45 protein-coding genes, 5 tRNA genes and 2 pseudogenes (2 of these 52 cut by a window edge) are annotated in these 57671 nt (G+C 72.6%); 36 read left to right on the top strand and 16 right to left on the bottom strand.

Features of this window, described 5'->3' with window-relative positions; all coding sequences use genetic code 11:
• The 6 genes from ADL22_RS15730 to ADL22_RS15705 all read left to right on the top strand — a co-directional run.
• On the top strand, nucleotides 1-1817 hold the 3' portion of the coding sequence (locus ADL22_RS15730) for a putative bifunctional diguanylate cyclase/phosphodiesterase (RefSeq protein WP_066978988.1). Its footprint begins 1087 nt before the window's first position; only the last 1817 of its 2904 coding nucleotides appear in the window; its start codon lies off the left edge, out of view; its stop codon occupies nucleotides 1815-1817.
• A gap of 208 nt (nucleotides 1818-2025) precedes the next feature.
• A complete protein-coding gene (locus tag ADL22_RS15725) occupies nucleotides 2026-3882 on the top strand; it encodes an acetolactate synthase large subunit (RefSeq protein ID WP_066978959.1) in 1857 nt (618 codons plus the stop codon).
• Between the two features lie 50 nt (nucleotides 3883-3932).
• Nucleotides 3933-4457: an acetolactate synthase small subunit gene (ilvN, locus tag ADL22_RS15720; RefSeq protein WP_066978956.1), complete on the top strand. Its 525-nt coding sequence runs from the start codon at nucleotides 3933-3935 to the stop codon at nucleotides 4455-4457.
• A gap of 102 nt (nucleotides 4458-4559) precedes the next feature.
• Complete coding sequence (ilvC, locus tag ADL22_RS15715; RefSeq protein WP_066978955.1) at nucleotides 4560-5558, top strand: ketol-acid reductoisomerase; 999 nt, start codon at nucleotides 4560-4562, stop codon at nucleotides 5556-5558.
• A gap of 274 nt (nucleotides 5559-5832) precedes the next feature.
• Nucleotides 5833-7455 carry a phosphoglycerate dehydrogenase gene (gene serA / locus ADL22_RS15710; RefSeq protein WP_066978952.1) on the top strand — a complete coding sequence of 541 codons (1623 nt, stop codon included), beginning with the start codon at nucleotides 5833-5835 and terminating at the stop codon, nucleotides 7453-7455.
• Nucleotides 7456-7746: 291 nt separating this feature from the next.
• Complete coding sequence (locus tag ADL22_RS15705; RefSeq protein ID WP_066978951.1) at nucleotides 7747-8919, top strand: PRC and DUF2382 domain-containing protein; 1173 nt, start codon at nucleotides 7747-7749, stop codon at nucleotides 8917-8919.
• Between the two features lie 83 nt (nucleotides 8920-9002).
• Here ADL22_RS15705 and ADL22_RS15700 read toward each other — a convergent pair whose 3' ends face one another.
• Nucleotides 9003-10730, bottom strand: coding sequence for a TIGR03767 family metallophosphoesterase (locus tag ADL22_RS15700; RefSeq protein WP_066978948.1), 1728 nt, complete (start codon nucleotides 10728-10730; stop codon nucleotides 9003-9005).
• A 250-nt stretch (nucleotides 10731-10980) separates the two neighbouring features.
• On the opposite strand from ADL22_RS15700, the gene ADL22_RS15695 reads away from it, so the two are divergent.
• The 3 genes from ADL22_RS15695 to ADL22_RS15685 all read left to right on the top strand — a co-directional run bounded on the left by ADL22_RS15695 (nucleotide 10981) and on the right by ADL22_RS15685 (nucleotide 14089).
• Nucleotides 10981-11973 (top strand): GlxA family transcriptional regulator, encoded by a 993-nt coding sequence (locus ADL22_RS15695; protein ID WP_066978944.1) that lies wholly within the window; start codon nucleotides 10981-10983, stop codon nucleotides 11971-11973.
• A gap of 137 nt (nucleotides 11974-12110) precedes the next feature.
• Entirely contained in the window at nucleotides 12111-12728 is a 618-nt protein-coding gene (locus ADL22_RS15690; protein WP_066978941.1) for an isochorismatase family protein, read from the top strand.
• 176 nt (nucleotides 12729-12904) lie between these two features.
• On the top strand, nucleotides 12905-14089 hold the full coding sequence (locus ADL22_RS15685; RefSeq protein WP_159048671.1) for an aminotransferase class I/II-fold pyridoxal phosphate-dependent enzyme: 1185 nt from the start codon (nucleotides 12905-12907) through the stop codon (nucleotides 14087-14089).
• Here the strand turns inward: ADL22_RS15685 and ADL22_RS15680 are convergent.
• On the bottom strand, nucleotides 14039-14794 hold the full coding sequence (locus tag ADL22_RS15680) for a serine hydrolase (RefSeq protein WP_066978935.1): 756 nt from the start codon (nucleotides 14792-14794) through the stop codon (nucleotides 14039-14041). The two genes, ADL22_RS15685 and ADL22_RS15680, sit on opposite strands and share 51 nt — an antisense overlap.
• A gap of 40 nt (nucleotides 14795-14834) precedes the next feature.
• Nucleotides 14835-16166, bottom strand: coding sequence for a PucR family transcriptional regulator (locus tag ADL22_RS15675; protein WP_066978932.1), 1332 nt, complete (start codon nucleotides 16164-16166; stop codon nucleotides 14835-14837).
• Nucleotides 16167-16370: 204 nt separating this feature from the next.
• On the opposite strand from ADL22_RS15675, the gene ADL22_RS15670 reads away from it, so the two are divergent.
• The 3 genes from ADL22_RS15670 (at nucleotide 16371) to ADL22_RS36675 (ending at nucleotide 19589) form a co-directional block, all read left to right on the top strand.
• On the top strand, nucleotides 16371-17297 hold the full coding sequence (locus tag ADL22_RS15670) for a proline dehydrogenase family protein (RefSeq protein ID WP_066978930.1): 927 nt from the start codon (nucleotides 16371-16373) through the stop codon (nucleotides 17295-17297).
• A gap of 217 nt (nucleotides 17298-17514) precedes the next feature.
• Nucleotides 17515-19155 (top strand): L-glutamate gamma-semialdehyde dehydrogenase, encoded by a 1641-nt coding sequence (gene pruA, locus ADL22_RS15665; RefSeq protein ID WP_066978926.1) that lies wholly within the window; start codon nucleotides 17515-17517, stop codon nucleotides 19153-19155.
• Between the two features lie 302 nt (nucleotides 19156-19457).
• Nucleotides 19458-19589 carry a hypothetical protein gene (locus tag ADL22_RS36675; protein WP_267890174.1) on the top strand — a complete coding sequence of 44 codons (132 nt, stop codon included), beginning with the start codon at nucleotides 19458-19460 and terminating at the stop codon, nucleotides 19587-19589.
• 79 nt (nucleotides 19590-19668) lie between these two features.
• Here the strand turns inward: ADL22_RS36675 and ADL22_RS15660 are convergent, their stop codons facing one another.
• Entirely contained in the window at nucleotides 19669-21282 is a 1614-nt protein-coding gene (locus tag ADL22_RS15660) for a purple acid phosphatase family protein (protein ID WP_066978923.1), read from the bottom strand.
• Between the two features lie 141 nt (nucleotides 21283-21423).
• On the opposite strand from ADL22_RS15660, the gene ADL22_RS15655 reads away from it, so the two are divergent.
• Nucleotides 21424-22464 (top strand): 3-isopropylmalate dehydrogenase, encoded by a 1041-nt coding sequence (locus tag ADL22_RS15655; protein ID WP_066978920.1) that lies wholly within the window; start codon nucleotides 21424-21426, stop codon nucleotides 22462-22464.
• Nucleotides 22465-22817: 353 nt separating this feature from the next.
• Complete coding sequence (locus tag ADL22_RS15650; RefSeq protein WP_066978917.1) at nucleotides 22818-23906, top strand: branched-chain amino acid aminotransferase; 1089 nt, start codon at nucleotides 22818-22820, stop codon at nucleotides 23904-23906.
• A gap of 97 nt (nucleotides 23907-24003) precedes the next feature.
• On the opposite strand, the gene ADL22_RS15645 is transcribed toward ADL22_RS15650, so the two are convergent.
• The gene (locus ADL22_RS15645; protein WP_066978914.1) at nucleotides 24004-25449 is read right to left on the bottom strand and encodes a cytosine permease; all 1446 of its coding nucleotides are present in this window, start codon (nucleotides 25447-25449) and stop codon (nucleotides 24004-24006) included.
• Nucleotides 25450-25720: 271 nt separating this feature from the next.
• On the opposite strand from ADL22_RS15645, the gene ureA reads away from it, so the two are divergent.
• The 9 genes from ureA (at nucleotide 25721) to ADL22_RS15600 (ending at nucleotide 37883) form a co-directional block, all read left to right on the top strand.
• Nucleotides 25721-26437, top strand: a complete 717-nt coding sequence (gene ureA, locus ADL22_RS15640) for an urease subunit gamma (RefSeq protein ID WP_066978911.1) — start codon at nucleotides 25721-25723, stop codon at nucleotides 26435-26437.
• On the top strand, nucleotides 26434-28155 hold the full coding sequence (locus ADL22_RS15635; RefSeq protein WP_066978909.1) for an urease subunit alpha: 1722 nt from the start codon (nucleotides 26434-26436) through the stop codon (nucleotides 28153-28155). The genes ureA and ADL22_RS15635 overlap by 4 nt, the downstream gene beginning before the upstream one ends.
• A gap of 84 nt (nucleotides 28156-28239) precedes the next feature.
• Nucleotides 28240-29280 (top strand): agmatine deiminase family protein, encoded by a 1041-nt coding sequence (locus ADL22_RS15630; protein ID WP_066978906.1) that lies wholly within the window; start codon nucleotides 28240-28242, stop codon nucleotides 29278-29280.
• Between the two features lie 32 nt (nucleotides 29281-29312).
• A complete protein-coding gene (locus tag ADL22_RS15625; RefSeq protein WP_066978903.1) occupies nucleotides 29313-29930 on the top strand; it encodes a TetR/AcrR family transcriptional regulator in 618 nt (205 codons plus the stop codon).
• A gap of 164 nt (nucleotides 29931-30094) precedes the next feature.
• Complete coding sequence (locus ADL22_RS15620; protein ID WP_066978901.1) at nucleotides 30095-31417, top strand: MFS transporter; 1323 nt, start codon at nucleotides 30095-30097, stop codon at nucleotides 31415-31417.
• Nucleotides 31418-31749: 332 nt separating this feature from the next.
• The gene (gene cimA, locus ADL22_RS15615; RefSeq protein WP_066978898.1) at nucleotides 31750-33360 is read left to right on the top strand and encodes a citramalate synthase; all 1611 of its coding nucleotides are present in this window, start codon (nucleotides 31750-31752) and stop codon (nucleotides 33358-33360) included.
• Between the two features lie 138 nt (nucleotides 33361-33498).
• Nucleotides 33499-35871 (top strand): polysaccharide lyase 8 family protein, encoded by a 2373-nt coding sequence (locus tag ADL22_RS15610; RefSeq protein WP_066978895.1) that lies wholly within the window; start codon nucleotides 33499-33501, stop codon nucleotides 35869-35871.
• 179 nt (nucleotides 35872-36050) lie between these two features.
• A complete protein-coding gene (locus ADL22_RS15605) occupies nucleotides 36051-37634 on the top strand; it encodes an acyl-CoA carboxylase subunit beta (RefSeq protein ID WP_066978891.1) in 1584 nt (527 codons plus the stop codon).
• A gap of 39 nt (nucleotides 37635-37673) precedes the next feature.
• Complete coding sequence (locus tag ADL22_RS15600; protein ID WP_079064154.1) at nucleotides 37674-37883, top strand: acyl-CoA carboxylase epsilon subunit; 210 nt, start codon at nucleotides 37674-37676, stop codon at nucleotides 37881-37883.
• A gap of 92 nt (nucleotides 37884-37975) precedes the next feature.
• Here the strand turns inward: ADL22_RS15600 and ADL22_RS15595 are convergent, their stop codons facing one another.
• Both ADL22_RS15595 and ADL22_RS36670 read right to left on the bottom strand, forming a co-directional pair.
• Complete coding sequence (locus tag ADL22_RS15595) at nucleotides 37976-38197, bottom strand: hypothetical protein (RefSeq protein WP_066978884.1); 222 nt, start codon at nucleotides 38195-38197, stop codon at nucleotides 37976-37978.
• Nucleotides 38194-38316 (bottom strand): hypothetical protein, encoded by a 123-nt coding sequence (locus ADL22_RS36670; RefSeq protein ID WP_267890173.1) that lies wholly within the window; start codon nucleotides 38314-38316, stop codon nucleotides 38194-38196. The genes ADL22_RS15595 and ADL22_RS36670 overlap by 4 nt, the downstream gene beginning before the upstream one ends.
• A gap of 284 nt (nucleotides 38317-38600) precedes the next feature.
• On the opposite strand from ADL22_RS36670, the gene ADL22_RS15590 reads away from it, so the two are divergent.
• Nucleotides 38601-39254 (top strand): DUF4360 domain-containing protein, encoded by a 654-nt coding sequence (locus ADL22_RS15590; protein ID WP_066978881.1) that lies wholly within the window; start codon nucleotides 38601-38603, stop codon nucleotides 39252-39254.
• Between the two features lie 72 nt (nucleotides 39255-39326).
• Here the strand turns inward: ADL22_RS15590 and ADL22_RS15585 are convergent, their stop codons facing one another.
• The 8 genes and pseudogenes from ADL22_RS15585 to ADL22_RS15550 form a co-directional block, all read right to left on the bottom strand.
• A complete protein-coding gene (locus ADL22_RS15585; RefSeq protein ID WP_073447656.1) occupies nucleotides 39327-39905 on the bottom strand; it encodes a GTP-binding protein in 579 nt (192 codons plus the stop codon).
• Entirely contained in the window at nucleotides 39886-40500 is a 615-nt protein-coding gene (locus ADL22_RS15580; RefSeq protein WP_066978878.1) for a DUF742 domain-containing protein, read from the bottom strand. Before ADL22_RS15580 ends, ADL22_RS15585 begins: the two co-directional genes overlap by 20 nt.
• 85 nt (nucleotides 40501-40585) lie before the next feature.
• Nucleotides 40586-40958: pseudogene (locus tag ADL22_RS15575) on the bottom strand (roadblock/LC7 domain-containing protein).
• 10 nt (nucleotides 40959-40968) lie between these two features.
• Nucleotides 40969-44070 carry a nitrate- and nitrite sensing domain-containing protein gene (locus ADL22_RS15570; protein WP_079064153.1) on the bottom strand — a complete coding sequence of 1034 codons (3102 nt, stop codon included), beginning with the start codon at nucleotides 44068-44070 and terminating at the stop codon, nucleotides 40969-40971.
• A 458-nt stretch (nucleotides 44071-44528) separates the two neighbouring features.
• Nucleotides 44529-45116, bottom strand: a complete 588-nt coding sequence (locus ADL22_RS15565; protein ID WP_066978873.1) for a GTP-binding protein — start codon at nucleotides 45114-45116, stop codon at nucleotides 44529-44531.
• A complete protein-coding gene (locus ADL22_RS15560; RefSeq protein WP_066978870.1) occupies nucleotides 45097-45501 on the bottom strand; it encodes a DUF742 domain-containing protein in 405 nt (134 codons plus the stop codon). The genes ADL22_RS15565 and ADL22_RS15560 overlap by 20 nt, the downstream gene beginning before the upstream one ends.
• Nucleotides 45502-45610: 109 nt before the next feature.
• Nucleotides 45611-46002, bottom strand: a pseudogene (locus tag ADL22_RS15555) (roadblock/LC7 domain-containing protein).
• A 9-nt stretch (nucleotides 46003-46011) separates the two neighbouring features.
• On the bottom strand, nucleotides 46012-49662 hold the full coding sequence (locus ADL22_RS15550) for a nitrate- and nitrite sensing domain-containing protein (protein WP_079064152.1): 3651 nt from the start codon (nucleotides 49660-49662) through the stop codon (nucleotides 46012-46014).
• Between the two features lie 601 nt (nucleotides 49663-50263).
• Between ADL22_RS15550 and ADL22_RS15545 the strand changes: the two genes are divergently transcribed.
• The 9 genes from ADL22_RS15545 to ADL22_RS15505 all read left to right on the top strand — a co-directional run bounded on the left by ADL22_RS15545 (nucleotide 50264) and on the right by ADL22_RS15505 (nucleotide 54179).
• Nucleotides 50264-50449: a hypothetical protein gene (locus ADL22_RS15545; protein WP_066978864.1), complete on the top strand. Its 186-nt coding sequence runs from the start codon at nucleotides 50264-50266 to the stop codon at nucleotides 50447-50449.
• Nucleotides 50450-50531: 82 nt separating this feature from the next.
• Nucleotides 50532-51305 (top strand): fumarylacetoacetate hydrolase family protein, encoded by a 774-nt coding sequence (locus tag ADL22_RS15540; RefSeq protein WP_066978861.1) that lies wholly within the window; start codon nucleotides 50532-50534, stop codon nucleotides 51303-51305.
• Nucleotides 51298-52779 carry a glutamate--tRNA ligase gene (gene gltX / locus ADL22_RS15535; RefSeq protein ID WP_066978858.1) on the top strand — a complete coding sequence of 494 codons (1482 nt, stop codon included), beginning with the start codon at nucleotides 51298-51300 and terminating at the stop codon, nucleotides 52777-52779. The genes ADL22_RS15540 and gltX overlap by 8 nt, the downstream gene beginning before the upstream one ends.
• Nucleotides 52780-52876: 97 nt before the next feature.
• A complete protein-coding gene (locus tag ADL22_RS15530; protein ID WP_066978855.1) occupies nucleotides 52877-53605 on the top strand; it encodes an HAD family hydrolase in 729 nt (242 codons plus the stop codon).
• Between the two features lie 91 nt (nucleotides 53606-53696).
• Nucleotides 53697-53768: transfer RNA gene (locus ADL22_RS15525), tRNA-Gln, on the top strand.
• Between the two features lie 21 nt (nucleotides 53769-53789).
• Nucleotides 53790-53862 (top strand) — tRNA-Glu (locus ADL22_RS15520).
• Nucleotides 53863-53924: 62 nt separating this feature from the next.
• A tRNA-Glu gene (locus tag ADL22_RS15515) sits at nucleotides 53925-53997 on the top strand.
• Nucleotides 53998-54013: 16 nt separating this feature from the next.
• Nucleotides 54014-54085, top strand: a tRNA-Gln gene (locus ADL22_RS15510).
• A 21-nt stretch (nucleotides 54086-54106) separates the two neighbouring features.
• A tRNA-Glu gene (locus ADL22_RS15505) sits at nucleotides 54107-54179 on the top strand.
• 207 nt (nucleotides 54180-54386) lie between these two features.
• Here the strand turns inward: ADL22_RS15505 and ndgR are convergent.
• Nucleotides 54387-55106 (bottom strand): IclR family transcriptional regulator NdgR, encoded by a 720-nt coding sequence (gene ndgR / locus ADL22_RS15500; protein WP_018541140.1) that lies wholly within the window; start codon nucleotides 55104-55106, stop codon nucleotides 54387-54389.
• 174 nt (nucleotides 55107-55280) lie between these two features.
• On the opposite strand from ndgR, the gene leuC reads away from it, so the two are divergent.
• The 3 genes from leuC to ADL22_RS33970 form a co-directional block, all read left to right on the top strand.
• Complete coding sequence (gene leuC, locus ADL22_RS15495; RefSeq protein ID WP_066978852.1) at nucleotides 55281-56711, top strand: 3-isopropylmalate dehydratase large subunit; 1431 nt, start codon at nucleotides 55281-55283, stop codon at nucleotides 56709-56711.
• A gap of 5 nt (nucleotides 56712-56716) precedes the next feature.
• Complete coding sequence (leuD, locus tag ADL22_RS15490; RefSeq protein ID WP_066978849.1) at nucleotides 56717-57310, top strand: 3-isopropylmalate dehydratase small subunit; 594 nt, start codon at nucleotides 56717-56719, stop codon at nucleotides 57308-57310.
• A 136-nt stretch (nucleotides 57311-57446) separates the two neighbouring features.
• On the top strand, nucleotides 57447-57671 hold the 5' portion of the coding sequence (locus ADL22_RS33970; RefSeq protein WP_079064151.1) for a hypothetical protein. 21 nt of this gene lie beyond the right edge of the window; 225 of the gene's 246 nt are visible here — the first part of the coding sequence; the start codon lies at nucleotides 57447-57449; its stop codon lies beyond the right edge, outside the window.

Below are 57671 nucleotides of genomic sequence, written 5' to 3'. Positions count from 1 at the left end.
GCGACGTCATCATGATCGCCGCCCCCACCGGTGTGCTGCGCTACGTCAGCCCGGCCGCCGCCGGGGTCTACGGCCGCGACGCCGACGAACTGGTCGGCTCCGAGCTGGCCTCGCTGATCCACCCCGAGGACCTGGGGCGCGTGGTCCACGAGGTCCGCCGCTTCCTCGCCGCCTCCCCGGAGGCCGAGCCGACCACCCGGATCGAGTGCCGCTTCCGGGCCGGCGGCCGGCGCGCCGGCGGCGACGGCTGGCTGAACGTCGAGTCCACGGTCAACCGCCACCACGGCGGCCTGATCTTCAACTCCCGCGACGTCACCGAGCGCGTCCGCCTCCAGGCCCAGCTCCAGCACAACGCCTCGCACGACGCGCTCACCGACCTGCCCAACCGCGCGCTGTTCACCGAGCGGGTCACCAAGGCCGTCACCGGCCGCCGGGCCAGCGACCTCGACACCGCCGTGCTCTACATCGACCTCGACGGCTTCAAGCAGGTCAACGACACCATCGGCCACCAGGCGGGCGACGAACTGCTGATCCAGGCGGCCCGCCGGCTGGCCGAGTCGGTGCGGGCCGGGGACATAGCCGCCCGCCTCGGCGGCGACGAGTTCGCCGCGCTGATCACCGGCGACGGCACCCGCGACCGCGCGGCCCGGGAGTTCCGCATCCTGGAGATCGCGGACCGGCTGCGGGTGCGCCTGTCCGAGCCGTACCGCATCGACGGCCGCGACGTCCGGGTCGCGGCCAGTATCGGCGTCGCCTTCGCCGAGCCCGGCGTCAGCCCCGCCGGGCTGCTGCGCAACGCCGACCTCGCCATGTACCGCGCCAAGCAGGCCGGCAAGGGCCGGGTCGAGCTCTACGCCCCGCAGATGCAGGACGAGGTCGCGCACCGCGCCGAGCTGGCCGGAAAGCTCCGCACCGCCCTCCAGGACGGCGAGTTCACCCTGCTGCACCAGCCCGTCGTCGAGCTGGCCAGCGGCCGGATCACCGCGGTCGCCGCGCACGCCCGCTGGCGGTCCGCGGAGGGCATCCTGTTCACCCCGGCCGAGTTCCTGCGGGTCGGCGACCGCGGGCGGCTCACCGACGAGGGCGGTGAGCGCGCCGCGGAGCTGGGCCGCTGGCAGCTGGAGGAGGCGGTGGCGCAGGCCGCCGCCCGGCACCGCGCCGGCCACAAGGCCCCGGTGGCGGTCCGGCTCTCCGCCCGCCGGCTGCTGGACCGCGCGCTGACCCCCAAGGCCATCGAGGCGCTGCTGGCCCGCCACGGCCTGCCCTCCCGGTCCCTGGTCCTGGAGCTGTCCGAGAGCGACCCCCGCGTCCCGCTGGACGACCTGGAGCGCCGCCTGGTGGCGCTGCGCCGGCTGGGCGTACGGACCGCGCTGGACGGCTTCGGCAGCGGGTCCGCCGCGATGACCGCGCTGCGCCGGCTGCCCATCGACATCCTGCGGCTGGACCGCGGGCTGATCGACGGTGTGGTCGAGTCGCCGCGGGTCCACAAGATCACCGCGGGGCTGCTGCGGATCGCCTCCGACCTCGGCATGCACTCCGTCGCCGAGGGCGTCGATCTGCCCGAACAGGTGCTCGCGCTGCGCTCGATGGGGTGCACCCATGGGATGGGTCTGGCGTTCTCCGGTCCGCTGGACGAACCGCGGCTGCGCCGGGCGCTGACCCGCGGCAGCTATCCGGTGCCCGATCTGGCGGGCCAGGGCCGGGCGGTGGTGCTCAGCGGCAGCCGCCCGGTCGGGCACGCGGCGGTGGCCGGTCCGGAGACGCTGGTCGGTCCCCCGTTGCGCCCAAATAGTGAGACCTCCGTCCCACCCACTTGACACTCGGTGCGCGGGAGGGGGAGGGTCAGTGCCATGCGCACCCGAATTCTCGTACTTGGACAGCGCGTCGGCTGAAGCTGGGCCCCTGACGAACCCAGCTGACCACACCGGCGCGCTCCCCTCGCTTGCCTCACGGCACGAGGGGTTTTTTGTTGCACAGCAACCTCACAAATCCCGTCAAAACCCTCAGCTTCGAGAAGAGACGCAGATGACCGAGCAGGCCACCGGGGCCCACCATCCGCAGCCGCGGGCCCGTAACTCCGGCGGATCGCAGCAGCCCGCGATCGTCGAGCACGTCACGGGCGCGCAGTCCCTCATCCGTTCGCTGGAGGAGGTCGGGGCCGACACCGTGTTCGGCATCCCCGGCGGCGCCATCCTCCCGGCGTACGACCCGATGATGGACTCCTCGAAGGTCCGGCACGTGCTGGTGCGGCACGAGCAGGGCGCGGGACACGCCGCCACCGGTTACGCCCAGGCCACCGGCAAGGTCGGCGTCTGCATGGCGACGTCCGGACCGGGCGCCACCAACCTCGTCACCCCGATCGCCGACGCGCACATGGACTCCGTGCCGCTGGTCGCGATCACCGGCCAGGTCGCGTCCAAGGCGATCGGCACCGACGCCTTCCAGGAGGCGGACATCTGCGGCATCACGATGCCGATCACCAAGCACAACTGGCTGGTCACCGACCCGGCCGACATCCCCAAGACGATCGCCGAGGCGTTCCACGTCGCCTCCAGCGGCCGCCCCGGACCGGTCCTGGTCGACATCGCCAAGGACGCCCTCCAGGCGCGGACCACCTTCGTCTGGCCGCCGCACACCGACCTGCCCGGCTACCGCCCGGTCACCAAGCCGCACGCCAAGCAGATCCGCGAGGCCGCCCGCCTGATCGCCGAGTCCAGGCGCCCGGTGCTCTACGTCGGCGGCGGCGTGCTGAAGGCCGGCGCCACCGCCGAGCTGAAGGTCCTCGCCGAGCTGACCGGCGCGCCGGTCGTCACCACCCTGATGGCGCTGGGCGCCTTCCCCGACTCCCACCCGCAGCACCTGGGCATGCCCGGTATGCACGGCTCGGTCACCGCCGTCGCCGCGCTCCAGAAGTCCGACCTGCTGATCACCCTGGGCGCCCGCTTCGACGACCGGGTCACCGGCAAGCTCGACTCGTTCGCCCCGTACGCCAAGGTCGTGCACGCCGATATCGACCCCGCCGAGATCGGCAAGAACCGCACCGCGGACGTGCCGATCGTCGGGGACGCCCGCGAGGTCATCGCCGACCTGATCGTCGCGGTCCAGGCCGAGCACGAGGCCGGGCACAAGGGCGACTACACCGCCTGGTGGAAGGACCTCAACCGCTGGCGCGAGACCTACCCGCTGGGCTACGACCTGCCGGAGGACGGCAGCCTCTCCCCGCAGCAGGTCATCCAGCGGATCGGCAAGCTCGCCCCGGAGGGCACGATCTTCGCCGCCGGCGTCGGCCAGCACCAGATGTGGGCCGCCCACTTCATCGACTACGAGCAGCCCGCCACCTGGCTGAACTCCGGCGGCGCGGGCACCATGGGCTACGCCGTGCCGGCCGCCATGGGCGCCAAGGCCGGCAAGCCGGACCGCACGGTCTGGGCGATCGACGGCGACGGCTGCTTCCAGATGACCAATCAGGAACTGGTCACCTGCGCGCTGAACAACATCCCGATCAAGGTCGCGATCATCAACAACGGCGCGCTGGGCATGGTCCGCCAGTGGCAGACCCTCTTCTACAACCAGCGCTACTCCAACACCGTGCTGCACTCCGGCCCCGACGACGTCAACCCCGAGGCCCGCGGCACCCGCGTCCCCGACTTCGTCAAGCTCGCCGAGGCGATGGGCTGCGCCGCGCTGCGCTGCGAGGACCCCGCCGAGCTGGACAAGGTCATCGAGGAGGCCAACGCCATCAACGACCGCCCGGTCGTGGTGGACTTCATCGTCCACGAGGACGCCCAGGTGTGGCCGATGGTCGCCGCCGGCACCTCCAACGACGAGGTGATGGCCGCCCGGGGCGTGCGTCCCGACTTCGGCGACGGCGAAGACGACTGAAGCCCGATACCGCCGACGTCACGGACGACCGGAAGAAGAGAGAAGACGACATGTCCAAGCACACGCTCTCCGTCCTGGTGGAGAACACGCCCGGCATCCTCGCCCGGATCGCCGCGCTGTTCTCCCGCCGCGGCTTCAACATCGACTCGCTGGCCGTCGGTGTCACCGAGCACCCGGACATCTCCCGCATCACCATCGTGGTCAGCGTCGAGTCGCTGCCGCTGGAGCAGGTGACCAAGCAGCTCAACAAGCTCGTCAACGTCCTGAAGATCGTCGAGCTGGAGCCGGGCTCGGCCATCCAGCGCGAGCTGGTCCTGGTGAAGGTCCGCGCCGACAACGAGACCCGCTCCCAGATCGTCGAGATCGTGCAGCTGTTCCGCGCCAAGACCGTGGACGTCTCGCCGGACGCCGTCACCATCGAGGCCACCGGTTCCAGCGACAAGCTGGAGGCGATGCTGCGGATGCTGGAGCCGTTCGGCATCAAGGAGCTGGTGCAGTCCGGCACGATCGCGATAGGCCGCGGCGCCCGGTCCATCACCGACCGCTCGCTGCGCGCGCTGGACCGCTCGGCTTGATTCCGCCGGTCCGCGCGGACCGGATGGCGAGACCCCCCGACTTTCCCTTCCCCGCCCGACGTACTGTGTGGGCACCCCGCTAGATCCAAGGAGAAACCCGAAGTGGCCGAGCTGTTCTACGACGACGATGCCGACCTGTCCATCATCCAGAACCGCAAGGTGGCGGTCATCGGCTACGGAAGCCAGGGCCACGCGCACGCGCTGTCCCTGCGCGACTCGGGCGTCGACGTGCGCGTCGGTCTGCACGAGGGCTCGAAGTCCAAGGCCAAGGCCGAGGAGCAGGGCCTGCGCGTGGTGACCCCGGCCGAGGCCGCGGCCGAGGCCGACGTCATCATGATCCTGGTGCCGGACCCGATCCAGGCCAAGGTCTACGAGGAGTCCATCAAGGACAACCTCAAGGACGGCGACGCGCTGTTCTTCGGCCACGGCCTGAACATCCGCTACGGCTTCATCAAGGCCCCGGCCGGCGTGGACGTCTGCATGGTCGCCCCCAAGGGCCCGGGCCACCTGGTCCGCCGCCAGTACGAGGAGGGCCGCGGCGTGCCGTGCATCGCGGCCGTCGAGCAGGACGCCACCGGCAAGGCGTTCGAGCTGGCGCTCTCCTACGCCAAGGGCATCGGCGGCACCCGCGCCGGCGTCATCAAGACCACCTTCACCGAGGAGACCGAGACCGACCTCTTCGGCGAGCAGGCCGTGCTCTGCGGCGGTACCGCCGCCCTGGTCAAGGCCGGCTTCGAGACCCTGGTCGAGGCGGGCTACCAGCCCGAGATCGCCTACTTCGAGTGCCTCCACGAGCTGAAGCTGATCGTGGACCTCATGTACGAGGGCGGCCTGGAGAAGATGCGCTGGTCGGTCTCCGAGACCGCCGAGTGGGGCGACTACGTCACCGGCCCGCGGATCATCACCGACGCCACCAAGGCCGAGATGAAGAAGGTCCTCACCGAGATCCAGGACGGTACCTTCGCCAACAACTGGATGGCGGAGTACAACGCCGGCCTGCCGAAGTACAACGAGTACAAGAAGGCCGACGAGGACCACCTGCTGGAGACCACCGGCAAGAAGCTGCGCCAGCTGATGAGCTGGGTGGACGACGAGGCGTAAGCCCCGGGACCAGGGGGCCGCGGCACTGCCCGCGGCCCCCTCGTCCGTATGCCGCCACAGCCGCTTGTCCACCGCGTAGAACCACGCATGGGTGATCCTTACGCAACGGCACATACCGTGCCGCGCCCCGCCACTACACTGCTCGTCACAAGCGCGTCAGGCTCACAGCGTCGTGCGTCTTCCACGCGGCTTTCCCCCACACCGCCTTCGGCCGTCGGGACGGCCGTCCTCCCCCACTGCCGTCAGGGCGTGGGAGGCACCCGCAGCGGACTAGATGAGGACTGAAGACCACGTGAGCACTGCCAACCCCGGTAAGCCCGTCGTACTGATCGCCGAGGAGCTGTCGCCGGCCACCGTCGACGCGCTCGGCCCCGACTTCGAGATCCGGCACTGCAACGGCGCCGACCGCGCCGAGCTGCTGCCCGCCATCGCCGACGTCGACGCGATCCTCGTGCGCAGCGCGACCAAGGTCGACGCCGAGGCGATCGCCGCCGCCCGGAAGCTGAAGGTCGTCGCCCGGGCCGGGGTGGGCCTGGACAACGTCGACGTCTCCGCCGCCACCAAGGCCGGTGTGATGGTCGTCAACGCCCCGACCTCCAACATCGTCACCGCCGCCGAGCTGGCCTGCGGTCTGCTCGTCGCCACCGCGCGCAACATCCCGCAGGCCAACACCGCGCTGAAGAACGGCGAGTGGAAGCGCAGCAAGTACACCGGCGTCGAGCTGAGCGAGAAGACCCTCGGCGTGGTCGGCCTGGGCCGGATCGGCGTGCTGGTCGCCCAGCGGATGTCGGCGTTCGGCATGAAGGTCGTCGCCTACGACCCGTACGTCCAGCCGGCCCGCGCCGCGCAGATGGGCGTCAAGCTGCTGACCCTGGACGAGCTGCTGGAGGTCTCGGACTTCATCACCGTCCACCTCCCCAAGACGCCCGAGACCCTCGGTCTGATCGGCGACGAGGCGCTGCGCAAGGTCAAGCCGTCGGTGCGGATCGTCAACGCCGCGCGCGGCGGGATCGTCGACGAGGAGGCGCTGGCCGCCGCCCTCAAGGAGGGCCGGGTGGCCGGCGCGGGCCTGGACGTCTACGCCGTCGAGCCCTGCACCGACTCGCCGCTCTTCGCCTTCGACCAGGTCGTGTGCACCCCGCACCTGGGGGCCTCGACGGGTGAGGCGCAGGAGAAGGCCGGTATCGCGGTCGCCAAGTCGGTGCGGCTGGCGCTCGCCGGCGAGCTGGTGCCGGACGCGGTCAACGTCCAGGGCGGCGTCATCGCCGAGGACGTCAAGCCGGGGCTGCCGCTGGCCGAGCGGCTGGGCCGGATCTTCACCGCGCTGGCCGGCGAGGTCGCGCTCCGGCTCGACGTCGAGGTCTACGGCGAGATCACCCAGCACGACGTCAAGGTGCTCGAACTCTCCGCGCTCAAGGGCGTCTTCGAGGACGTCGTGGACGAGACGGTGTCCTACGTCAACGCGCCGCTGTTCGCGCAGGAGCGCGGGGTCGAGGTGCGGCTGACCACCAGCAGCGAGTCGCCCGAGCACCGCAACGTGGTGACCGTGCGCGGCACGCTCGCGGGCGGCGAGGAGGTGTCGATCTCCGGCACGCTGGCCGGCCACAAGAACGTCCAGAAGATCGTGGCGGTCGGCGACCACTCGATCGACCTGGCGCTCGCCGACCACATGGCCTTCCTGCGCTACACCGACCGCCCCGGCGTCGTCGGCACGGTCGGCCGGATCCTGGGCGAGGCGGGCATCAACATCGGCGGGATGCAGGTCTCCCGGGCCGACGTCGGCGGTGAGGCGCTGGTCGTCCTGACCGTGGACGACACCATTCCGGCGAACGTGCTGACCGAGATCGCCGACGAGATCGGCGCGACGTCCGTGCGCGCGGTGAACCTCACCGACTGAGCTATCGCTTTTCCGCAGGTCAACGGGCCCGGTCTCCGCTTTTGCGGGGGCCGGGCCCGGCCGCGTCCGGGGATCGTAGCGGGGGAGCGGCCGCGGCGCGCGGGATGGCTGACCGGTCAACCAATCACCCGGATGGCGTAATGACATCCCCGGGCACCGGGCGCGTGGGGAGCGCCGAGGAGGCGCCGGGGCCGGTGTCCGCCCGGTCGCCCGAGTCGCTGGGGAGGGCTTCGCGGCGCGCAATGGGAACTGTGCGTGCCGCGCCGGCGCGCGGAAGGAGGGCAGAACGCCATGAACGCACCCCTGGGTGGCACTCCGCAGAGCCTGACCGGTCTGCACGTGGTGGACGCGGAGGGCGCGAAGGTGGGCATCGTCCAGCAGGTCTACCGGGACGACGCCACCAACGAGCCGGAGTGGATCACCGTGCGGACCGGGCTCTTCGGGATGAAGGAGACCTTCGTGCCGCTGGCCGGGTCGCGGCGGGCGGGCGACGAACTGCACGTCCCGCACGCCAAGGAGGCGATCAAGGAGGCGCCGCGGATCGACGCCGACGGGCATCTCGACCCGTCCGAGGAGCAGCGGCTGTACCAGCACTACGGGATCCACCGCCCCGGAACGGCTCCGGCCCCCGGGACCGGCGGGACGACCGGGACACGGGGGACGGCGGGACCGGCGGGACCGGCGGGGACGACCGGGCGGGCCGGGGCCGAGGGGACCGGCGGCACGACCGCGATCCCCGGGACGACGGGCACCGGCGGGGCCGAAGGGACGGCCGGTGGCGAGCCGGCGGGACCGGCCGGGCGGACCGGCGATCCCGGCGTGGCCTCGCACCGGCCGACCGTGACCAGCGGCGCCGGCGGCGCGGGCGGTTCGGCCGCGATCCGGGGCCGGACGGCCGGCACCGGGGACACCGCCGACGACCGCCGCACCCGGGCCGGCGGCGAGCGCAACAAGCTGGTCGGCGAGCGGACCGAGGACGCCACCCGCCCGATGGCGGTCTCCCGCGGCCGCGGCGGGCCGGACACCGGCAGGACCGGCGACGGGGCCACCGAGATCGTGCTGTCCGAGGAGCGGCTGGAGGTCGGCACCGAGGAGCACGAGGCCGGCCGGGCCCGGCTGCGCAAGCACGTCGTCACCGAGGACGTGCACCGCACCGTGCCGGTCAGCCACGAGGAGGTCCGGGTCGTCCGGGAGCGGATCACCGAGGACGACCGCGCGCGCGGCCGCACCGGCACGCAACTCGGCGACGGCGAGGTCGAGGTCGTCCTGCACGCCGAGGAGCCGGTGGTCGGCAAGCGGACCGTCCCCGTCGAGCGGGTCCGGCTGGAGACCGAGCGGGTCACCGAGCAGCGCGAGGTGGACGCCGAGATCCGCAAGGAGACGGTGGAGTTCGACGACGGCCGGGGGACCGGCGGGACCGGGCGCTTCGGGCGCGGCGGACCGGGACCGGAGCGGCCGCGCTGAACGGCCCGGCCGGCGGGCTCCCGCGCGGTGCCCGCCGGCCGCCGTCCGGCCGGCGCCCGCGCGCTCGCCCCGCCCGGCCCGGGTCATGACCCCGGCCGGGCCAGCAGGAGTTCGGTGTTGTGGTCGGCGGACGTGCCGAGCAGGGCGTCCGGGGTGGCGTACGGGTCGTTGTAGGACAGCTCGCGGTAGAGCGCGGCGAGTCCGGCGTCGGAGGTGTCGGAGGCATCGGCGGCGTACGGGGCGGCGGACTCGATCAGGGTGGTGAACAGGGACAGCGTGCCGTCGCCGTTGTCGGCCAGCTCGATGATCCGGGCGTGCTGCGGATAGTCCACGTGCGAGGCGGTGTTGATCTCCCAGAAGGCGCGCTCGGGTATGGCGTGGCCGTGCGGGGTGATGCGGTTCTCGTGGGTGTGGCCGTTCACCCAGGCGACGACGTTCGGATAGCGCTGGAGCAGGGCCACCAGGGCCTTGCCGTCGTGCCGGCCCTCGAACGGGCGGTACGGGTCGGGCAGCAGATTGCCCATGCTGGTGCTGGTGTGGTGGCTGAACAGCACGATCAGGGAATCGCCGCCGCTGCCGCGCACGATGCGGCCGTCGGCGTCGTACCAGCGGCTGCTGTGCTGCTGGAGCACCGACTCCAGCCAGCGCAGCTGGGCCGTGCCGAGCGAACCGTCCGCCCAGCCCGCCCTGTTGGTGGTGTCCAGGCTGACGCCGAGGACGCCGGCGGAGAGCGGGAAGGTGTAGTAGAGCCGGCCGCTGGCCGCCGCGTCGGAGGTGAAGCCGTGCCCCACCGGGCCGGCGCCGGTGTACGCCGGATCGAGGTGGGCGCGGGCGAACTCGGCCGGGGTGAACGGGCGCCGCCGCTCGTCCGGGGTGATCCGGCGGACCGCGCCGCCCTTGGTCAGCAGTGTGCCGAGCAGGGACGCCGCGTGCCCCGGGTCGTGCCGCAGGGCGTCCGCCAGGCGGGCGGCGGTGGCGTCGTCGCAGCCCTCCAGCTTGCGGTCGCCGGTGTAGAGCTCGTTGAGCAGGCCGAGGTCGGGGAGGGTGCCCTCGATGCTGTCGTCGTGGTTGCCGACCGTGGTGTACCAGGGCACGGACAGACCGGGGGCGGTGAACGGGCGGGCGGCGCCGGCGAGGAAGCCCGGGATCTCCGGCAGGCCCTTGGCCTTGTAGGCGTCGCGCAGGGGGAGTTCGGGATTCCAGTACGCGGCGTTGCCGCTGTTCTGGACGCCTTCGTAGCGCCGGGGGTCGCCGCTGCTGGGGGTGACCCGGCCGCCGCTCATGACCGTGAGGTACCAGTCCAGCTCGATCCGCTCGTGGTTGTCGGTGTTGTCGCCGGTGGTCATCACCAGGCCGAACGGCAGGCCGGTGTACGGGCCCTTGCGCACCGCGTTGACCCGCTCCACCAGGGAGGAGGCGCCGCGCACGGTCAGCGCCTCCTGCGGGCGGTGCGCGCCGTCGTTGAACCGCGCCAGATACTCGAACCGCACCGGCGATTCGACGTCCGCCAGATGCAGGTCGGTGAACTGCACGAACGAGGCGAGGCCGGTGCGGCGGTCGTCCCGCCCGGCGGCCCCGGCGGCCAGCTCGCCGCGCACCACCAGCGGCCAGCCGGGCCCGGCCGCCAGCTTGCGGTACGCCCCGCTGCCGACCGGGCGGGCGGCCTGCTCCAGGGTCGTGCCCCGGGTGCGCACGGCCCGCGCCGCGGTGACCGCGAGCGCCTGGTCGTACGAGCCGGCCGTCCACAGCGCGGCACCGGCCGCCGCGGCGGACATTCTCGCGACGAACTGGCGGCGGTTCATCCCCTGCATCGGAGTCTCCCTGGGGCGGTGGTCGGCGGGCAGCGGCGCCCGGCGGCCCGGCGCGGCGGCCGGTCGCTGTCGGTCGGCGGACACGCTACTCGCCGGTAGTGACTCGCAACAGGGCCTGTGGACAACGCCGTTGTGGACATCAGGTGGCGTCCTGGGGCACACCGGGGCAGCGGGGCGGGGCCCGGTCCGTGTCCGGATGTGACGCAAGCCCGTCATTGCGGCCACCGGCGGCGGCCCGGAGGATGGACGCATGCCAACGAACACCCGCCGGGTCGTGATCGCGGTCTTCCCCGACGTCGACCTGCTCGACGTCACGGGGCCGGCCGAGGTCTTCGCGCTCGCCAACCGCGAGACCGGGGGCCGCGCCGGCTACGAGGTGCGGCTCGCCGGCCCCGGCCCGGCGGGCGGGGCGGTGGCGACCTCGGCGGGCGTCCGCCTGGTGACCGACGTGTCCTTCGACGAGGTCGGCCCGGGCGTGGACACCCTGCTGGTACCGGGCGCCGTCGAGCCGGGGCCCGAGGGCCCCCGGGCCCGTACCGACCAGGACGTGGTGGACTGGATCACCGCCCTGGCTCCCGGGGTGCGGCGGATCGCGTCGGTGTGCGTCGGCGCGCATCTGCTGGCGGCGGCCGGTCTGCTCGACGGCAGGACGGCCACCACCCACTGGTCGACCGCCGCCCAACTGGCCGCCGACCACCCGCGGGTGACCGTCGACCCCGACCCGATCTTCGTCCGCTCCGGGCGGGTGTGGACCGGCGCCGGGATCAGCGCCTGCCTCGACCTCTCCCTGGCCCTGGTGGCCGAGGACCTGGGCGAGGAGACCGCGCTGGCGGTGGCCCGGCAGCTGGTGGTCTACCTCAAACGCCAGGGCGGCCAGAGCCAGTTCAGCGTGCCGCTGAGCCGGCCGCCCGCCGCCCGCCGGGACATCGACGCGCTCCGCGTCCACATCGGCGAGCACCTGGCCGAGGACCTGTCGGCCGCCGCGCTGGCGGCGCGGATGTGCCTGAGCGAACGCCACTTCGCCCGGGTCTTCACCCAGGAGACCGGCAGCACACCGGCCGCCTATGTGGAGGCGGCCCGGGTGGAGGCGGCGCGCCGGCTGCTGGAGACCACCGACCGGCCGCTGGACGCGGTCGCCCGGGACACCGGGCTGCGGTCGGTGGAGACCCTGCAACGGGCCTTCCGCCGGCAGCTGGGCACCAGCCCGGCCGCGTACCGGCGCCGCTTCCGCACGGCGGTCTGAGCGGTCGCCACCCGAGCGGCGGTCGCCGCACCGATCACACCTCCTCGCCGGGCCTGCCGGGGCCGCGGTGCTCCTCAGCCGCGCCGCCGCCCCACCACTCGCACCATCCAACTCCCCATCCCCCGAAGGAAGTTCCCATGCCCACCTCCCCGACCACCCCCTCCCCGACCCTGCGCCAGGTGAGCGGGCTGGACGACCGGCTGCCCGCGCTGGCCGATACCACGCTGCTGATGATCGACTTCCAGAACACCTACCTCCGGGGCGTGATGGCGCTGGAGGGGGCCGAGGAGGCGCTGGCCGCCGGGGCCCGGCTGCTGGCCGCCGCGCGGGCCGCGGGCACGCCGGTGGTGCACATCGTCAACGACGCCGGCGAGGGCACCCCGTACGACATCCGGGCCGAGATCGGCGCCATCGCCGACGCGGTCGCCCCCGCGGACGGCGAGCCGGTGGTGGTCAAGAACTTCCCGGACGCCTTCCACCGCACCGGCCTGGAGCAGCTCCTGCGGGAGCGGGACGCCGGTCCCGAGCTGGTGCTGGCCGGATTCATGACGCATATGTGCGTGTCGTACACCGCCCAGGCGGCGTTCGGCCGCGGCTACCGGCCCACGGTCGTCGCCGAGGCCACCGCCACCCGCGCACTGCCCGGCCCCGGCGGCACCGTGGTCTCCGCGGCCGACCTCCAGGCCGCGGCGCTGACCACCATCGGCGACCTGTTCGGCCCGGTCGCCGCCCGGGTGGCCGACCTCACCGGCTGACCCCGCGCCGGGACCGGAGCGCAGGTCCCGCGCCATCGTCCGCGGGGGCGCATTCCGCGGGGGCGGCGCGGGTAGGAACGGCGTGCTGCCGGCCGGGCACGCGGCGGGCGGGTCCGGCCCCCCGCCCCGTGCCCGGGCGTGAGCCGGGCAGGGCCTCGGCCATGCCAGGGAGAAGAGTGCGCACCAGACCAGGACCGCCGGCGAGCCCCTCGCTGTTCCGCATGCTGGAGTGGCACGAACACATCGAGGCGGAGCGGCAGCTCCCGGGCGCTCGGGTGTTCCTGTCCGACTACAACGGCGGCCACCCCTATGTGGAGAAGTATCTGGGGGAACTCGCCGATACGGCGCCCCACCGCCTGGCGGACATCACCCGGTACGCCGGTCTGGACGAGGACCTGGCGCTGCGGTCCAAGATCGCCGCGATGCACGAGCGGTACGACCGGGTGGCCTGCAGCGAGCGGAACGTCGTCCCGGCCGGCGGTTCCAGCAGCGCGCTCGGGACCTTCGCCACCTGGCTCGCCGTCAACGGCCACCGCCGCGTCCACTACGTGGCGCCCGTCTACTACAAACTCGCCTATCTCTTACGGGAGTTCGGGATCGAGCCGGTACCGGTGGCCTCGGGCCACGCGTACCAACCGGACTTCGACCTGAGCCTGCCCCGTGAGCGGACCGTCCTCGTGCTGACCGACCCCGTCTGGTACGCCGGCCGCCGGGTGCCGGTCCATGTCCTGGACGAGATCGCGGCGTGGCAGCGGGCCACCGACTCGCTGGTCTTCGTGGACGGCACGTTCCAGTACCTGCCCTGGGACGGGAAGCAAGGCGAGGCCAGCGCCCGCCTGCCCATCGAGCGGACCCTGCGCATGGTGTGCCCCACCAAGTACCTGTCGATCCACGGGTACCGCTGCGCCCACCTGCTGGCGCCCGCCGCGCTGCGTCAGGAGCTGGCCGACCTGCACCTCAACCTGCACGGTGACGTCGCCGTCTCCGACCGCCTCTTCGCCCACCGCGCCGCGGACCTCATGGCGCGGCACGGCAACGGCGACCTGGTCGGGCACATCCGCGGCAACCACGCGCGGCTCCTCGCCAGCGGCGCGCTCGCCGCCCGGATGCCGGTCGAGACCGGCTTCTTCCTCTTCGCCCGGCCGCGCGTTCCGCACCGCTGGTTCCTGGCGCTCGACGAGCGGTACTTCGAACTCGGCGGCCACCCGGGCTACGTCCGCATCAATCTCCTCAACCGGACCGCCCTGGAGGCGCTTGCCGCCACCGTCGCGGACCGCGGCGCTTCCGGACCGCCGCAGGGCGCCGCGGCGTCAGAGGCCGCCGCCGGCGAGGGCGTGCCGCCGGCGCCACACCCCGGCTGAGATACGGGCCAGCAGCCGGGCCGCCGGATCGCCGGCCGCGCGGCCGTTCGCCAGCGGCCCGGTGTAGCAGACGGCGAGGACGTACGGTGCCGCGTCCGCGGGGTAGACCACGGCGGCGCTGTGGCGCAGCCCGGGGAACCAGCCGTTCTTCCCGGCCAGGCGCGTGCCCGGCGGCAGCCCGGCCGCGAGGTCCACGCGGTGGACGTTGTGCTCCAGCAGCGCCAGCACCTCCGGCTCCAGGGAGTCCAGCAGCCGGACCAGGTCCCGGGCCGACACCCGGTTGTGCGCTCCGGCGTCGCGGCCCGCGTAGTCCTCGATGCCGCGCGGGCTGCCGCTCACCGTGGCACCGGCCCGCCGCCAGACCCGGTCCACGGCCGCCTGCCCGACCCGCGCCAGGCACAGGTTCGTCGCGAGGTTGGACGAGTGGGTGACCATGCGGCCGGCGAGCCAGCGTACGGAGGCCAGGCCGCCGATCCGCTCCCAGGGCAGCGCGTCGCTGTCCCACTCGGGGCTGTTGCGGTAGCCGCCGCCGGTCACCGACCGGAAGTCGTTGACCACCGGAATCCGCGCGTCCAGGTCGAGACCGCTGCGGTGCACAGCCGCCAGCACGGCCACCTTCATGGTGCTCGCCGCGTCATGGGGGACGTCCGCGTTGTGCAGCACCACCGGCTCGCTCCGCCGGGGCGCCACCACCATCGACAGCATTCCCGCATCGTAGCGACCGCCCCTCTCAGGGAGGCCGCCCTCACAGCCGCGCCGCCTTGAGCCCCATGTGGAGCAGCAGGCGGTCCGCGCCCTCGTCGAGGTCGAGGCCGGTGAGCTGTTCGACCCGGCCCAGGCGGTAGTAGAGGGTCTGGCGGTGGATGCCGAGGTGGCGCGCGGTGCGGCCGGCCTGGCCCGCGCAGTCCAGGAACGCCTCGGCGGTCCGGGCGAGTTCGGCGTGCGCGGGCGCCAGCAGCGGTCCGACGGCCGGATCGGGCGCGGCCGGCGGGAGCGCGGTGAGCAGGCGGTGGGCGCCGAGCGCGTCCCATTCGGCGACCGGGCCCAGCCGGGGTTCGGCACGGGCCGCCCGGGCCGCGTCCCTGGCCTGCCGCCATACGCCCGGCAGATCGGCCGGTTCCCGGGTCGGTACCCCGATACCGGCGGCGCCCCCGGTGGGCCGGTCCCCGGCGCGGGCGGCCGGTCCGGGCGGGCCGCCGGCCCTGGGGGAGCGCAGCAGATGCCCGGCGGCCGTACGGGCCGGGGCGAGCGACCCCGGCTCCCGCAGCCGGACCAGGGCGGCCAGCGCGCCGCCATCGGCGTCGGCACCGCCACCGGCCCCCGTACCGCCGCCGGGACCGGCCCCCGCAAGGCCACCGCTCCCGCCCCGGTCCCCCCGCCCGCCGTCCGCCCCCGGCGCCGGGCAGGCCGCCGGCATCGGGCAGCCCGCCAGCAGCCCGGGCAGATTCGGCAGCGGGGGCCCGTCGTCGTCGGCGGTGTTCCAGGGGAGGACCGCGACCACGGTCAGCGGCGCCCCGGGGGTGAAGCGCAGGGTGTCGCGCAGACCGTCCCGCAGCGCGGCGGCCGCGGCGGCCCGGCCGGCGGGCCGGCAGGTCAGCAACTCCCGCAGGATTCCGGCCAGTTCGGAGCCGGCCCGGGCCTCGTCGGCGAGCAGGGCGCCGATCCGCGCGGCGGACTCCATGGCCTGCGCGATCCGCGGGTCGGGCGGGGCGCCGGGGCCGCCCAGTTCCAGGTCCGTCAGATGGCCGTCGTCCAGCAGCCAGACATAGCCGTGCACCACGCCCCGGTGGCGTACGGGGAGGCAGATCCGGCCTTTGAAGACGCCGGCGGCCGGGTCCGGGGGGATCCGCAGCGGCGCGGTGGCGCGGGCGATCCCGAACGCCTCGAACCACGCGCGGACCGCCGCCGAGGACCGCCGCTGGAGGATCGACCGGGTCCGCACCGGGTCCATGACCTCGTCGTCCTCGCCCTCGTGCGCGCCGAACGCGATCAGCCCGAAGTCCCGGTCCTCCAGCGTCGCCGGCGCGCCGAGCGCCGCCGAGATCTCGTCCACCAGCTGCTGGTAGTCGCTCCGCACCGCGGCCCGTCCCCTCTCCCGTCACTGCCGTCTCCCGCCCCCCATTCTCATACATCTGTCTGAGATGGCGGCCACGAAGGCGTGACAGCTGTCGATGGCCGGAAAGTGGCGAGATCCTTAAATTTCAGGTGGCTCATCTCGCCGCCGCGCCCGCCCGATCGGCGGCCGTCCGGCGTTTGTCATCCTGAACCGTGGAGGTGCCCCATGCTGGGTCCCGTGCTTCTCGCCGCCGCGCGCAGCGACCGCATCCGCCGCGTGGTCGCGGCCGCCCCGGTCACCCGGCCCGTGGTGGACCGCTTCGTCGCGGGCGAGCGCCTGGACGAGTCGATGGCGGCGGTGCGGGCCCTGGCCGCCCGCGGTATGGACGTCACCCTGGACTTCCTGGGCGAGGACATCACCGACCCGGCCGAGGCGCTGCGCACCCGTGACGCCTACCTCCGGCTCGCCGCGTCGCTCAAGGACCTGGGCCTGGGCACCCGCACCGAGATGTCGGTCAAGCTCTCCGCGTTCGGCCAGGCGCTGACCGGCGGGCACGACCTCGCGCTGCGCAACGTCACCCCGGTGGTCGAAGCCGCCGCCGAGGCCGGCACCACCGTCACGCTGGACATGGAGGACCACACCACGGTCGACTCCACCCTGGCGATCCTGCGGACCCTGCGCGAGCGCTTCCCCCAGACGGGCGCGGTCCTCCAGTCGTACCTCTTCCGCACCGAGGACGACTGCCGCGAGCTGGCCGGGGCAGGCTCCCGGGTGCGGCTGGTCAAGGGCGCGTACAAGGAGCCCGCGACGGTCGCGTTCCAGGACAAGCGGGAGGTCGACCGGGCCTATGTGCGCTGCCTGAAGATCCTGATGGCCGGGCAGGGCTACCCGATGATCGGGTCCCACGACCCGCGGATGGTCGCCATCGCCCAGGACCTGGCGCACCGCAGCGGCCGCAAGCCCGCCGACTACGAGTTCCAGATGCTGTTCGGCATCCGCGAGGCCGAGCAGCGGCGGCTGGTGGAGGAGGGCCACCGGATGCGGGTCTACGTGCCCTACGGCACCGACTGGTACGGCTACTTCATGCGCCGCCTCGCCGAGCGCCCCGCCAACCTGACCTTCTTCCTGAGGTCGCTGGCCACCCGGGGCTGACCCGGCCGGGGGTCCGGGGGTTGCCCCCGGGGTATGCAGTCTGGCCCTTTGGGCCCGTATGGGGGGATTCTGGGGACGGGGTACCACCCCGTCCCCGGGCCACTCGCCGTGGCAGCGGCCCCGGCGCGACCGACGTACACCGACGTACGGCGTACACCGACGTACGACAACGACAACGATCGAACGACGATCGCAAGCGTAAGGAGACACGGCCACCATGGACGCTGTGACCCAGGTCCCCGTGCCGGTGAACGAGCCGGTGCACAGCTACGCCCCGGGAAGCCCGGAGCGGTTCCGCCTGGAGGCCAAGCTCAAGGAGCTGGCCGGCAACCCCATCGAGCTGCCCATGACCATCGGCGGCACGCGGCGGATGGGCGGCGGCGAGCGCTTCGACGTCGTCCAGCCGCACCACCACTCCGCCCGCCTGGGCACCTACGCCAACGCCACCGTCCAGGACGCCCAGGACGCGGTGGACGCCGCGCTGGCCGCCGCCCCCGCCTGGCGCGCGATGCCGTTCGACGACCGGGCCGCGATCATCCTCAAGGCCGCCGACCTGCTGGCCGGCCCCTGGCGCGAGACGATGGCCGCCGCCACCATGCTCGGCCAGTCCAAGACCGCCCAGCAGGCCGAGATCGACACCCCCTGCGAGCTGGTCGACTTCTGGCGCTTCAATGTGCACTTCGCGCGCCAGATCCTCGCCGAGCAGCCCCCGGTGAACTCCCCCGGCGTGTGGAACCGCTCCGACCACCGCCCCCTGGAGGGCTTCGTCTACGCGATCACGCCGTTCAACTTCACCGCGATCGCCGGCAACCTCCCCACCGCCCCGGCCCTGATGGGCAACGTCGTGGTCTGGAAGCCGTCCCCGACCCAGACCTTCGCCGCGGTGCTGCTGATGCGCCTGCTGGAGGAGGCCGGTCTGCCGCCCGGCGTCATCAACCTCGTCACCGGCGACGGCAAGGACGTCTCCGAGGTCGCGCTGACCCACCCGGACCTGGCCGGCATCCACTTCACCGGCTCGACCAAGACCTTCCAGTACCTCTGGAAGACGGTCGGCACCAACATCGAGGCGTACAAGACCTACCCGCGGCTGGTCGGCGAGACCGGCGGCAAGGACTTCGTCGTCGCCCACCCGTCGGCCGACCGCGCGGTGCTCAAGACCGCGCTGACCCGCGGCGCGTTCGAGTTCCAGGGCCAGAAGTGCTCGGCGGCCTCCCGCGCGTACGTCCCGGCCTCGCTGTGGAACGCCGGCTTCAAGGAGGAGTTCGCCGCCGAGGTGGACGCGCTGACCATGGGCGACGTCACCGACCTGGCGAACTTCATGGGCGCGGTCATCGACGAGCGGGCCTTCGCCAAGAACAAGGCCGCCATCGACCGCGCCAAGGCCGACCCCACCGTCGAGGTGGTGGCCGGCGGGACGTACGACGACAGCGTCGGCTACTTCGTCCGCCCGACGGTCCTGGTCTCCACCGACCCGGAGAACGAGATCTTCAAGGAGGAGTTCTTCGGCCCGATCCTCGGCGTCCACGTCTACGACGACTCGGTCGAGGGCGGCTACGAGGCGATGCTGGACCAGATGGAGTCCGCCTCGGCCTACGGCCTGACCGGCGCGGTGATCGCGCAGGACCGCGCGGCGGCCGCCGCCACCTGCGAGAAGCTGCGCTTCGCGGCCGGCAACTTCTACATCAACGACAAGCCCACCGGCGCCGTGGTCGGCCAGCAGCCGTTCGGCGGCGGCCGGGCGTCGGGCACCAACGACAAGGCCGGCGCCAAGCAGAACCTCATGCGCTGGACGTCGACCCGGTCCATCAAGGAGACCCTGGTCCCGCCGACCGACTACCGCTACCCGCACATGGGCTGACACCGCCCGCGCGACCGGAAGGCCCGGCACCCGAAAAAGGGGTGCCGGGCCTTCCGGCGTCATGATCGCGTCTCAAATAGTAGGAAGCCCAAGTAATTGTGCAGACATCACGGCCGGGCTGTCCTAGCGTTGTAGGAGCCGAACGTATCGCTGCATCCAGCGAATGCGGATGCGGCCCGGCGCGTGTGCGCAGGTGACCCCTGCGGCGCCGCGGCCCCCGCCCTGCCGGCCTCTCGCACCACCACCCCTCTTCTTCAACGCCCCCGGGCCATCTCGGGGCTCTGGCATGGGAGACGCGCATCATGGCCGAGACCATCGTCCGCAGGACCCGTCACTCCTCCCGTCAGTCCAACGACGCCGACCGCCGCAACGCCGCGGCGGCCCTCCAGCGCGCCCTCGACCGCCGCGACAACGGCGGTTCCACCGGCCACTGAGCCGCGGAGCCGAACGCGAAAGGGCGCCCGGGACGTGATCCCGGGCGCCCCTCGGCGCGGTCGGTGAGGCTGGGGCCGGTCAGCCCCGGCGGCCGGAGCGGGTCACCTCGAAGTGGTCGATCCGCTCACCGGACTCGGCGAGCGCGGTGACCCTCATCCGCGGCCGCGCGCCCGGCGTGACCTCGACGGCCAGGAACGAGTAGCCGGTGTAGCGCACCCGGGACCACTCGACGGCCTCCTTCACCTTCGCCCGCCCCTTGGCCCAGTGGTAGCTGTCCACGCTGTCGAGGTCCTTGACGTGCCCCTCGTAGCTGTCGGGGACGGGGAAGTCGTAAAGGGACTTCCCGGCGCCGCCGGCCGTCACGTACACGATGCCCTCGCGCGCCGCGTCCACCGTCTCGCCGATCGGCATCCGCTTCGCCACCCGGCCGCCCCTGAGCGCGTCGGTCCGCTCGTAGACGTGGTTGTGGCCGTTGATCACGAGGTCCACCTGGTGCTTCTCGAAGAGCGGCAGCCAGGCGTCGCGGACCCCGCCCTCCGAGGCGTGCGCGGTGGTGGTGGAGTACGCGCAGTGGTGGAAGAAGACCACCAGGAAGTCGATGCCCGCGGTGGCCCGCAGCTCGCCGAGGCGGCGGTCCAGCCAGCGGGTCTGCCGGCCTTCGGTGTAGCCCGCGTTGGCCGGGATCTCGTACGAGACGTCGTTGGCGTCCAGGGCGATCACCGCGGTGTTGCCGTAGGTGAAGGAGTAGACGCCCGGGGCGCGCTCGGGGTCCGGGCCGTTGCCGGGCAGCGACCAGCGGGCGGACTGGCCGCCGTAGCCGTTGGGGGAGTACCACGCCTCCATGTCGTGGTTCCCGGTCGTCACCATCCACGGCACGGACTTGGCCACCGTCTCGGTCTGGGCGAGGAACTGGTCCCAGGCGCGCGCGTCGTAGGTGTCGTGCTCGGAGCCCTGGCCGTCCGGGTCGGCGTAGCAGATGTCCCCGGCGTGCAGGTGGAAGGCCGGGTTCTGGCCCAGGATCAGCTGGTCGTTGGCGAGCGCGTGGTAGCTGACGCCCTGGTCGCCGAAGGCGGTGAAGACGAAGCGCTCGGCGCGCGCCGGGGCGGTGCGGAAGGTGCCGACGGCCGCGAAGCGGCGCGGGTCGGCCGGGTCGAAGCCGTCGTGGCCGACGCCGTAGTAGTACGTGGTCCCCGGGCGCAGCCCGTCCAGCGCCGCGTGCAGGTAGAACTGGTCGACCGCCGGGAGCTTGGCGGACAGCGACGGGGTGTGCAGGTGGCGCACCTCGGCCGCGATCTTCCGCCCCAGGTCCCAGGGCTTCAGGCCGACCCGCAGATACGGGCGGCGGACCGCGAACGGCACCTGCCAGCTCACCCGCATCTGCGTCCGCGGATCGGCGCCGAAGGCCAGGTGGCGGCCGAACGGGGCGACCAGGTGCCCGTCCACGGCGGTGGTGGCGGGCGCGGTGAGCAGCACGGGCCCGGCGGCGTGCGCGGCCGGCGCGGACAGCAGACCGGCGCCGGCGGCCATCCCGGCGGTCGCCGCGGAGGTGCGCAGCAGGCCCCGGCGGGTCAGCTTGGTGCGCAGGTAGTCGTGCTGCTCGGGCATGGTCATCCGGGCCGCGAGGTGCTCCGGTATGCCGACGCGGGGGGTGTGCGAGGGCAGGGGGCGCTCCCCCCGGGGAAGTGCAGTCATGCGGCCGAATCTGGCAGGGTCGGCCGACGGGGGCGGGGCGGCCGGGTGAACGGCGGGTGTCCCGCGGCCGTGCGGCCGGTGACGCTGTCCGCATGGCGGACATCACGTGTCAATCACTGGGACGAAGAGTAGGGTCCAGGCATGTCTCGCAGCATTCGCCTCGCAGTGATCCCCGGTGACGGAATCGGCCAGGAAGTCGTGGCCCAGGGGCTGAAGGTCCTGACCGCGGTCCTCCCGCAGGACGTCAAGCTGGAAACCAAGGAGTACGACCTCGGGGCCCGGCGGTGGCACCGCACCGGCGAGACCCTGCCGGACGCGGAACTGGCCGCGCTGAAGGACCACGACGCGATCCTGCTCGGCGCGATCGGCGACCCCTCGGTGCCGTCCGGCGTCCTGGAGCGCGGGTTGCTGCTGAAACTCCGCTTCGCCTTCGACCACTTCGTCAACCTCCGCCCGTCGAAGCTCTTCCCGAACACCGCCACGCCGCTGGCCGGCCGCCCCGAGATCGACTTCGTGGTCGTCCGCGAGGGCACCGAGGGCCCGTACACCGGCAACGGCGGCAGCCTGCGCACCGGCACCCCGGCCGAGGTCGCCACCGAGGTCAGCGTGAACACCGCCTACGGTGTCGAGCGGGTCGTCCGGGACGCCTACGAGCGGGCCCAGGCCCGGCCGCGCAAGAAGCTGACGCTGGTCCACAAGAACAACGTCCTGGTCTACGCCGGGCACATGTGGAAGAACATCTTCGACAAGGTCGGCGCGGAGTACCCCGACGTCACCACCGACTACCTCCACGTCGACGCGGCGACGATCTTCCTCGTCACCCAGCCCGAGCGGTTCGACGTGATCGTCACCGACAACCTCTTCGGCGACATCCTCACCGACCTGGCCGCGGCCGTCACCGGCGGTATCGGCCTGGCCGCCTCCGGGAACATCAACCCGACCGGCGAGTTCCCGTCCATGTTCGAGCCGGTGCACGGCTCCGCGCCGGACATCGCGGGCACCGGCAAGGCCGACCCGACCGCCACGATCCTCTCGGTCGCCCTGCTGCTGCGCCACCTCGGCTACGAGGAGCAGGCCGCCCGGATCGAGGCCGAGGTCGCCGCCGACCTGGAGGCCCGGGACGGCACGCCGCGCACCACCGACGAGATCGGCGACGCGCTCGCCGCACGCGTAGCGGGCTGACGCCCGCCGCACTCCACGCATCTCCACGCAGCGCCGGGCCGGTCACGGTCCGGCGCTGTCCCCGTTTCCCCCTCCGCTTTCCCGGCCTCTTTCCCCCGCCAGCATTCCGTCCCGGTTTCGGTACCGGCCCACCGGTTCCGGCGCCGGACACCCGCGCGCGATAATCGGACGAGGGGCCGCCGCCCCGCGAAACTCGGACGTCCCAGTAACGACCGGTACGACTGAGTAACGATGGAGCGCGCGGCCGCCGCCAACCGCACCGGTGCCGCGCGCGGGGCGCCGCCCCGCCACCCGGCCGGAGGGCTGGGCCGGTGACCTGCGGTATCGGACCACGCTGTGAAGGACACGCATACATGACGACGCCCACGATCGAGCTCAAGCCCTCCTCGCACCCGCTGCCCGCGGCGGAGCGGGAGCAGATCCTGGCCGCCCCCGGCTTCGGCCGCCACTTCACCGACCACATGGTCACGATCAAGTGGACCGAGGGCCGCGGCTGGCACGACGGGCAGCTCGTGCCGTACGGTCCGCTCTCCCTGGACCCGGCGACCAACGTCCTGCACTACGCGCAGGAGATCTTCGAGGGCCTGAAGGCGTACCGCCGGCCCGACGGCAGCGTCGCCACCTTCCGCCCGGACGCCAACGCCCGGCGCTTCCAGGCGTCCGCCCGCCGGCTGGCCATGCCCGAGCTGCCGGTCGAGACGTTCATCGAGGCGTGCGACGCGCTGGTGCGGCAGGACCAGGACTGGGTGCCGGCGCACGGCGGCGAGGAGTCGCTGTACCTGCGCCCGTTCATGATCGCCACCGAGGTGGGGCTGGGCGTCAAGCCGGCCTCGGAGTACCTCTTCGTCGTCATCGCCTCGCCGGCCGGCGCGTACTTCCCCGGCGGCGTCAAGCCGGTCTCCATCTGGCTGTCCGAGGACCGCGTGCGGGCCGTCCCCGGCGGCATGGGCGACGCCAAGACCGGCGGCAACTACGCCGCGTCCCTGCTGGCCCAGGCCGAGGCCGCGGCCCGCGGCTGCGACCAGGTCGCCTACCTCGACGCCGTGGAGCACACGTGGGTCGAGGAGCTGGGCGGGATGAACCTCTACTTCGTCTACGGCGACCGGATCGTCACCCCCAAGCTGACCGGTTCGCTGCTGGCTGGCGTCACCCGCGACTCGCTGCTCACGGTCGCCCGCGACCTGGGCTACGCGTCCGAGGAGGGGCGGATCTCCATCGACCAGTGGCAGCGGGACAGCGCGAGCGGCGCGCTGACCGAGGTCTTCGCCTGCGGTACCGCCGCCGTGATCACCCCGGTCGGCACGGTCAAGCGGGACGGCGCGGAGTGGCAGCAGGCCGGCGGTGAGCCGGGCAAGGTCACGCTGAAGCTGCGCGAGGCGCTGCTGGACATCCAGCGCGGGGTGACCCCCGACGAGCACGGCTGGATGCACCCCATCGTCTGAAAGCCCGTCCCCGGGGTGAACGATTCCCCGGGGAACGACCGAGGCCGCCGCCGGCAGATGCCGGGGCGGCCTTCGCCGTCGGTGCGTACGGGCCCGGTCAGCCGACCCGGGCGGGGGCGTCGTCCGCGGCCGCGGGCATCGCGGCGGCGCGCAGCGCGGGCACCGGGCGCGGCTGGCGGGCGACCAGCGCCAGGTAGGCCACCGCGGCGGTGAACGCGGCGAGCAGGAAGCTCATGTCGATCCCGCCGGTGAGCTTGAGCAGCGGGCCCTCGTACGGGGAGCCCACCGAGAGCAGGCCGACCGCGGAGCCCAGCGCCCAGGCGATGGTGGCCTGGACGTTCCAGCCGGCCTTGAACCAGTACACGCCGCCGATCGTGCCGCGGTTGTAGACCTGGAGGGAGTCCGCGTCGTAGGTGCCGCGGCAGCGGACGAAGCCGATCACGGTGATGACCGCCCACGGCGTGCCGATGGCGGTCATCAGCAGGACGAAGGCGGTCATCGCGTTCTGCGCGTCCCAGGCGAAGTGGCCGACGTAGACCAGCGCGGTGGACAGGCCGGCGACCACGTAGGTGGCCTGGGTGCGGGTGGCGCGCGGCAGGATCGCGTCGAGGTCCAGGCCCATGCTGTAGAGCATCAGACCGGAGTTGCCGGCCGAGCCGGCCGAGGCGTTGAGCAGCAGGAAGACGAGGTACCACAGGGGCGCGCCGGCGACCAGCGGCCCGGCGTAGTCCGTGCCCGCGCCGACCGCCAGCGCGCTGAACGTGCCGAACAGCTGCGGCACCAGCAGACCGAGGACCAGGCCCAGGTACGTGGCGCCGAAGACGGCCTTGGAGCGGTGGCGGTTGGGGGAGATGTAGCGGCTGTAGTCGCCGAGCAGGGTGATGAAGGCGATCGGGCCGCTCAGGCCCGCCGAGACCGCGGAGAGCAGCCAGGTCTGCCAGTAGCCGCCCATGGCGTAGTGGACGCCGGGCACCGGGGCGGTGGTGAAGTGGTGCGCGTAGGCGAAGACGCCGACGATCAGCAGCAGGGTCAGGCCGATGGAGAGCACCTTGCTCAGCCGCAGCAGGACCTTGTAGCCGTAGACCGCGCCGACCGCGGTGGCGGCCGCCAGGACCGCGTAGACGATGGTGTACGCCGCCCCGTCGGCCGGCAGGCCGATGAGGCGGTGCAGACAGCCGACCATGGCGTCGCCGCCGACCCAGAGGGTCAGCGCGGTGTAGCCGAGCGAGAGCAGCAGGCCGATCACCGAGCCGATGAGCCGGCCGCGGACGCCGAAGAAGGCGCCGCTGGAGGTCGAGAGGTTGGTCGCGCTGCGCAGCGAGACCAGCGCGAGCGGAGCGGTCAGCAGGGCGCCGACCAGGGTGCCGGCCGCCAGGGAGGACACCGACCCCCAGAAGCCGAGGCCGAAGGAGACCGGGAGCCAGCCGAAGATCACAACGCCGAGTGCGAGGTTCGAGCCGAGCAGGATGGAAACGAGGTCGCGAGGGCTGCTGGTGCGCTCCTCGTCCGGGATGGTGTCGACTCCGCGTTGTTCTATCGGCATGAGGGCTCCCCTGAGAGGCCGGAACAGATGGTTCGGAAGCGGTGCTGGGCGCGGTGCTCCATCGATGGGCTGGGGCTTCACGGGCGGTGCCCGCGAAACGGTTGCTCGGCAGACCGAGATCATTTGAGCGGCGCTCTAAAAACGATCATTTCAAGCCACTTTCTAGAGCGACGCTCAATATGAAGCACGCTGATGGCCTAGGTCAATGCTTTCGGAACGATGAATTCCGAGTTAGAGTGATGCTCAATCCGAAGCGGGAGGAAGGGACGGGATGCGGCTCACCCCCACAGAACGCGACCGGCTGCTGCTGTTCGGCGCCGCCGAGCTGGCCCGGGCGCGCCGGGCCCGCGGACTGAAACTCAATGTGCCCGAGGCGACCGCGTTGATCGCGGACACAGTCTGCGAGGCGGCGCGGGACGGGCGCCGCCTCGCTCAGGCCATCGAGGCGGCCCGGAGCGTGCTCGGGCCCGACGACGTACTGCCCGGCGTGGCCGACGTCGTCACCGAGGTGCACGTGGAGGCCGTCTTCGACGACGGCTCCCGCCTCGCGGTGGTCACCGACCCGATCGGCGCGCCCGCCGCGGAGCCCGGCGCCGCCCCCGGGCCCGGCGCCCTGCTGCCGGCCCCCATGGCGGACGACCCCGAGCCCGCCGTGCGGCTGGCGGTCACCAACACCGCCGCCGTGCCGGTGTCCGTCACCTCGCACTTCCACTTCTTCGAGGCCAACCCGCGCCTGGACTTCGACCGCGAGCGCGCCTACGGCATGCGGCTCGCCGTCCCGGCCGGCTCCTCGGTCCGCTTCGGGCCGGGGGAGAGCCACGAGGTCGGCCTGGTGCCGATCGGCGGCGACCGCGTCGCGATCGGCTTCGCCGGCCTGGTGGACGGGCCGCTGGACGCGCCCGGCGCGAAGCGGGAGGCGCTGCGCCGGGCGGCCGCCTGCGGCTACCTCGGCGTATCGGACACCACGGACCAGGAGGTCGAGCGATGAGCCGCCCCGGAGGCCACCCCGTCGAGGCCCGCCGCCTCACCGCGCACGAATACGCCGCGACCCACGGCCCGCGCGCCGGCGACCGGGTCGTCCTCGGCGACTCCGGGCTCGTCGTCCGGGTCGAGTCCGACTCCCAGAAGCCCGGCGACGAGTTCCTGGCCGGCTTCGGCAAGACCGCCCGCGACGGCCTGCACCTCAAGGCCGCGTCGCTGCGCGAGACCTGCGATGTGGTGATCAGCAACGTGCTGGTCATCGACGCGGTCCAGGGCATCCGCAAGACGTCCATCGGCATCCGCGAGGGCCGCATCCACGCCATCGGGCGGGCCGGCAACCCCGACACCCTCGACGGGGTCGAGGTGGTGGTCGGCACCGGCACCTCGATCGTCTCCGGCGAGGGCATGATCGCCACCGCCGGCGCCGTGGACACCCATGTCCACCTGCTCTCCCCGCGGGTGATGGAAGCCTCGCTGGCCTCCGGCGTGACCACCATCATCGGCCAGGAGTTCGGGCCGGTGTGGGGCGTCGGTGTCAACTCCCCGTGGGCGCTGCGCCACGCGTTCAGCGCGTTCGACGCCTGGCCGGTCAACATCGGCTTCCTGGGCCGCGGTTCGTCCTCCGGCGAGGCGCCGCTGGTCGAGGCGCTGGCCGAGGGCGGCGCCCTGGGCTTCAAGGTGCACGAGGACATGGGCGCGCACGCCCGCGCCCTGGACACCGCGCTGCGGGTCGCCGAGGAGCACGACGTCCAGGTGGCGCTGCACAGCGACGGCCTGAACGAATGCCTCACCGTCGAGGACACCCTGCGGGTCCTGGACGGCCGGACCATCCACGCCTTCCACATCGAGGGCTGCGGCGGCGGACACGTCCCCAACGTCCTGAAGATGGCCGGCGTCCCCAACGTCATCGGCTCCTCCACCAACCCCACCCTCCCCTTCGGGCGGGACGCGGTCGCCGAGCACTACGGCATGATCGTCTCGGTCCACGACCTGAAGACCGACCTGCCCGGCGACGCCGCGATGGCCCGGGACCGCATCCGCTCCGGCACGATGGGCGCCGAGGACGTGCTGCACGACCTCGGGGCGATCGGCATCACCTCGTCCGACGCCCAGGGCATGGGCCGGGCCGGCGAGACCGTCCGCCGCACCTTCGCGATGGCCGGCAAGATGAAGGCCGAGCTGGGCCCCATGGAGGGCGACGGCGCCCACGACGACAACGCCCGGGTGCTGCGCTACATCGCCAAGCTCACCATCAACCCCGCCATCGCGCACGGCCTCTCGCACGAGATCGGGTCGATCGAGGTCGGCAAGATGGCGGACATCGTGCTGTGGAAGCCGCAGTTCTTCGGCGCCAAACCGCAGCTGGTCCTCAAGTCCGGCTTCCCCGCGTACGGCGTCACCGGCGACCCCAACGCCGCCACCGACACCTGCGAACCGCTCGTGCTCGGCCCGCAGTTCGGCGCGCACGGCGCCACCCCGGCGGAGATCTCGGTCGCCTTCGTGGCCCGCGCCGCGGCCGAGCAGGGCGGCGACGGCATGCCCACCCGCCGCCGCCGGGTCGCCGTCCGCGGCACCCGCGGCATCGGCCCGCGCGACCTGATCCACAACGCCCGGGTCGGCGACGTCCAGGTGGACGAGCGCACCGGACTGGTCACCCTCGACGGCGACCCGATGCGCTCCGAACCGGCCGACACCGTCTCGCTGTCCAGGCTCTACTTCCTCTGACGGCTCCGCGGCCGCTCCGGCCGCGGAGCCGCCCCCACCCCCCCGTTCCCGCGCCCCGCGCACCCCAGGACCCGAGGATCCCGTATGAACACCCCCGCCGCCGACGGCTTCCGCATGCCCCCCGAGTGGGCCCCGCACGAGCGCACCTGGATGGCCTGGCCCGGCCCCAACTTCACCTTCGGCGCCGAGGGCGGCGACACCCTCGCCGAGGCCCGCGGCGCCTGGGCGGCGGTCGCCCGCGCGGTGCGGCGGTACGAGCCGGTGACCGTGGTCGCCGGACCCGGCCAGCTGGAGGGCGCCCGGGCCCTGCTCGGCGACGGCATCGACCTGGTCGAGCGCCCCCTGGACGACGCCTGGATGCGCGATATCGGCCCCACCTTCGTCACCAACGGCCAGGGCGAACTGGCCGCCGTGGACTGGGTGTTCAACGGCTGGGGTGCCCAGGAGTGGGCCGCCTGGGACCGCGACGCGAAGATAGCCGAGCAGGTCGCCGGGCTCGCCGGCGCCCGCCGCTACGCCACCCCGCTGGTCAACGAGGGCGGCGGCATCCACGTCGACGGCGAGGGCACCGTCCTGCTCACCGAGACCGTCCAGCTCGACCCGGGCCGCAACCCCGGCCGCACCAAGGAGGACGTCGAGGCGGAGATCCACGCCCACCTCGGCACCACCAAGGCGATCTGGCTGCCGCGCGGCCTCTACGCCGACTACGGCCAGTTCGGCACCCGCGGCCACGTGGACATCGTCGCCGCCTTCGCCCGCCCCGGCGTGGTGATGGTCCACACCCAGCCCAACCCCGACCACCCCGACCACGCGATCTGCACCGAGATCGCCAAGCTGCTGCGCGCCTCCACCGACGCCCGCGGCCGCCAGCTGGAGGTCGTGGAGATCCCGGCTCCCACCGTCATCGAGGAGGACGGCGAGCTGGTCGACTACTCCTACATCAACCACCTCCAGTGCAACGGCGGCATCGTGCTGTGCGCCTTCGACGACCCGCGCGACGAGGAGGCGGCCGCGATCTTCCGCCGGCTGTTCCCCGACCGCACCGTCACCCTGGTGGACGCCCGTACGATCTTCGCAGCGGGTGGCGGTATCCACTGCATCACCCAGCAGCAGCCCAAGGTCTGACCCACCAGGCCCGTCCCGTCCCGGAGGTCCCCGTGTCCGGTCCCGTACGCCGTCCCCGGCGGCGGCTCAACCAGCCGCGCGAGCAGGTGCTCGCCGCCGCGATGGCCACCATCGCCGCGGAGGGACTGGACCGGCTGACCATGGCGGGCCTGGGCCGCGAGGTCGGCATGAGCAGCGGCCACATCCTCTACTACTTCGGTACGAAGGACGAGCTGCTGCTGCAGACCCTCCAGTGGAGCGAGGAGCAGCTCGGCGCCGAGCGCCGGGCCGCCCTCGCCCGCCGGGTCTCCGCCCGCGAACGCCTCGACGCCCTGGTCGACCTCTACCTCCCCGAAGGCCACCGCGATCCGCGCTGGACGCTGTGGCTGGAGGTCTGGGTCCGCTCCCAGAACGCCGACGAGGAGACCCGCGAGCGCCAGCTCGACCTGGAGCTGGCCTGGCACCGCGACCTGGTGGCGCTGCTGGTCGAGGGCGCCTCCTCCGGCGAGTTCCGCCCCGTGGACGCCGAGCGCTTCGCCCGCCGCACCCGCGCCCTGCTCGACGGCTTCGGCACCCACCTCGTCGTCGGCCTGCCCGGCACCGACCGCGCCCAGGTGGGCCGGGAGGTCGCGGCGTTCCTGGACGAATCCCTGATGCGGGACGGCGGCTGACGGCCGGCCCGCGCCCGGTCCGCCGAGCCCGTCCGCCGGGTCCGCCCGGCGCCCCCGCCGCCCCGCCGCGCGCCCCCGCCGTGACCGCAACGCACGCAAGTACGCGGGATCGTTGCCGCGTAGCCCCTTGCCCGCCGGCCCGCTCTCGGCGACCGTGATCGGCTATGGGACGAGAGCAATGGAAGAAGATCTGGGTCGGCTCGGCCGGCAACATGGTCGAGTGGTTCGACTGGTTCGTCTACGCCAGTTTCGCGGTGTACTTCGCCGACGCGTTCTTCCCCAAGGGGAACGACACCGCCAACCTCATGAACACCATGGGGATCTTCGCCGTCGGCTTCTTCATGCGCCCGGTCGGCGGCTGGCTGCTCGGCCGGGTCGGCGACCGCCGGGGCCGCAAGGCCGCGCTCACCCTGACCGTGACCCTGATGTCCGCCTCGGCCGTCCTGATCGCGATCGCCCCCACCTACGCCGCCGCCGGCTACGGCGGGATCGCCGTCCTGCTCGTGGCCCGTATGCTCCAGGGCCTCTCGGTCGGCGGTGAGTACGCGGCCAGCGCCACCTACCTCACCGAGGCGTCCGCGCCCGGCCGCCGCGGCTTCGCCTCCAGCTTCCAGTACGTGTCGATGACCGCCGGCCAGCTGCTCGGCCTCGGCCTCCAGATCATCCTCCAGCGCACCATGTCCGAGCAGGCGCTGCACAGCTGGGCCTGGCGGATCCCGTTCATCGTCGGCGCGCTGGGCGCCGGGATCGTCTTCTACCTGCGCCGCTCCATGCTGGAGACCGAGGTCTACGCCGAGGACGACGACGCCCACCGCGACCCCGACCGCGGCACCATGAAGGCGCTGTGGGCCCACCGGCGCGAGGCGTTCCTGGTCATCGCGCTCACCATGGGCGGCACCGTGGCGTACTACACGTACACCACCTACCTCACCAAGTACCTCTCCGGCACCGCCGGGCTGGCCAAGCCCACCGCCTCGCTGGTGAGCTTCTGCGCGCTGTTCCTCTTCATGTGCCTCCAGCCGCTGGCCGGCAAGCTGTCCGACCGGATCGGCCGGCGCCCGCTGCTGATCACCTTCGCCATCGGCTCCACCTTCCTGACCGTGCCGATCATGACGCTGCTCAAGCACGCCGGCAGCTTCTGGCCGGCGCTCGGCCTGTCCCTGCTGGCCCTGGTCGTGGTCACCGGCTACACCTCGATCAACGCCTGTGTGAAGGCCGAGCTGTTCCCCACCGGCATCCGCGCGCTGGGCGTCGCCCTGCCGTACGCGATCGCCAACGCGCTCTTCGGCGGCACCGCCGAGTACGTCGCCCTGTGGTTCAAGAACGGCGGGATCGAGTCCGGCTACTACTGGTACGTCTCCGGCTGCGCGGCGGTCTCGCTGATCGTGTACCTCACGATGCGGGAGACCCGGACCATCGACCTGCACCGGGTCGGCAAGGGGAGCGCGGACGGCGAGGGGACCGGCGAGCGGGTGCTCGCGTCCTGAAGCCCCCCGAGCGGGCGCCCGTGTCCACAAAGCGCCGGTGCCCGCTCGCATGGTGAGACGGGCGGAACGCGGGGGCGGTCCTGTGCCAGACTGCCCCCGTGCTCTCGTTCGCCATTATTGGCAGCAGGCGCGCCGGTCCGCAGTGACCGCCCGTACGACCCGAGTACGGCGGCCACCGTCGTCCCCAGACCCGCGCGCAGACCTCTCGCACCCGCGAGAGGTTTTTTCGTTTCCGGACCCACCCGCCGCCGGAAGCGCCGCGCGAGGGACCATGGAGGGACGGTGGAACCGGGCATTCCGGTAGACCGAGACCCGACAGGAGCCAGACCAGCATGACGGACGCACCCGAAGCCGCCGTCCCCGACGACTTCCACGTTTTCGACACCACCCTGCGCGACGGCGCTCAGCGCGAGGGCATCAACCTCACCGTCGCCGACAAGCTCACCCTCGCCCGTCACCTGGACGACTACGGCGTCGGCTTCATCGAGGGCGGCTGGCCCGGCGCCAACCCGCGCGACACCGAGTTCTTCCAGCGCGCCCGCGCGGAGATCGACTTCCGCCATGCCCAGCTGGTCGCCTTCGGCGCCACCCGCAAGGCCGGCGTCCGCGTCGAGGACGACCCGCAGGTCGCGGCCCTGCTGGACTCCCAGGCCCCGGTCATCACCCTGGTCGCCAAGTCCCACGTCCGCCACGTCGAACTGGCCCTGCGCACCACGCCCGAGGAGAACCTCGCGATGGTCCGCGACACCATCGCCCACCTGCGCGCCCACGGCCGCCGGGTCTTCCTCGACTGCGAGCACTTCTTCGAGGGCTACGCGCTGGACGCCGACTACGCCAAGTCCGTGGTCCGCACCGCGCACGAGGCCGGCGCCGACGTCGTCGTCCTCTGCGACACCAACGGCGGGATGCTCCCGGCCCAGGTCTCGGCCGTGGTCCGCACCGTCCTCGCCGACACCGGCGCCCGGCTCGGCATCCACGCCCAGGACGACACCGGCTGCGCGGTCGCCAACACCCTGGCCGCGGTCGACGCCGGCGCCACCCACGTCCAGTGCACCGCCAACGGCTACGGCGAACGGGTCGGCAACTCCAACCTCTTCCCGGTCGTCGCCGCCCTGGAGCTGAAGTACGGGCGCCCGGTCCTGCCGCCCGGCAAGCTCGCCGAGACCACCCGGATCTCGCACGCCATCGCCGAGGTCGTCAACCTCACCCCCTCCACCCACCAGCCCTACGTCGGGGTCTCCGCGTTCGCCCACAAGGCCGGACTGCACGCCTCCGCGATCAAGGTGGACCCCGACCTCTACCAGCACATCGACCCCGCCCTGGTCGGCAACACCATGCGGATGCTGGTCTCCGACATGGCCGGCCGGGCCTCCATCGAGCTCAAGGGCAAGGAACTGGGCATCGACCTCGGCGGCGACCGCGAACTGGTCGGCCGGGTCGTCGAACGCGTCAAGGAACGCGAACTGGCCGGCTACACCTACGAGGCCGCCGACGCGTCGTTCGAACTGCTCCTCCGGGAGGAGGTGGGCGGCAAGCCGCTGCGGTTCTTCACCGTCGAGTCCTGGCGCGCCATCGTCGAGGACCGGCCCGACGGCACCCACGCCAACGAGGCGACCGTCAAGCTCTGGGCCAAGGGCGAGCGGATCGTCGTCACCGCGGAGGGCAACGGCCCGGTCAACGCGCTGGACCGGGCGCTGCGGGTGGCGCTGGAGCGGATCTACCCGCAGCTGGCTTCCATGGAGCTGGTGGACTACAAGGTCCGCATCCTGGAGGGCGCCCTGGGCACCGGCTCCATCACCCGGGTGCTGGTCTCCACCAGCGACGGCCGCGGCGAATGGTCCACCGTCGGCGTCGCGGAGAACGTCATCGCGGCGTCCTGGCAGGCGCTGGACGACGCCTACGCCTACGGCCTGCTGCGCGCCGGGGTCACGCCGGAGGGCTGATCTCCCCGCCGCGCGGGGCGTTCGGCCCGCCCCCTCCCGCGGGTGGTGGAATCCCGGCGGGCGGGGGCGTGCGCGGGTGGTCGACTGCCGGGGTGTTCGGGGCTACGGTCACGGCATCCGTCAGTGCGGGAGGCCGCTATGGGTGCGTGGCAGCTCAGTCGCCGGGGGTTTCTGGGGGTGGCCGCCGCGGGGGCGCTCGGCGCCGGCCGGGTGGCGGAGGATCCGTTCCGGGCGCTGCGCGAGCGGTGGTGCGGGCTGCTGCTGGGCAGCGGCTTCGACCCGGCGGCCGCACCGTACGCGGGCGTGCTGCGCGAGACCGGACAGCTCGCGGCCCGGTACCGCGCGCAGCTGCGGCCGGGGGAGCCGCTGCTGTGGGCCGACTGCCCCTACGACCCGCCCTCGGGGATCACCCGGAGCTACGGGCGGCTGAACACCATGGCGATGGCCTGGGCGCAGCCCGGGACGGGCCTGACCGGGGACGCGGACCTGGCGGCGGCCGTGGTCGCCGGGCTCGACCGGCTCGAACGGGCCGCCTACGGCGCCGGGACCGCGCCGTACGGCAACTGGTGGGAGTGGCAGATCGGCAGCCCGCGGCTGCTGCTGGACACGCTGGCCGTGCTGGGCGAGCGGGTGGGGGAGGAGATCGCGGCTCGGTGCCTGGCCGCCGTTCGCCACTTCGTGCCCGACGAGGCGCTGGGGTCGTACACCGGCACCAGTACCGGTGCCAATCGCGTCGATCTGTGCCGGGTCGCCGCCCTCCACGGCATCCTCGGCCGCGATCCCGGACGGATCGCCCTCGCCCGGGACGCGCTGTCCCCGGTCTTTCCGTACGTGACCAAGGGCGACGGCCTCTACGCCGACGGCTCGTTCATCCAGCACACCTGGGTGCCGTACACCGGGACGTATGGCGCGGTGCTGCTCGACGGCCTCGGGCGGCTCTTCGCGCTGCTGCGGGGGTCCGCGTGGGAGGTGAGCGATCCCGGGCGGCAGGTCGTACTGGACAGCGTGGACGGCGCGTTCGCCCCGCTGCTGCACGACGGGTTGATGATGGACAGCGTCAACGGGCGGGCCATCAGCCGGGGTTGGCTGCGCGGTGACGAGCGGCGGGTGATGCGCAGCGATCACTTCCACGGGCATGCGGTGATCGCGGCCATCGCGCTGCTCGCCGAGTCCGCGAGCGGGGCCGAACGGGACCGCTGGCACGGCATGATCAAGGGCTGGATCGCGCGGGACCGCACGCTGCCGGTGCTGACCGATCCGCAGTTCGGCGTCGCCGAGCTGGCCCGGCTGGCCGCCGTCGCGCGCGGGCCGGTGCCGGCCGCCCCGGAGCCCGTGGGCCACCGGCTGTTCCCCGCCATGGACCGGGCCGTGCACCGCCGGCCCGGCTGGACCGCGGGCCTGGCGATGTGCTCGGACCGCATCACGTACTACGAGAACGGCAACGGCGAGAACCGGCGCGGCTGGCACACCGGCGCCGGAATGCTCTACTGGTGGCCCGCGGGCGCGGCCGGCGACCAGTACACGGATGCCTTCTGGCCCACCGTCGACCCGTACCGCCTGCCGGGGACGACCGTGTCCACCAAGCGGCTGGCCGATGACGCGGGCGGCGGCTGGGGCGCGCCGAAACCGGCCGCGCGGTGGGTCGGCGGCACCACGGACGGGGAGTTCGCCGCGATCGGGCAGGACGTGCGCGGTCTGGATTCCACCCTTGTGGCACACAAGTCCTGGTTCGCGCTGGACGATTGCGTGGTCTGCCTGGGGGCGGGGATCGGCTCGCGCGACGGTGTTCCGGCGGAGACCGTGGTCGACAACCGCAATCTGGGGGAGCGGGGGAGCGGTGCGTTCACGGTGGACGGGGTGCGGCGGGCGGTGCGGCCGGGCTGGTCCCGTGTCGAACGGCGCGCCCGGTGGGCCCATCTGGCCGGGCACGGGGGCTATGTCTTTCCCGGCGGGGCGCCGCTGCACGCGCGGTGCGAGGACCGGACGGGGCGGTGGTCGGACATCAACACCACCTCGGTCAGTGATCCGGTGACGCGGCGGTATCTGACGCTGTGGCACGATCATGGGGTTGATCCGGAAGGTGCCGGTTACGCCTATCTGCTGATGCCCGGGGCGACGGCCGCCGCCACCGCCGCGCGGGCCGCCGATCGGCGGTGGCTGCGGGTCCTGGCCAACGACGACGGGCGGCAGGCGGTGGCGGTGCGGTCCCTCGGGGTCACCGCCGCCGTGTTCTGGCGGGCGGGGGAGGCCGGGCAGCTCGCGGTCGGCGGGCCCGCCGCCGTGCTGGTGCGCGAGCCCGCCGGGCAGGGGGCGGGGCGGACGGCCACGGTGTGTGCCGCCGCGCCCGAGCGCACCGGTGAGGCGCTGGAGATCACCTGGTCGCGGCCGGTGCGGGCGGTGCTCCGGCACGACCCCGCCGTCCGGGTGATCGAGGCGGGTCGCGCCCTGCGGCTGCGGCTGACGCCCGGTACGGCCTGCGCCACGCACACCTGCACCGTGCTGACCGGCTGACATCACCCGGCTGCCGTTTGTCGGCACCGTACAGCCGCTGGACACCGTGTCCACCCCGTCACAGGCCCGCAGTCACGCCTCGTACAGCGCGGTTCTGTACCGCCTGCCCACGAAATCACGTCCGACGTTGTACGAAACCGACATCGGTGTGCGGGGCCTTCGCCACGTACCGTCGATGCATGACCACTGTCGAAGACGCGCCCGCCGGCGCCGGCGACGCCCGCGGGCGCGTCGCCGAACTGCACGCGATCCGTGAGCAGGTCCGGCGAGGCCCCAGCGAGCGAGCCACCGAGGCGCAGCGCGCCAAGGGCAAGCTGACCGCCCGCGAGCGGATCGACCTGCTGCTGGACGAGGGTTCCTTCAACGAGGTCGAGCCGCTGCGCCGGCACCGCGCCACCGGATTCGGTCTGGAGGCCAAGAAGCCGTACACCGACGGTGTGATCACCGGCTGGGGCACGGTCCACGGCCGGACCGTCTTCGTGTACGCGCACGACTTCCGGATCTTCGGCGGCGCGCTGGGCGAGGCCCACGCCACCAAGATCCACAAGATCATGGACATGGCCATCCAGGCCGGTGCGCCGCTGGTGTCCCTGAACGACGGCGCGGGCGCCCGCATCCAGGAGGGCGTCTCCGCGCTGGCCGGCTACGGCGGCATCTTCCAGCGCAACACCAAGGCGTCGGGCGTCATCCCGCAGATAAGCGTCATGCTGGGCCCGTGCGCCGGCGGCGCGGCCTACTCGCCGGCCCTGACCGACTTCGTCTTCATGGTCCGCGAGACCTCGCAGATGTTCATCACCGGCCCCGACGTGGTGCGCGCGGTGACCGGCGAGGAGATCACGCAGAACGGCCTGGGCGGCGCCGATGTGCACGCCGAGACCTCCGGTGTGGCGCACTTCGCCTACGACGACGAGGTCACCTGCCTGGAGGAGGTCCGCTACCTCCTCTCGCTGCTGCCGGCCAACAACCGGGAGAACCCGCCGGCCGTGCCCTGCGAGGACCCCGCCGACCGCAGCTGCGACAGCCTCCTGGACCTCGTCCCGGCGGACGGCAACCGGCCGTACGACATGCGCAAGGTCATCGAGGAGATCGTCGACGACGGCGAGTACCTCGAGGTCCACGAGCGCTGGGCCACCAACATCATCTGCGCGCTGACCCGCTTCGACGGCCGGGTGGTCGGCATCATCGCCAACCAGCCGCAGTCGCTGGCCGGCGTCCTGGACATCGAGGCGTCCGAGAAGGCCGCCCGCTTCGTCCAGATGTGCGACGCCTTCAACATCCCGATCGTCACGCTGCTCGACGTCCCCGGCTTCCTGCCCGGCGTCGACCAGGAGCACGGCGGCATCATCCGGCACGGCGCCAAGCTGCTCTACGCGTACTGCAACGCCACCGTCCCGCGGATCTCGATCGTGCTGCGCAAGGCGTACGGCGGCGCGTACATCGTCATGGACTCGCAGTCCATCGGCGCCGACCTGACCTACGCCTGGCCCACCAACGAGATCGCCGTGATGGGCGCCGAGGGCGCGGCCAACGTCATCTTCCGCAAGCAGATCGCCGAGGCCGACGACTCCGAGGCCATGCGCACCCGCATGGTCAAGGAGTACAAGTCCGAGCTGATGCACCCGTACTACGCGGCCGAGCGCGGCCTGGTCGACGACGTCATCGACCCGACCGACACCCGCCAGGTGCTCGTCCGGGCGCTGGAGATGCTGCGCACCAAGCACGCGGACCTCCCGGCCCGCAAGCACGGCAACCCGCCCCAGTAACCCCGTCCGCAACCGCTTCCACGGAGAATCGAGACCGCCGTGAACCCCGCCCAGTCCACCGTCGCCGCCCCCATCCGGGTCGAGAAGGGCCAGGCCAGCGAGGAAGAGCTGGCCGCGCTGACCGCCGTGCTGCTGGCCCGCGCCGCGCACCGCCCGGCCGCCCCGGCCGGCCCGCGCGCCACCGCCGCCCGCTGGCGCCGCCTGGAGCGCCAGACCGGCTTCCACGGCGCGACCAGCTGGCAGCGCTGAGCAAGACGCTGAGCAGAGCGCAGCGAAGGGCCCCGCACTCCGGTGCGGGGCCCTTCGGCATGCGGTGGCGCGGTCCGGCGGGGGGGTCCGGATCACTGCGTCCAGGCGGGTTCGCGGGCCCGGAGTTCCGCGCAGTAGGCGCTGACGACCTTGAAGAACGTGTCGGGGTCGTGGTCGATCATCGCCGACAGCTCGCAGTACAGCCGGTACGCCTGCTCCGGCAGCTCGTACGGGCAGGCGTCGGAGCTGCACCGCCACCAGTCGCCTCCGGTGCCGGCGAGGGGTTCGCCGCACCGGGGGCACGGTTCGTTCACGCGGGTTTGCTCGTCCCGCACGCGTAGCAGATCCACCAGCCGTCCTGGGTCCGGGTCATGTGCTGCCCGCACTTCTCGCACACCGCTCCCGTTCCGTACAGATTCCTGTCGCACGCCATCGGCCCTCCATGGGGGAGAGGTGATTGTCGCACTCCCCGCGGGGCGACGGGAGTACGTCCGCCGGCGTCCCACCGCGTCCCCCAGGCCGTCTCCGGCCGGTCAGCCGTGCCCGGGCGCGCTCGCGGGTGTTCCGGTTCGGCAGGGCGCGTCCGGAACGAGGCGTAGGTTCGCACCGAGCCCGGTCGGCGGAGCTGGGCAAGCGGAGATCCCCGTGCTGGCATGCCCTCGTCACCCCGCCCGCGGCGCCGACGCCGCGGGAACAGGACGACCGGAAGGAAGAGCCATGCTCAGCACGCTCGGCGCCGCCACCGCGGCGGCCCTGCTCCTCGCCGGCCCGGCATCCCCCACCACCCCCGCCCGCTACGGCGACGACCCGCCCACCGGGAAGATCACCATCACCGTCGCCACGGTCAACGGCTCCGGCTGCCGCCCCGGCAGCGCCGCCGTCGCCATCGCGCCCGACAACACCGCCTTCACCGTCACCTACAGCGAGTACCTCGCCCAGGCCGGCGGCGGCAGCAGACCCACCGACGCCCGCAAGAACTGCCAGATCGCGCTCAGCGTGCACGTCCCGCAGGGCTTCACCTACGCCGTCGCGCGCGCCGACTACCGCGGCTACGCCTCCCTGGCCAAGGGCGCCACCGGCCTGGAGCAGGCCGGCTACTACTTCCAGGGCCAGTCCGAGACGGCCCGCCGCAGCCACACCTTCACCGGCCCCTACGAGACCAACTGGCAGACCTCCGACGAGACCGACGTGGACGCGCTGGTCTACGCGCCCTGCGGTGAGGAGCGCTACTTCAACATCAACACCGAACTGCGGGTGGACGCCAAGTCCGCCGACCCGGCCGCCACCAGCTTCATGGCGATGGACTCCACCGACGGCAGCATCAACACGGTGTACCACTTCGCCTGGAAGCAGTGCCCGGCCCGCCGCTGACCGCACGGCGAAGGCCCCCGCGACCGGCAGGTGTGCGGGGGCCTTCGTACGGGGCGGCGCGGGGCCGTCCGGTCAGCGCAGCCGGGCCATCAGGGCGTGCTCCACGAGCGTGATGAGCGCGCTCTTGGCCTCGCTGCGGTGCCGCGCGTCGGTGGTGATGATCGGCGCGTCCGGGCCGATCTGCAGCGCCTCACGCACCTCGTCGGGCGTGTAGGGCTGGTGTCCGTCGAAGCCGTTGAGGGCGATCACGAACGGCAGGCCGCTGTTCTCGAAGTAGTCCACGGCCGGGAAGCAGTCCGCCAGGCGGCGGGTGTCCACCAGGACCACCGCGCCGATGGCGCCGCGCACCAGGTCGTCCCACATGAACCAGAAGCGGTCCTGGCCCGGCGTACCGAAGAGGTACAGGATCAGGTCCTGGTCCAGGGTGATCCGGCCGAAGTCCATCGCCACGGTCGTGGTCGTCTTGTCCGGTGCGTGCGTGAGGTCGTCGATGCCCGCCGAGGCGGAGGTCATCACGGCTTCGGTGCGCAGCGGGTTGATCTCTGAGACGGCCCCGACGAACGTGGTCTTGCCCACGCCGAAGCCGCCCGCCACCACGATCTTCGCCGAGGTGGTGGAGCGGGCTGCACCGCTAGAGCTTGCGAAGTCCACTGAGCACCCTTTCGAGCAGTGTCACATCTGGCTGTCCGCCGGCGGTCTCGTCCCCGCCGGGCTGATGGATGGCGACGAGCCCGGCCTCCGCCAGGTCGGCGACGAGGATCCGGGCGACGCCGAGGGGGATGGAGAGGAGGGCCGAGATCTCGGCCACTGATTTGATCTCGCGGCAGAGGTGGCAGATGCGCTGGTGCTCCGGCAGCTGGCCCTGCAGCTTCGCGGGATCGGCGGTCGTGCTGACCAGCGCCTCGATGGCGAGCTGGTAGCGCGGCCGGGTCCGGCCCCCGGTCATGGCGTACGGGCGCACGAGGGGGTTGTTCGCCCCGCCCGTGGGGGCGGGCTCGGGCGCCGGCCGCGGCGGCTGCACCGGCTGGATGCGCGGCGGCCGCGGCGGCTCGTACGGTGCGGGCTCGTACGGGCGCTGCTCGTACGGGCCCCGCTGCTGGGCGGGTTGCTGCGGCTGCGGCGGCAGGTGCCGCTGCGGCCTGCGGCTCGGCGCGGAAGGGAAGTTGAAGCGGTTGTGATGGGTCTCGCCCTGGGGGCCGGACTGCGGTCCGGGACCGTACGGGTAGCCGCTCGGGGGCGTTGCCACGTCTCCTCCTCCAACTTGCCTGCTCTGACGCCGGTCGCGCCACCGCACCCTATGGCGCGGTGGCGGGAAACGCACTGCCTGTCTGCTAGTTGAGAAGGCTGCCCTGCAGTTCCGCGCGCAGATCGGGCGTCAGGACGGTGCCCGCGCGATCGACCAGCAGGGCCATCTCGTAGCCGACCAGGCCGATGTCGCACTCCGGGTGCGCCAGCACGGCCAGCGACGATCCGTCCGAGACGGACATGATGAAGAGGAAGCCGCGCTCCATCTCCACCACGGTCTGGTTGACGTCCCCGCCCTCGAAGATGCGGGACGCGCCGGAGGTCAGCGACGTCAGACCGGAGGCCACCGCCGCCAGCTGATCCACCGTCCGCGGAGACCACGACCGTGTGGGACACCCCGGGGGTGTTCTCCACGAAGTTGGTGATCAACCAGTTCAGATTCTGCGCCGCCTGGCTCATCGGGCTCACACTAACGCTCCTGATCGTAGGTGCTGCCGGGGCCGAAGCCCTGTTGGTCATTCTGGGGGACCCCCGGGGAGGGGTCCGCGCCGGTGCCGGCGCTGCGCCCCTGCTGGACACCGCGGCGCAGATTGCTCAGCCTGCCGCGGACGTCCTCCGGGGCGCGGGAGACCTGGGGGCCGCCCTGCGTGGACTGCTCCGCGGTGCCCTCGACCAGATTGGCCTTGGGCACCCGCCGGGGAAGGCCGGAAGCGGTGACCCCGCCCGCCGTCGGCTGGCGCAGTCGGCCCGCCCGCTGCCAGCGCTCGTCGTTCTCACTGCGCCAGGCGGAACCGTCGTCCCGGCCGGACTCCGGTGCGCTCGGCTGCTGACCCTGCGGCGAGCCGCCGCCGCGGCGCGGAAGGCCGGCGTCGGTCAGCGAGTGGATCACGCTCTCGGTGGGGCCGGGACGCTCGAATGGTACGCGCTCGGGCGCATCAGCGGGAGCGGCGGGCTGATTCCGGTCAGATTCCGCTTCGGTCCCGAAGTAGCCGTCGTAGACGGGCTGTTCGGCCCAGGCGTCCGGGGGCAGCGGATCGGTGAGCGGGTCGTGCGGGGCGTAGGGGTGCTGGCCGGTGGTCTGCGCCGGGGCCGGTTCGCCGAACGCCTCGCCGCCGAAGGACCGGTCGTCGTACAGCGGCGCACCGGGCTCCGCATACGGCGCGGCCGGCGGCTCCTGGTGGCTCTCGGCGGGCACCTCGTCGCGGTACAGCGGACGGGCGCCGGCCGGCTCCTCCGCGGGCTGCCCGGCGGCCGCCTGGGCCTCCAGCGCCGCCCGGCGCTCCTCGCGCAGCAGCGAGCGGCCCACGGGGTCCAGCCCGTCCGGGCCGGCGGGGCGCGCCTGGAAGCCGTCGTCGAAGCCCAGCTCGGCGGCGGTGCGGGTACCGCCCTCGTACGCCGACTGCGGCTGCTCGGGGACGATCCGGGAGACCGTGAAGTCCTGGTCGACCTGCTCGTCGCCGCCACCGCCGTGGGTGATCGCCTCCGGCAGCATGACCAGCGAGGTGGTGCCGGCCTGCTCGCCCGAGGGGCGCAGCTGCACCCGGATCCCGTGCCGGTCGGCCAGCCGGCCGACCACGAACAGGCCCATCCGCTGGGAGATCGCGGCGTCCACGCTCGGCGGGTTGGCCAGCTTGTGGTTGATGTCCGCGAAGTCCTCGGGGGTCAGCCCGATGCCCTTGTCGTGGATCTCGATCATGATCCGGCCGTCCGGCAGCCGGGTCGCGGCCACCTTCACCTTGGTCTGCGGCGAGGAGAACGTGGTGGCGTTCTCCAGCAGCTCCGACAGCAGGTGGATCAGGTCGGTCACGGCGGTGCCGTGGATCTCGCTCTCCGGTACCGCGCTGAGCTCGATCCGCTCGTACGACTCGACCTCGGACGTCGCCGCCCGCAGCACGTCGATCAGCGGCACCGGCTGGTTCCAGCGGCGGCCGGGCTCCTCGCCGGCGAGGATCAGGAGGTTCTCGCCGTTGCGGCGCATGCGCGTGGCGAGGTGGTCGAGCCGGAAGAGGTTCTCCAGCTGGTCCGGGTCGGCCTCGTTGTTCTCCAGGCCGGTGATCAGCTCCAGCTGACGCTCGATCAGGCCCTGGTTGCGGCTGGAGAGATTGGTGAAGATCGCGTTGACGTTGCCGCGCAGCAGCGCCTGCTCGGCGGCGAGCCGGACCGCCTCGCGGTGCACCTGGTCGAAGGCGCGGGCCACCTCGCCGATCTCGTCCGTGGTGGCGATCGGGATCGGCTGCACCCGGGTGTCGACCCGGCCCGGGTCCGTACGGGAGAGCTGGTCGACCAGCATCGGCAGCCGCTGCTCGGCCACGCCGAAGGCCGCGTTGCGCAGCGCGCGCATATTGCGGCTCATCCGGCGCGCCATCAGCCCGGCCACCAGGAACGCGGCGACCAGCGCGGCCAGCACGATGCCGGAGTCCACGAACGTCGAGGTCCGGGCGTCCGAGGAGATCTGCGCGGCCTCGTCGACCGCCTTGTCCGCCAGGTCCTTCTCGATGGACCGGTACATGTCGAACTTGCCGGTGGCCGCCTGGAAGTAGACGTCCGGCGTGACGCCCTTCTGCGCCAGCGCCGACGGGTCCGCGCCGCTGCCGATGAGGGTGGACATCTGGTCCATCGACGGCGGGGCGCGGAACGTCCGGCCGGCCGCCTGCGCCTGCTCCTTGGCCCGGGCGATCTGCTGCTCGGCGGTCCGCTGGAGCTTGGCGGCGTCGGACTTCAGCCGCTCCACGTCGTCCGGCGTGCCGCCGGAGGTGTACTCGCCGATCGCGATGCCCTCCAGGTAGCGGTACGAGGCGAACGCGGTCAGCTGGGCCTTGTGCTCCTTGCCGTTCTCCGGGGAGGCCGGGGCGACCAGCAGATGGGTGCCGATCGAGCGCTCCAGCGACTCGGCGGCCTTCGCCAGTGCGACGGCGTAGACGGTGCGCCCGTAGGAGGTGATGTTGCCGGTGCCCAGGCCGAGTTCGTTGGCGAACTCCATCAGCGGGTGCTGGATCTCGACGTAGCCCTCTTCGGTCTGCACGCCGGTGAGCTTGGGGGTGAAGGCCACCTGGCGCAGCTGCGCCAGCTTCGGCTCGGTCTTCCTGAAGAGCGCCATGCGGCGCTCCAGGCCCGGCTTGGCGGGCATGTTCCTGGCGGCGTCGTGGAACGCCTTCCCGGCCGCGTCGGTGGCGTCCCGGGCCTCCTGGACGACCGGGTCGTCCTTCTCGCCCTTCAGCAGCGGCGCGGCGGTGCGGTCCCGTTCGTCGATGAGGGCGTTGCTGTAGGAAAGCGCGGCGCGCACGAGCTTGGCGGTGTTCTCCGCGTCCCGCGCCTCCTGCCAGGTGCCGAAGGAGGTGTTCACCCGCAGGCCGCCGAAGACCAGGGCGACGAGCACGGGGATGAGCAGGATCGCGTTCAGCCGGGTGGCCACCCGCCAGTTGCGCGGGGCGAACCTGCCGCCGCTGACCGGGGGCGCGGCGGCCGGCTCCGCGGGCGCCTCGGAAGCCGGCGCGCTCCCGCCTCGGGGTGGCGGCGTGAAGTTGCCCCGCCGCGGTTCCTGCGGCTCGGGGCTCGTCGTGCTTCGCCTCACTCGACCAACAACCTCTCGGCGCCGGCACGGTCTTGCAGTGCCGTTTCTTCTGGGCGTTACTACTCCGGAGTTCAGCGAATTTCAGCACGTCAGGGCGGTGCGTTCCAAACACTGGGCAGAGCCCGGGAGACCCGTGAAGCACGCAAGATAAAAGGGGCGTTAAGGGCGAGGCGCGGCAAAAGGCGGGAGAACTGTGAGCACAGCGAAGCCGGGCATGCGCGTGCCGTGGCGAAGCCGGGTCGATTCACTGTCGAAACGTTATGAAGCCCGGGGCGGGCGTGTCGAAGGACACAGCACACCGCCCCGCCGGCGGGAACCGGACCCGGGCAGCCCGCATCCGCCCCGTGACGTCCCCCCTGTTACGCCCCCTGCGGCACCCCCCGTACGCCCCCGCCGAAACCCCCTGGCCGGCAACTGCCGGACGGCCCGCGCCGGTTGGCGGACGGGCCGGACCGCCGCTACCGGAGCCGGGCCATCAGCGCGTGCTCCACGAGCGTGATGAGCGCGCTCTTGGCCTCGCCGCGGTGCCGCGCGTCGGTGGTGATGATCGGCGTCCCCGGGCCGATCTGCAGCGCCTCGCGGACCTCCTCCGGGGTGTGCGGCTGGTGCCCTTCGAAGCCGTTCAGCGCGATCACGAACGGCAGGCCGCTGTTCTCGAAGTAGTCCACGGCCGGGAAGCAGTCCGCCAGCCGGCGGGTGTCCACGAGCACCACCGCGCCGATGGCGCCGCGCACCAGGTCGTCCCACATGAACCAGAAGCGGTCCTGGCCCGGCGTGCCGAAGAGGTAGAGGATCAGGTCCTCGTCCAGCGTGATGCGGCCGAAGTCCATCGCCACGGTCGTGGTCGTCTTGTCCTGGACGTGGCTCAGATCGTCGATCCCGGCCGACGCGGAGGTCATCACGGCCTCCGTACGCAGCGGGTTGATCTCCGAGACCGCGCCGACGAACGTGGTCTTGCCCACGCCGAAGCCGCCCGCCACCACGATCTTCGCCGAGGTGGTCGAGCCGCCCGGGGCCCGGCCGGGGTCAGAGCTTGCGAAGTCCACTGAGCACCCTCTCCAGCAGGGTCACGTCCGGCGTGCCGCCCGCCTCGCCGCCCGGCTGGTGGATCGCCACCATCCCGGCCTCCGCCAGGTCCGCCACCAGGATGCGCGCCACACCGAGCGGGATGTGCAGCAGCGCGGAGACCTCCGCGACCGACTTCACCTCGCGGCACAGGTGGCAGATCCGCTGGTGCTCGGGCAGCAGCCCGGGCAGCTGGGACGGGTCGGCGGTGGTGCTGACCAGCGCCTCGATGGCGAGCTGGTAGCGCGGCCGGGTCCGGCCTCCGGTCATGGCGTACGGCCGCACCAGCGGCTGGTCGCCTTCGCTCCCGTACGGCGCGGGACTGTAGGCGCCGTACGGGCCGGAAGTATGGGGCGGCGGGGTCATGGGTCCTCCGGACGGGACAACTGTCTGTCGTCAGGTTGGGCCGGTGGGGGGTGCGGCACGGATGGATGGGATTACCGGGTGCGGGCGGCGCTGCGGACGCCGCGCGCACTCAGTTCAGCAGACTGCCCTGGAGTTCGGCGCGCAGATCGGGCGTCAGGACGGTGCCCGCGCGGTCGACCAGCAGGGCCATCTCGTAACCGACCAGGCCGATGTCGCACTCGGGGTGCGCCAGGACGGCCAGCGACGATCCGTCGGAGATCGACATGATGAAGAGGAAACCGCGCTCCATCTCCACCACGGTCTGGTTGACGGTCCCGCCCTCGAAGATGCGGGACGCGCCGGAGGTCAGCGACGTCAGACCGGAGGCCACCGCCGCCAACTGGTCGGCGCGGTCCCGGGGGAACCACCGTCCGCGGAGACCACGACCGTGTGGGACACCCCGGGGGTGTTCTCCACGAAGTTGGTGATCAACCAGTTCAGATTCTGCGCCGCCTGGCTCATCGGACTCAACTAACGCTCCTGCTGGTGAGTGGGATCGACAATGCCGTGGGTGCCGGTGGACGACGTCCCGGCCTGCCGGCCCTGCTGAATGCCCCGGCGGAGATTGGTCAGCCGGCCCCGCACGTCGCTCGGCGCGCGGGAGACCTGCGGACCGCCCTGGGGGGTCTGCTGCTGAGCGGTGCCGGCGACGAGATTGGCGCGCGGCACCCGCCGGGGCAGCCCGGAAGTGGTGACACCGCCCGAGGCGGGCTGGCGGACCTGCTCGGCCTGCCGCCACACCTCGTCGTTGGGCGAGGTCCGCCACTGCGCGGCGGAGTCGGCCGGGGCCGCCTCGCGGCCGCCGCCCGCCGGTCCGCCGCCGTCCTGGCCGGTGCCGCGCTGCGGCTTCGGCGGGACACCGGCGGCCGCCGCGGCCGGGGTGTTGAACCAGTTGGACTCGATGGTGTCGAAGATCGGCGTACGGGCGTCCCCGGAGCCGCGCTCGGCGGCGTCCAGCGGGTCGGCGAGCGGATCGCCGACCGGCTGACCGGCTTCCGCCGCGGGCCGTCCGGCCTCCGGCCGCCGGACCTGCCCGGTGGTCTCGTACCGCTCGGGGGCCTCGAACTGGCCGGTGGTCTCCGGCTGCCCGGCGCCGAACAGGTTCGCCCCGGGGCGGGCGGCCTCGGGACGGCCGGTGTCGAACCGGCCCGTCGTCTCCGACGGCCCGGCGCCGAACAGGTTGCCCCCGGACCGGCCCGCCTCGGACCGCCCGGTGTCGAACTGCCCGGTGTTCTCGAACCGTTCGGGCGTCTCGAACTGCCCGGTCGTCTCCGCCGGCTGCTCGGTACGCGGGAAGCGGCCGGTGGTCTCCGCGGGCTGCTCGGCGCGCGGGAAGCGCCCGGTGTCGCCGGCGGCGTCGTCCCGCCCGGCGTCCGGCCGCGGCCCGCCGAAGTCGGGCCGGGGGAACGCGGCGGTGTCACCGGGCCCGGCGGCCGGCGCCAGCTGCTCGAAACCGCCCTGGCGGGCCGGCTCCTCGTGGCCGCGCGGCCGGTCCTGCGCCGCGCGCGGGGCCAGCGGCCAGTCGTCGTCGCGGCCGCGGTCCCGGCGGACGCCCAGCGGCGCGCCGTCCGGCGACTGCTGCCCGCCGCTGCCGCCCGGCAGCTCGCCGGCGGCCGGGGAGGGCCGCGACGGCAGCTGCGGCCGCTCGTCGCGCCCGGGCACACCGGTCGGCGGGGCCACGGTCGGGGTGCGGTCGCCACCGCGGCCGGATTCCGCGCCGCGGCCGTCGCCGGCGCCGCGGACCGGCAGCGCGGGCCGCCCGCCACTGGCGCCCGGCCGGGGGGCGTCGCCGCCGCGGGCCGGTGCGGCCGGGGCACCCGGGGCGGTACGACCGCCGGGCGCGGGCGCGCCGAAAGCATGGGGGGAACCGCCGGGACCGCCGGCACCGCCCGGTCCGCCGCGCCCGGGCAGCGCGGGCCGCGCGCCGGGACCGGAGCCGACCTGGCCGCGCGGCTGGAGCCCGGCCAGCCGGCTGGTGGGCGCGCCACCGGGACCACCGGGTCCACCGGGGCCGCCGGCGCCCTCGGGCTTGCCCGGGCCCTTGCCCGCCGCGCCCGGCGCCGGCTTCTTGCCGCCCTGGGCGACGTCCACCGGCAGCATGACCAGCGCGGTGGTGCCGCCGGAGTCGGACGGCCGCAGCTGGATGCGGATGCCGTGCCGCAGCGACAGCCGGCCGACCACGAACAGACCCATCCGCCGGGACACCGAGACGTCCACGGTCGGCGGGCTGGCCAGCCGCTCGTTGATCGCCGAGAGGTCCTCGGGGGAGAGGCCGATACCGGTGTCGTGGATCTCCACCAGCACCCGGCCGTCGGGCAGCGCGTGACCGGTCACCTTGACCTTGGTCTGCGGCGACGAGAAGGAGGTGGCGTTCTCCAGCAGCTCGGCGAGCAGGTGCACCAGGTCGTTGACGACCCGGCCGGCGACCTCGGTCTGCGGGACCGCGTTCAGCTCGATCCGCTCGTACTGCTCCACCTCGGAGGCGGCGGCCCGGAGGACGTCGACCAGCGGGACCGGGCGGGTCCACCGGCGGCCCGGCTCCTCACCGGCGAGGACGAGGAGGTTCTCGCCGTTCCGGCGCATACGGGTGGCGAGGTGGTCGAGCTTGAAGAGCGAGGAGAGCTGGTCCGGGTCGGCCTCACGGGACTCCAGTTCGGAGATCAGCGAGAGCTGGCGCTGGATCAGGCCCTGCGAGCGGCGCGAGAGGTTGGTGAACATCGCGTTGACGTTGCCCCGCAGCAGCGCCTGCTCGGACGCCAGCCGGACCGCCTCGCGGTGGACCTCGTCGAACGCCGCGGCCACCCGGCCGATCTCGTCCCGGCTGTGCACACCGACCGACTCCACGGAGGTGTCCACGTCCTGCGGGTCGGCCTCGGAGAGCTGCTTGACCAGCTCGGGCAGCCGGTCCTGGGCGACCTTCTGCGCGGTGTCCTGGAGGCGGCGCAGCGAGCGGACCATGGAGCGGGCCACCACGAAAGCGCCGACCAGCGACACCCCGAGGACCAGCAGGATCACCGCGCCGTTGAGGATCGCGTCCTGGGTCGCGGCGTTGCGCAGCTCGCGGGACTTCTGGTCCATCTCGGACAGCAGCGCGGTCTCGATCCGCGACATCTCGTCGATCTTGACGGTGTCGGAGTCGTACCAGTCGAGGTACTTGTACTCCTGGCTGCGGATGCCGTTGGGGGTGGCGAAGGTCCGGTCGGCGAACGCCGAGGCGGCCTTGATCTCGTCGTTGTTGCCGTCCAGGCCCTTGGTCAGGGAGGCGGCGTTGCCGCTGTAGATCTGGGAGAAGCGGGCCCGGGCGGCCTTCTCGTTCTCCTCGGCGTTGTGGCCGGCCTGCCGGTCGTTGGCGGACAGCTGCGGGCCGCCCGAGTGCGCCAGGCCGGCGCTGACCAGGGCGCGCTGCATCGACGCGTACTCCTTGGCCGACGAGAACGCGGCCAGGGCGCGGGTGGAGCGGATCATCTCCGGGTTGCTGGTGGCCTGCGCCATGTCCTGCGAGAGGTTCAGCAGGGACGTGATCAGCTGGTTGTAGGCGTTGACGGTCCGCGCGGCGTTGTCGTCGTCCTTGTAGGCGTTGGAGCGGATCTCGTTGAGGGTGTTGAGCTGGCGGCCGATCTCCAGGACGGTCGCCCGGACGCCGGCCATGGTGGCGTCGTCGGTCTTGATGTCGCCGGTGGCCTGGTCGAACGAGACCTTGGCGCGGTTGGTCGCCTCGCGCGGCGCGACGACGTTGGCGTCGTCCTTGGTGTTGCCGGAACCGGCCAGCGGACCGGCCGACTTGTCCCGCTCGACCTGCAGCGCGTCCGCCAGCTCGGTGGCGTAGCGGGTCATCTGCGTCAGCAGCTGCATCTTGTCGAGCTGGTCCATGTTGTCCAGCTCGGTGTTGACGCGCAGCGCGCCCAGGGTCGTCGCGGCGACCACCGGCAGCGCCAGCAGGGAGACCAGGCGGGTGCTGATGCGCCAGTTGCGCAGGGCTATTCGGCTGCCGGGCCCGCCGGGGCTGTTCTTGGGCCTGCCGCCGTCCGCGGCGTCCTCGCCCGGAGTCCGGTCGCGGTCTGCCGCGCCGCGCACCTCCGGGTCCGCCGCAGCGTTGCCATCCCTCTTGAAACGTCCCTGCACTAGCGTCGCAACCTCTGGACCAGGCGTCCCCCCGCGCCAGCGGCGGAACGGTGTCGAGTCGGTGGGGACCGCGTTAAGCCCCCATGGCGGTCGTGAGTGACCGGCGGGCTGCCCCCTCTGGCCGAGAGAGCGGCACCACCGCGCGGCGCTCCTTCGCGCCCCCTGCGCGCCGGCGGAAACGTGCGGCGGTCCGTGGAATTCCAGCACAGTGCCGGATCTCCAACAAGAGCGGAGCCGGCCGCCGCGACCCGGGTGACGCACCGTGCGGCCCGTATTACGCCCGGTAGAAGACGCTGCCCCTGATTCCGGACTTTTCTCCGCGAGTCGTCCGGCCCCTCACCCTGTCCCAGGTGCGGTGATCAGGAGCGGAACATGCGCTTCAATCCATCAATGTCCGTTTCGACCATGGATGTTGATCATGGGAAATGCGGCATATGTCACACCCTCCGTGAGGAAACTCACAGGAAGATCGACGACTTTCCCCCTGATCCGCAGGGAATAGCGCGCTTAGCCTGACGCTTTACACAGTCGTACGCGATGACAACGCGCGCGACCCCACCGTTCGACAGCGCTCCCCGACCAGACGCGAGGCATAACTCCCGTGAAGACGACGATGATGTTCCGCACCATAGCCAACCCGCGGCGCACCACCCTGGCCCATCTCAAGGACGCCGAGGAGCTCGGCGCCCCCGAGCCCCAGGAGCACACCGTCGAACTGCCCCGCCAGACCGCCAACCCCCGCCGCACCGTCCTGAACGACCTCCCGAAGCAGGACATCCCGGCCTGAATGGACGGCGGTCCGGCCGCGCCCCCGCGATAGCCTGGAGTGTCAACTCCGGCCAGTGATCAATTGAGGGGCAGCGGCACCCGTGCGCATCGCCAGATTCTCCATCGACGGCAACGTCGGCTTCGGCGTCCTCGAAGGAGACGAACTCGACGTCATCAAGGGGCATCCGTTCGCGGACTTCGAGCGCTCGGGCCGCAAGGTCCCCCTCGACAAGGTCCGGCTCCTGCCGCCGGTCCTCCCCAACAAGGTCGTGGGGGTGGGCCGCAACTACGCCGAGCACGCCGCCGAGCTGGGCAACGAGGTCCCGGACACGCCGGTCATCTTCTTCAAGCCCTCGACCGCGGTGACCGGCCCCGGCGACCCCATCGCCTACCCCTCCTTCTCCCAGGAGGTGCACCACGAAGCGGAGCTGGCCGTCGTCATCGGCCGGATGTGCCGCGAGGTGCCCCGCGAGCGGGTCAAGGACGTCATCCTCGGCTACACCTGCGCCAACGACATCACCGCGCGTGACGTCCAGCGCCGCGAGAACCAATGGGCCCGGGCCAAGGGCTTCGACGGCTCCTGCCCGCTCGGCCCCTGGATCGAGACGGACCTCGCCCCGGCGGACGTCGCCGCCGGCCTCACCCTCCAGTGCACCGTCAACGGCGTCCAGCGCCAGCTCGGCCGCACCAGCGAGATGGTCCGCCCGATCGAGGACCTGATCGTCCACATCACCGAGGCGATGACGCTGCTCCCCGGCGACGTCGTCCTCACGGGCACCCCGGCCGGGGTCGGCCCGCTCCACGACGGCGACACCGTCTCCGTCACCATCGAAGGCATCGGCACTCTCACCAATAAGGTGATCAAGCGTGGCTAACGCGACCCCCGTCCGCGTCCGTTTCTGTCCGTCCCCGACCGGCAACCCCCACGTCGGCCTGGTCCGCACCGCCCTGTTCAACTGGGCCTACGCGCGCCACACCGGCGGCCAGCTGGTCTTCCGCATCGAGGACACCGACGCGGCCCGCGACTCCGAGGAGTCCTACCAGCAGCTGCTGGACTCCTTCCACTGGCTCGGTTTCGACTGGGACGAGGGCCCGGAGGTCGGCGGCCCGCACACCCCGTACCGCCAGTCCCAGCGGATGGACATCTACCGCGACGTCGCCGAGAAGCTGCTCGCGGCCGGCCGCGCGTACCACTGCTACTGCACCACCGAGGAGCTCGACGCCCGCCGCGAGGCCGCCCGCAAGGCCGGGCGCCCGTCCGGCTACGACGGCGCCTGCCGCGAGCTGACCGCCGAGCAGAAGGCCGCCTACGAGGCCGAGGGCCGCGCCTCGATCGTCCGCTTCCGGATGCCCGACGAGCCGATCACCTTCACCGACCTGGTCCGCGGCGAGCTGACCTTCACCCCGGAGAACGTCCCGGACTACGGCATCGTCCGCGCCAACGGCGCCCCGCTGTACACCCTGGTCAACCCCGTCGACGACGCCCTGATGGGGATCACCCACGTCCTGCGCGGCGAGGACCTGCTCTCCTCCACCCCCCGCCAGATCGCCCTCTACGGCGCGCTGATCGAGCTGGGCGTGGCCCAGGCCGTCCCGCACTTCGGCCACCTGCCCTACGTCATGGGCGAGGGCAACAAGAAGCTCTCCAAGCGCGACCCGCAGGCCAGCCTCAACCTCTACCGCGACCGCGGCTTCCTCCCCGAGGGCCTGCTGAACTACCTCTCCCTGCTGGGCTGGTCGTTCTCCGCCGACCAGGACATCTTCACCATCCCCGAGATGATCGAGAAGTTCGACATCGCGGACGTCAACGCCAACCCGGCCCGCTTCGACCTCAAGAAGGCCGAGGCGATCAACGCCGAGCACATCCGCCGGCTGGACGTGAAGGACTTCACCGCGGCCTGCGAGCCGTGGCTGAAGGCCCCGTTCGCCACCTGGGACCCGGCGGACTTCGACCGCGCCGCCTGGGAGGCCATCGCCCCGCACGCCCAGACCCGCCTCACGGTCCTCTCCGAGATCACCGCCAACGTCGACTTCCTCTTCCTCAAGGAGCCGGTCGAGGACGAGGTCTCCTGGGCCAAGGCGATGAAGGGCGACCCGGTGGCCCTGCTCACCACCGCCCGCGCCAACCTCGCCGCCGCCGACTGGACCGCCGGCCCCGAGGTCCTCAAGCAGGCAGTCCTCGCCGCCGGCGAGCAGCACGGACTCAAGCTCGGCAAGGCCCAGGCCCCGGTCCGGGTGGCCGTCACCGGCCGCACCGTCGGCCTGCCGCTCTTCGAGTCCCTGGAGATCCTCGGCAAGGAGCGCACCCTCCACCGCATCGACGCGGCCCTGGCCCGGCTCACCGCCTGACCGCCCCCGCACCCTCGGGACCCCCACGGGCCCGGAAGCCCCGCGCTTCCGGGCCCGCCCCTTTTTCCCTGCCCGCAAGCCCCTTGGATTCGCGGATATGCCCCTGCGCGCCGTCCTCTGGGACCTCGACGACACCCTCTTCGACTACACCGGCTCCGACCGCGCCGGCGTCCTGCGCCATCTGCGCGCCGAGGGCCTGCTGGCGGCGTACGGCGGCGAGGACGCCGCGCTGGCCCGCTGGCGGACGGCCATGGAGACCCAGTTCGCCCGCTTCCTCGCCGGCGAGCTGGGCTTCCTGGAGCACCGCAGGGCCCGCGCCCGCACCTTCCTCGGCACCCCGCTGAGCGACGCCGAGGCGGACGCCTGGTTCGGCCGCTACGTCGCCCACTACGAGGCCGCCTGGCGGCTCTTCCCGGACGCCGTACCGGCCCTCGCGGCCCTGGCCCCCCTGGTCCGCCAGGCGATCCTCTCGAACTCCTCCACCGCCAACCAGGAGCGCAAGCTCGCCGCCCTGGGCATCCGCGACCGCTTCGAGGCGGTCCTGTGCGCCGACGGCCTGGGCCACGCCAAACCGGCCCCCGAGGCGTTCGGCGCGGCCTGCGCGGCGCTGGGCCTCCCGCCGGCCGAGGTGCTGTACGTGGGCGACCGGCTCGACATCGACGCCCTGGGCGCCCGGGACGCCGGTCTGGCGGCCGTCTGGCTGGACCGGGCCGGCACCGGCGGGGAGCCGCTGCCGCCGGGCGTGCGGCGGATCCGGGGGCTGGCCGGGCTCCCGGAGCTGGTGCGCGGGGCAATCGGTTTTGGAGCACCCCCCACGATCAGGTAATGTTCTTCCTGCGCCGCCCGAGAGGGGCCGAGAGGCCCGGACCGGAAGGCGCCGATCAAGGAAAGACCCCCTCACCGGGGTTGCACTTTGATGGCCTATGGTGTAATTGGCAGCACGACTGATTCTGGTTCAGTTAGTCTTGGTTCGAGTCCAGGTAGGCCAGCTCGCAGAGCTCATCTGCAAAGCCCCCGTTGTGTAGCGGCCTAGCACGCCGCCCTCTCAAGGCGGTAGCGCCGGTTCGAATCCGGTCGGGGGTACAGATCCTTTCCGGGGAGGCAGTCAGGGTCGCACCCGCTGCCACTCACGCAGGATCGCTAGGGCCCCCGTTGTGTAGCGGCCTAGCACGCCGCCCTCTCAAGGCGGTAGCGCCGGTTCGAATCCGGTCGGGGGTACTGGTCTACACCACCATGGCCTATGGTGTAATTGGCAGCACGACTGATTCTGGTTCAGTTAGTCTTGGTTCGAGTCCAGGTAGGCCAGCTCGCAGAGCTCATCTGCAAGGCCCCCGTTGTGTAGCGGCCTAGCACGCCGCCCTCTCAAGGCGGTAGCGCCGGTTCGAATCCGGTCGGGGGTACGTTCAGGAAAGGCCCTCCGCGTCAAGCGGGGGGCCTTTTCGCTGTGTTGGAGCACCGACGGGTTCAACGAAGCGGCTGGCGGCGGGAGTTGGCGCGGTGCGGCGGGCAACGGGCCGGTGCGGGCGGGCGCTTGAGGCGCCGGGGCGCGGTCGTACGGGATGTGAGCCGGCCGGCCGCCGCGGGGGAGCGGGGCCGGCCGGCGGGGCTCAGCCGCCGTTGCGGCGCAGGCCCTCGGAGAGGCGGGCGGCGGCGTCGATGACCGCCTGGGCGTGCATCCGGCCCGGGTGGCGGGTCAGCCGCTCGATGGGTCCGGAGACCGAGACGGCGGCCACCACGCGGTTGGAGGGGCCGCGGACGGGCGCGGAGACCGATGCCACGCCCGGCTCCCGCTCGCCGATCGACTGGGCCCAGCCGCGGCGCCGTACGCCGGAGAGCGCGGTGGCGGTGAAACGGGCGCCCTGGAGGCCGCGGTGCAGCCGCTCCGGCTCCTCCCAGGCCATCAGGATCTGGGCGGAGGAGCCCGCCTTCATGGTCAGCGTGGAGCCGACCGGAACGGTGTCCCGCAATCCGGACAGCCGTTCCGCCGCCGCCACGCAGATCCGCATATCGCCCTGGCGGCGATAGAGCTGGGCGCTCTCGCCCGTCACATCGCGCAGGTGCGTGAGTACCGGTCCGGCCGTCGCCAGGAGGCGGTCCTCGCCGGCCGCAGCGGCCAGCTCGGACAGCCGCGGGCCGAGGATGAACCGGCCCTGCATGTCCCTCGCCACCATCCGGTGGTGTTCCAGTGCCACGGCCAGCCGGTGGGCCGTGGGTCGTGCGAGCCCGGTCGCCGCGACCAGCCCGGCGAGGGTGGCCGGACCGGACTCCAGAGCACTCAGAACCAGAGCCGCCTTGTCGAGAACGCCGACGCCGCTAGAGTTGTCCATGCAACGATACTCGCGTCTCACACTGTGAAACGCAAGTTCAATTTTCCAGCGAAGTCGTCACTCTGTAGTTGCGGCCCTCGACCAGGGCCCGGCGTCAGGCCCGCCAGGGGACATGCGCGGGTCACCGCGCACAGACGAGCAAGGCCGGCACAGCGGCCGGCCGGAGGGAATGCGATGGGACGGACACTTGCGGAGAAGGTCTGGGACGACCACGTCGTCCGGCGCGCGGAAGGCGAGCCCGACCTCCTCTTCATCGATCTGCACCTGCTGCACGAGGTCACCAGCCCGCAGGCGTTCGACGGCCTGCGCAAGGCCGGCCGGCGGGTGCGGCGCACGGACCTGACCATCGCCACCGAGGACCACAACACCCCGACCCTCGACATCGACAAGCCGATCGCCGACCCGGTCTCCCGCACGCAGCTGGAGACGCTGCGGAAGAACTGCGCGGAGTTCGGTGTCCGGCTGCACCCGCTCGGCGACGTCGAGCAGGGCGTCGTCCACGTCGTGGGACCGCAGCTGGGACTGACCCAGCCGGGCACCACCGTGGTCTGCGGTGACTCCCACACCTCCACGCACGGCGCGTTCGGCGCGCTGGCGTTCGGCATCGGCACCAGCCAGGTCGAGCACGTCCTGGCGACCCAGACGCTGCCGATGGCGCCGTTCAAGACCATGGCGATCACCGTCGAGGGCGAGCTGCCCGACGGCGTCACCGCCAAGGACCTGATCCTGGCGATCATCGCCAAGATCGGCACCGGCGGCGGCCAGGGCTATGTCATCGAGTACCGCGGCCCGGCCATCGAGAAGCTGTCGATGGAAGCCCGGATGACCATCTGCAACATGTCCATCGAGGCGGGCGCCCGGGCCGGCATGATCGCCCCGGACGAGACCACCTTCGACTACCTCAAGGGCCGCGACCACGCCCCCAAGGGCGCGGACTGGGACGCCGCGGTGGCGTACTGGCAGACGCTGCGCACCGACGACGACGCGGTCTTCGACGCCGAGGTCGTCATCGACGCCGCGCGGCTGGCGCCGTTCGTCACCTGGGGCACCAACCCCGGCCAGGGCGCGCCGCTTTCGGCCAGCGTCCCCGACCCGGCTTCGTACGAGGACCCCTCGGAGCGGTTCGCCGCCGAAAAGGCCCTCGAATACATGGGGTTGACGGCGGGTCAGCCGCTGCGCGAGATCTCCGTGGACACCGTCTTCGTAGGTTCGTGCACCAACGGCCGGATCGAGGACCTGCGCTCGGCGGCCTCGATCCTCAAGGGCCGCAAGGTCGCCGACGGGGTGCGGATGCTGGTCGTCCCCGGGTCGGTCCGGGTCGCGCTGCAGGCCGTCGAGGAGGGGCTGGACAAGGTCTTCACCGCGGCCGGCGCCGAATGGCGGCACGCGGGCTGCTCGATGTGCCTGGGCATGAACCCCGACCAGCTGGCGCCCGGTGAGCGCTCCGCGTCCACCTCCAACCGCAACTTCGAGGGCCGGCAGGGCAAGGGCGGCCGCACCCACCTGGTCTCGCCCCAGGTCGCCGCCGCAACGGCGGTTCTCGGCCATCTGGCCGCACCGGCCGATCTGTCCGACGCCGTCACCGCCGAGCCCGCGGGAGTCTGAGAACCATGGAAGCTTTCACCACCCACACCGGCCGGGCCGTTCCGCTGCGCCGCAGCAACGTCGACACCGACCAGATCATCCCGGCCCACTGGCTGAAGAAGGTCACCCGCGACGGCTTCGAGGACGGGCTGTTCGAGGCGTGGCGCAAGGACCCGGAGTTCGTCCTCAACCAGGAGGCGTACCGCGGCGCGACGGTCCTGGTGGCCGGCCCCGACTTCGGCACCGGATCCTCGCGCGAACACGCCGTCTGGGCGCTGCAGAACTACGGCTTCAAGGCCGTCATCTCCTCCCGCTTCGCGGACATCTTCCGCGGCAACTCCCTCAAGAACGGCCTGCTGACGGTGGTCCTGCCGCAGGAGACCGTGGACCGGCTGCAGAAGCTGGCCGAGGCCGACCCGACCGCCGAGGTGACGGTGGACCTGGTCGCCCGCGAGGTCCGCGCCGAAGGCGTCACCGCCGGCTTCGAGCTGGACGAGAACGCCCGTTGGCGGCTGCTGGAAGGGCTGGACGACATCAGCCTCACCCTTCGGGAGGAGTCCGCCATCGCCGCGTACGAGGCGAACAGGCCGTCGTTCAAACCGCGTACCATCGAGGTCTGACCTCGGGTTTTATGGCTCAAAGGCTTATTGCGTACGATGCGCCCCCTGTGCAGTTGGCAGGGGGCGCATCGCCGTGTCGAGGCCGGTGTTGAGGCCCCGTGAAGCGACAACTCGCCGCAGATGGCACAATTAGCGCATGGGACGCGACGACCAACTCGAGCTCTACGGTTCCGTCGCCGACCGACTCAAGGACGCACACGCAAGAGTGCGGACACTGCAAGTCCCGGAGGGCGTACGGATGGCGCTGACCCGGAAGCTGCTCGTCATCACGGCCGCGGCTAAGCACGATCTTGCAGGCGCGGCAAGGCGCCTGGAGAGGTTCCTGCACGACCTTGACGAAGGTCGTTATCCCGAAGATGTG

This window comes from Streptomyces sp. NRRL F-4489, from assembly GCF_001509485.1.
Taxonomy (GTDB): domain Bacteria; phylum Actinomycetota; class Actinomycetes; order Streptomycetales; family Streptomycetaceae; genus Streptomyces.
Note: the sequence above shows the minus strand (reverse complement) of the source record. Positions and strands in the feature narration are given on the sequence as shown.

What these genes read in the sequence shown, in the direction of transcription:
- ADL22_RS15725 (WP_066978959.1), top strand. Translation starts at nt 2,026, where the DNA reads ATGACCGAGCAGGCCACCGGGGCCCACCATCCGCAGCCGCGGGCCCGT.
- ureA (WP_066978911.1), top strand. Translation starts at nt 25,721, where the DNA reads ATGCGGCTCACCCCCACAGAACGCGACCGGCTGCTGCTGTTCGGCGCC.
- ADL22_RS15605 (WP_066978891.1), top strand. Translation starts at nt 36,051, where the DNA reads ATGACCACTGTCGAAGACGCGCCCGCCGGCGCCGGCGACGCCCGCGGG.
- ADL22_RS15705 (WP_066978951.1), top strand. Translation starts at nt 7,747, where the DNA reads ATGAACGCACCCCTGGGTGGCACTCCGCAGAGCCTGACCGGTCTGCAC.
- ADL22_RS15650 (WP_066978917.1), top strand. Translation starts at nt 22,818, where the DNA reads ATGACGACGCCCACGATCGAGCTCAAGCCCTCCTCGCACCCGCTGCCC.
- ADL22_RS15655 (WP_066978920.1), top strand. Translation starts at nt 21,424, where the DNA reads ATGTCTCGCAGCATTCGCCTCGCAGTGATCCCCGGTGACGGAATCGGC.
- leuC (WP_066978852.1), top strand. Translation starts at nt 55,281, where the DNA reads ATGGGACGGACACTTGCGGAGAAGGTCTGGGACGACCACGTCGTCCGG.
- ilvN (WP_066978956.1), top strand. Translation starts at nt 3,933, where the DNA reads ATGTCCAAGCACACGCTCTCCGTCCTGGTGGAGAACACGCCCGGCATC.
- cimA (WP_066978898.1), top strand. Translation starts at nt 31,750, where the DNA reads ATGACGGACGCACCCGAAGCCGCCGTCCCCGACGACTTCCACGTTTTC.
- pruA (WP_066978926.1), top strand. Translation starts at nt 17,515, where the DNA reads ATGGACGCTGTGACCCAGGTCCCCGTGCCGGTGAACGAGCCGGTGCAC.
- ADL22_RS15645 (WP_066978914.1), bottom strand. Translation starts at nt 25,449, where the DNA reads ATGCCGATAGAACAACGCGGAGTCGACACCATCCCGGACGAGGAGCGC.
- ADL22_RS15620 (WP_066978901.1), top strand. Translation starts at nt 30,095, where the DNA reads ATGGGACGAGAGCAATGGAAGAAGATCTGGGTCGGCTCGGCCGGCAAC.
- ndgR (WP_018541140.1), bottom strand. Translation starts at nt 55,106, where the DNA reads ATGGACAACTCTAGCGGCGTCGGCGTTCTCGACAAGGCGGCTCTGGTT.
- ADL22_RS15610 (WP_066978895.1), top strand. Translation starts at nt 33,499, where the DNA reads ATGGGTGCGTGGCAGCTCAGTCGCCGGGGGTTTCTGGGGGTGGCCGCC.
- serA (WP_066978952.1), top strand. Translation starts at nt 5,833, where the DNA reads ATGAGGACTGAAGACCACGTGAGCACTGCCAACCCCGGTAAGCCCGTC.
- ADL22_RS15635 (WP_066978909.1), top strand. Translation starts at nt 26,434, where the DNA reads ATGAGCCGCCCCGGAGGCCACCCCGTCGAGGCCCGCCGCCTCACCGCG.
- ADL22_RS15660 (WP_066978923.1), bottom strand. Translation starts at nt 21,282, where the DNA reads ATGACTGCACTTCCCCGGGGGGAGCGCCCCCTGCCCTCGCACACCCCC.
- leuD (WP_066978849.1), top strand. Translation starts at nt 56,717, where the DNA reads ATGGAAGCTTTCACCACCCACACCGGCCGGGCCGTTCCGCTGCGCCGC.
- ADL22_RS15680 (WP_066978935.1), bottom strand. Translation starts at nt 14,794, where the DNA reads ATGCTGTCGATGGTGGTGGCGCCCCGGCGGAGCGAGCCGGTGGTGCTG.
- ADL22_RS15695 (WP_066978944.1), top strand. Translation starts at nt 10,981, where the DNA reads ATGCCAACGAACACCCGCCGGGTCGTGATCGCGGTCTTCCCCGACGTC.
- ADL22_RS36670 (WP_267890173.1), bottom strand. Translation starts at nt 38,316, where the DNA reads ATGGCGTGCGACAGGAATCTGTACGGAACGGGAGCGGTGTGCGAGAAG.
- ADL22_RS36675 (WP_267890174.1), top strand. Translation starts at nt 19,458, where the DNA reads ATGGCCGAGACCATCGTCCGCAGGACCCGTCACTCCTCCCGTCAGTCC.
- ADL22_RS15700 (WP_066978948.1), bottom strand. Translation starts at nt 10,730, where the DNA reads ATGCAGGGGATGAACCGCCGCCAGTTCGTCGCGAGAATGTCCGCCGCG.
- ADL22_RS15530 (WP_066978855.1), top strand. Translation starts at nt 52,877, where the DNA reads ATGCCCCTGCGCGCCGTCCTCTGGGACCTCGACGACACCCTCTTCGAC.
- ADL22_RS15590 (WP_066978881.1), top strand. Translation starts at nt 38,601, where the DNA reads ATGCTCAGCACGCTCGGCGCCGCCACCGCGGCGGCCCTGCTCCTCGCC.
- ADL22_RS15670 (WP_066978930.1), top strand. Translation starts at nt 16,371, where the DNA reads ATGCTGGGTCCCGTGCTTCTCGCCGCCGCGCGCAGCGACCGCATCCGC.
- ADL22_RS15690 (WP_066978941.1), top strand. Translation starts at nt 12,111, where the DNA reads ATGCCCACCTCCCCGACCACCCCCTCCCCGACCCTGCGCCAGGTGAGC.
- ADL22_RS15560 (WP_066978870.1), bottom strand. Translation starts at nt 45,501, where the DNA reads ATGACCCCGCCGCCCCATACTTCCGGCCCGTACGGCGCCTACAGTCCC.
- ADL22_RS15630 (WP_066978906.1), top strand. Translation starts at nt 28,240, where the DNA reads ATGAACACCCCCGCCGCCGACGGCTTCCGCATGCCCCCCGAGTGGGCC.